We start from the raw sequence: 57671 nt of genomic DNA, 5'->3' as shown, positions 1-57671 counted from the left end.
AGGTGCTGATTGTGGCACCGGATACCATCGGCCAGATGAAAACTTTGACCAAGGACAAGGCAGCGATCAAGGATCTGTATGTCAAAGGCTTCCGTGATGCACAAAGCATCTGGGACTTTGTGGGATGAAATGCTATACTAAGGCAAGAGGCAATAGACGATGAGTGAACAGGGAATTGCATTGGGTATTGTATTTGGCATCATTGCATTGATCATCCTGCTGGTGATCATGACTGTCTTTATCTGGACAGGTGCTCTGACAGCTGTTGAAAATGATGAAGAAAAGAAGTGAGGAACGAGAGCTCCTTTTCTTTATAGCCAGTTATCAGGAATACCTATAGGAAAAAGTTATAGATACCTGATACAATCGTTGCAATGAAACAAAGTGAAACATTCAGATTTGCATTGATGAAAACCGCACCCATTGCGGTTTCTTACTTTTTTGTGGCTGTGTCCTTCGGCCTGCTGATGAGCCAGAATGGCTTTCCCTGGTATGATGCCGTATTGGCAAGTGTCTTTGTATATACAGGTGCTTTTCAGTTTGTGCTGGCATCTTTTCTGGCAGCCGGCACACCGCTTTGGACCATTGTGGCAACTGCTTTGTTTATGAACAGCCGCCAGGTATTCTATTCATTATCTTTTCTGGATGATTTCCGCAATTGTGGAAAGATGTTTCCGTATATGGTAGGCACCCTGACAGATGAAACGTACTCCTTGTACAGCTCAATCGATCATTATCCTGAACATGTTGACAAGTATGGAGCGATGAAGCTGATTGCGTTTCTGTCTCATTTCTGGTGGATTCTTGGCACCTTTGCCGGTGCACTTGCCGGCTCTTTATTACCGATCTCGATCCGCGGGATTGATTTCACACTGACTGCACTGTTTCTGACCATCGTCATGGACCAGTGGAAAAATGCAAAGGACCATTTTCCGGCTTTGTGCGGCTTTGGCTGTGCCATTATCTGTCTGCTGGCCTTTGGCCCATCCCGTTTCATCCTGCCAGCTTTGATTCTGACCAGCGGTATCTTGTTATTCCGCAATGAAAGGAGACATGCATGAACAATTCCTATGCACTGCTTGCTATTGCACTGTCTGCCATTGTGACCTATGGCCTGCGTGCTCTGCCCTTTGCCATCTTCCGTGATGGCAAGATGTCTCCGGTGCTTTCACGGCTGGCCATGGTACTGCCGGCAGCCATCATGGCTGTGCTTGTTGTCTATGGCCTCAAGGATACGATTTCTTCTGACTGGACGGTATGGATAGCAACGATTGCAGGATGCGGCAGTGTCATGGCACTGCATGCCTGGAAACATAATACAATCCTGTCAGTTTTTGCAGGAACCGCAGTATATATTGCGCTGCTGTACCTGCTGTAGCATCTTGACGGAATCGTACCACGTGCTATAATGATTCGGCACGCACCGGTGGTGGAATCGGCAGACACGTACGCTTGAGGGGCGTATGGGGCAACCCGTGCAAGTTCAAGTCTTGTCCGGTGCACTTGATTGACGCAGTCTTCTGACTGCGTCTTTTTTCATTTTTGTGTCATGTAACCCCTCTCTTTCCCGTTCAAAATATGATACAGTATATTCAGAAATTGAATTGTAAATGAGTGCTTGAGGGAGGCATGATCATGGCAGAAAAATCATTGGCCAGTAAAAAGCCTGCAGTACCGTTGGATCCTGTTTTTATTACGGAAATGGACCGGTATTTGTTTGGCGAAGGCAGAAATTATAAGTGCTATCAGAAGATGGGTGCACATAAGGCAAAGCTGAATGGCGTATCAGGCATGCATTTTGCTGTGTGGGCACCGCATGCAAAAGCAGTCTCGATTGTATGTGACCGCAATGAGTGGCAGCCGGGCAGAAACTACATGATGCCGCTGGAAACATCCGGTATTTTTGAAGGTTTTATGCCGGACATGGATTTTGGCGAGCTGTACAAGTATGCCATTGAGACACAGAGCGGAGATACGATCTTCAAGGCAGATCCGTATGCATTCTCAGCTGAGCTGCGGCCGGGAACGGCATCCCGCACAGCGGATATTGATTCGTTTATCTGGCACGATGAAGCCTGGATGAAAGACAGAGCTTCCCGGGATACCTACCGGGAGCCTCTGGCCATCTATGAGTGCCATCTGGGCTCATGGAAGAAAGAAGTGACACCGGATAATCCGGATGGTTTCATCAACTACCGCAAGCTGGCCAAAGAGCTGGTGGAATATGTGAAGTGGATGGGCTATACGCATGTGGAGTTGATGGGTATTGCCGAACATCCGTTTGATGGTTCCTGGGGCTATCAGGTATCGGGCTATTATGCACCGACTTCCCGTCATGGCTCACCGCAGGATTTCCAGTGGATGGTGGATTATCTGCATGAAAACGGTATCGGTGTGATTCTGGACTGGGTGCCTGCCCATTTCCCCAAGGATGCCTTTGCCCTGGCTGATTTTGATGGTCAGCCGCTGTATGAATATCCGGATCCCCGTATGGGTGAACATCCTGACTGGGGCACCAAGATCTTCAATTATGGTAAGAATGAAGTGAAGAATTTCCTGATTGGCAATGCCCTGTACTGGTATGACATGTACCATATCGACGGACTGCGGGTAGATGCTGTGGCTTCGATGCTGTATCTGGATTATGGCCGCAAGGATGGTGAATGGATCCCGAACAAGTATGGCGGCAATGGCAATCTGGATGCGATTGAGTTCTTCAAGCATCTCAATTCTGTCATCCGCGGCCGTCATGACGGCTCTATCATCATTGCCGAGGAATCTACGGCATGGCCAAAGATCACGGCAGCACCGGAAGACGGCGGCCTTGGCTTTACCTACAAATGGAATATGGGCTGGATGCATGACTTCCTGGATTACATGAAGCTGGATCCTTTGTTCCGCAAGAATGCCCATAACAAGATGACTTTCGGCATGTCCTATGCCACCAGTGAGAAATTTATTCTGGTATTGTCACATGATGAAGTTGTACATCTGAAATGTTCGATGATTGAAAAGATGCCTGGCCTTGGCCATGACAAGTTTGCCAATCTGAAAGCAGGATATCTGTTCATGTTCGGCCATGCCGGCAAGAAGCTGCTGTTCATGGGCCAGGACTTCGGCCAGTACCATGAATGGGATGAAAAGGTACAGCTAAACTGGGAACTTTGTGATCAGCCGTATAACCGTGAGCTGATGCTGTTTGTCAGGGACCTGCTTGCCATGTATACAGAGTATCCGGCCATGTATACGCTGGATGATTCCTGGGATGGCTTTGAATGGATCAATGCGGATGATGCGGACCGCTCCATCTTCTCCTTTGTGCGCAAGGATGGCACCGGTAAACATGATCTGCTGTTTGTGATTAACTTTACACCGGTTGAAAGAGCAGATTACATGGTTGGTGTACCATGTCCTGGCCGCTATACGCTGATTCTCAATGAAAACGGTGCTGTGAAGGATGCGCAGGTAAAGAAACTGTATACAGCCCATAAGGGTGAGTGTGATGGCAGACCGTACCATGTGAATTATCCGCTGCCAGGCTATGGCTGTGCAGTATTCCGCTTTAATGAGGCTAAACCTGCCGCAAAGAAGAGTGGCACAGCAAGAAGAAAAACAAAGGCAAAGACAAAGACAAAATAAAGAAAGACAGACAGCGCAGAGGCAGGTGATTCTGCCACTGCGTTTTCTATTGAAATATTAATAGCATGCTAATGACATAGAAGGATTGACGCACTATCATACTTCCTGCATACAGGAGGTGGCTGAATGCAGAAAGAGGACTGTGGAATGCTGATCAAGCAGATCAATGACCAGCTGGAAAAAGATGCCAACAACGATATGCGGGCACAGGATCTGACTCTGATCCAGGCAAGCATTCTGCTGCAGCTGGAAAACTGTGAGCAGGAAACGGCATCGATGAAAGAGATTGAGAAGTTTCTTGGTGTTGCCCAGCCGACTGCGGTTGGCATTGTGCAGCGCATGGAGCTCAAGAAACTGGTGACCTCTTTTACCAGTTCTGAGGATAAGCGCATCAAGCTGGTGCATCTAAGCACGGAAGGAAAACAGAAGGCTGGTTTTGCCAGGAAGCAGATGGCAATGACAGAAGCACGGATTACGTCTTCTTTGAATGAAGAGGAACAGGCACAGTTTGCGCAGTATCTGCACCGTGTGCGTGATTCGTTGAAAACAAGATAAATTGCATGCCCGCTTTGTGCGGGTATGCAAATGCGCATAAATATAGCATGCTATTAAATAGGGGAGAGAATATGAAGAAAGAAGAGAAAGATACACTGGAAGTATTTGCCTCAGCACCGTCGGTGTCTTTCTGATGGCACAGGGACATCTTGTCATGGCACCGGTAGATGGCATTGTTGGCAGTATCTCCGAAGTTTCCAAAAAGCCATATTCCCTCTGCAAGAACTGCTTTGATATTTCAATGATTATCATTACCGTGATTGTCTGCCTTCTTTTTGGCAGCAAGTTCTATGGCATTGGCGTTGGTACAATCTTTTCGGCCTTCTATGTCGGCAGAGTCATTCATCTGTGTGAGCAGCAGGCACAAAGCATCATCCTGCAAAAGCATGATTGAGACAATTCGATCTTCAGATTCCGGGCAGAAGAAATTCTGCTCTTTTTATGTGCTACACTTTGGCTATGACAACAAAGAAACTGATGATGAACAGTACCATCAAAGATGTCTATGCCAATCCGATCGGGCATGACATTATTGCCAAGATCCTGCTGCAGGCAGGCCTGCCTTCTTTTCTGGTGGAAAATCCTGCCGCATCTCATCTGAAACTGAAATGGCTTGTCAAACCTGCTTCCTGTATTCTGGATGCAGATTTCTGGCCGGCTTTTTTAAAACTGGTAAACCAGGAAGAGAAAGGCATGAAAGATGATGGGGCTGCTGTAGAAAGGCGCTGGTGGAAACAGGCCGTGTTCTATCAGATTTATCCGTCTTCTTTTTGTGATGGCAATCATGATGGCATTGGCGATCTAACCGGCATATGTTCGAAACTGGATTATCTGCAGAAACTTGGTGTGGATGCGTTATGGCTGAGTCCGATCTATGATTCACCCATGGATGACAGTGGATATGACATCCGGGATTATCATGCCATTAATTCGCGCTTTGGCACGATGGAACAGTTTGATCTACTGCTGAAAGAAGCACATCAGCGCGGCATGCGGCTGATCATGGACCTGGTTGTCAATCATACAAGTGATGAACATCCTTTCTTCCGCAAAGCACTGGCAGATGAAAACAGCCCGTATCATGACTACTATTTCTTTTCATCATCCTCTTCCGTACCTAACAACTGGACATCATTCTTTTCCGGCAGTGCATGGGACCAGTATGGGCCGCGCAAAGAGTGGGCGCTGCATCTGTTTGCAAAGAAGCAGGTGGATCTCAACTGGGATAATCCGGCCGTGCGCCATGATGTGTGTGCCATGGTGAACTGGTGGCTTGATAAGGGTGTGGATGGGTTCCGCCTGGATGTGATCAATTACATCAGTAAGGATGAGGGTCTGCCGGATGGCGATGTGTCGGTGGGAAAGCTGATGGGCTATACCGGCATTGAACACTATTACTATGGCCTCCATCTGCATGAATACCTGCATGAACTGCATGAAAACTGCTTTGCAAAGCACGATGCCTTTGCCGTTGGGGAAACACCGGGACTGGGCATGGAAATGGCAAAGCTTGTCACAGATGAGCGGCGTAAGGAGCTGGATATGATCTTCTCCTTTGATCACCTGGAGACACCCGGCCATGTGCGTTTTGAAGATTACAAATACGACCTGAACTATCTGCGTGACTATCTGATTGACTGGGAAAAGCATTATGGCAGCCACTGCTGGATGTCTTTGTTTTATAACAATCATGACAATCCCCGTATGGTATCCAAGATTGATCCAGGTGGGAAATACCGGCGGGAAATCTGTGAGCTGCTGGCAGTGATGCAGATGACACTGCCGGGGACGCCGTTTGTTTACCAGGGAGATGAAATGGGACTTGCCAACTATGATTTCCATTCCATTGATGATCTGCATGATATTGAGTCTCTGCGCTATTACAAAGAACATATAGCAATGGGTGAAGATCCGGATGATGTCTGGAGGCGTGTCAAGGCGGGCACCCGTGACCATGCCAGAGTGATGCTGCCATGGAATGAGGAGAATCCAGAGCAGAAAGAAGATCCTGCTGTATTAAAGGCATATCAGGATCTGATTGCCCTGCGGCATTCCTGTGATGCACTTGTCTATGGTGATATGAAAGTTCTGGATCGAAGACATGACCGGTTTGTCTATCTGCGTCAGGATGAAGAGGATACATATCTGATTGACTGCAGTTTTTCACCGGAAAAGCAGGAACCATATCCGATCAATTACAGCTGGACACTTGTCTGGCCTGCATGTCTCGATGACCATAAGCTTGGCCCATATGGGGCAAGGATCTGGAAACGGATCACGGACAGAAATGGAAAGGAAAAATGAAAATGAAGAAGATACTTGTGCTGGTACGCCATGGCGAAACATTGTTCAATATGGAAAACAGAGTGCAGGGATGGTGTGACTCGCCATTGACAGAAAAAGGCAGACAGCAGGCTGTATCTGCCGGGAAAATACTGAAGGCGCAGGGATATGTGTTTGATCATGCTTACTGTTCCAGTGCAGAAAGGGCCTGTGATACGCTGGAATTGATCAGTTCTGTTCCCTATGTGCGCTGCAAGGATCTGCGGGAGCGCTGCTATGGCAATATGGAAGGAGAAAGCCGCAGGATTTCCCATCGTGTGCCTGCGGATATGCGGGATACCTTCTATGTGGCAATGGGTGGGGAATCCCGCGCGCAGGTACAGCAGCGCGTTTATCATCAGCTGGAACAGATTATGCAGAAAGAAGATCATCATACCGTTCTGGCTGTCAGCCATGGCGAGGCCATTGCCTGCATGATTGGGATGGTGCTGAAAGAACAGGCAGATGCATTTCTGAAAGAACACCGTATTGAGAACTGCAGTATGACTATTTTGTCATACTCAGATGCTCTCTTCCATCTGGACAAAATGCTGTATATTCCGGAAACTGCCCACTGAAAATTCTATTCTTGCTGGATGTGTGCATGAAAGATCACCCGGATGCCTGAAAAGTCTTGTCACATCTGACAAAAAAGCAGGTCAAACCTGAATTATTTGTTCAATTCATCTGGAATTGCCGATATAATATAGCCAGAAGTTTGTGCAACTTTACAGCATTTAGAAAAGAGGAAATCATATGAAAAAAGGATCAGAACTGTCTGTGCTGGAAGCGTTGTTGAGGTTGACGGATCGTGATCATTTTGTCACCCTCAGCCAGATTTCGAACTACATCAAAAAGGAGTTCGACTATGAGATTGAAAGGCGCACACTGTACTCTGATATCGAAATTCTCAAGATGCATGGCTGGGTCGTGACCGGCTATACGGCAGATCATCCCGGCTATTCGATTGACAAGCGCAATCTGACCCCAAAGGAGGCTGCCAATGCTTTCCTTGCGACTGCCCGCAGTACTGGTGACAAGGTGAATCTGAGCGGCCTGCTGCATGCTCTGTCTTACGATTTTTCCAATTATCAGAAGGATGTTCTGAAGGATCTTCTGGAAGATACAGGTTATCTCAGCAAGGAAGATCTTGCCTATCTGACCATTGAAAGATAATCTTTTTCAATTGATCTGCGCCTTATATGGCGCTCTTTTTTTGCCTTTGCCTCTTTGCGTCACAAAGTCAGGGGTGGCATTACTTCCCCAATGCAAATAAAATGGTAAGTGGAGAGAGTGGCAAATCTTTTCGGAAAGGAGATTCCATGTCTGGCCTGTTTGTTAACTGGAGTCTGGATAGTTTTGGCAGCGTGATCCGCTCGCTGGCTGATATTTTCATTGTCTGGCTGATTCTGTACTATGTTCTGCGTCTGGCCCGTTCCAATTCACGGACAACACAGATTTTCAAAGGTATTCTGCTTGTGATCATCGTCGATGGCTTATCCAGCGTACTTGGTCTGAAAACACTGAAATACTTTGCGGATATGTTTATCAACTGGGGCTTTCTGGCCCTGATCATCATCTTTCAGCCGGAACTGCGCTCCATGCTGGAAAAACTTGGCAAGACAAATGTGTTCAGCCGGATTTCCAGTCTCAGCGGCAATGAGAAGGAACATCTGGTTGACCAGATTGTGACGGCTGTCATGCTGCTGAGCAAAGATAAGACCGGTGCTTTGATATCGATTGAGCGCACCCAGTCACTGGATGACTATGTCGCCACCGGCACCAGACTGAACTGTGATGTGACAGCTGAGATTCTGACTTCCATCTTTGTCACGACAACCCCGCTGCATGATGGCGCTGTCATTATCCAGGGCGATAAGATTGCCTGTGCAAGTGCATACTTCCCACCGACCAATCTGGATCTGCCCGGCCGCTATGGTGCCCGCCATCGTGCTGCTGTTGGTATTTCTGAGATTACAGATGCAGTAACTGTTGTTGTTTCCGAAGAAACCGGCAATGTGTCGGTAACAGAGGGCGGCCGCATGATGAGTGTGAATGAGCGGCAGCTGCGTGACTATCTGCTGCGTACCATCTGCGGACAGAGCACGCCGGTGGATGCACAGGAAACGGATACGGATAAGCAGGATGATGAAAAAAATGACGGCAGTGATAGTTCAGCCAGCCGCCGCCGTTTCCCGTTCTTCCATGCACAAAGTGAGCAGGAAAAGGAAGAGGAAAAGATGGAAGAGCTTCATGATGAGGCTTCCCGCATCAAACTGCCGCAGAATCATAAACATGACAGGCCGATTCCTTCCTATCCGCAGCAGGATCGCAAGATTCCTTCCTTTACGGAAGTGGAAAAGCAGATGGAAGAGATCGAAAAGAAGAAGGCTCATGAGCATGCCAAGATTGAGCCTGAGCAGGTCAGCGGCCTGAAATGCAGTGATGAAAAGGAAGAGAAGGGAGATGAACCCCATGCCTGAGGATAAGAAAGAGGGCCGCAGAGGTTCTGCTGCCAAGACGGATCTGGCCCGCAGGATTGCGGAGCAGTCCCGCCGCATGGCGCGTACAACCCAGCGCTTTGAGGAATTCCTTCTGAAACTGCTGCGTTGGTTTTCTACCTTCCTTGACAAAGTGCTGTTCAACCGGAAATATTCCCGCTGGGTAGCACTTGTCTTAGCCATTTTGATGTATGGCGCTGTCAATGCCAGTTCCTGGCGCAGCCTGACAACCGGCATGACCAGCAGCCGTTCCCGCAGCAATGTTGCCATCAGTGCCCAGTACAACAGCGATGCCTTTGAGCTTTCCGGCCTGCCTTCCACATGTGACATCACCATCACCGGTGATGCGACCAGTGTGACCACCGCCTTTAACAGCGATGGCACGATCGTTGCCGATCTGGAGGGGCTGTCGGAAGGAACACACAATGTCAAACTGAAAGCAGAAGGCTTCGGGGATTCCGTCAATGTCAAGATTGATCCTTCCAATGTCACCGTAACACTGAAGAAAAAGACAACCGAACAGTTTGATCTGTCCTATGACCTTGTTAATCAGGATAAGATGGACAGCAAGTATTCTGTAGGCACACCGGAGTTTGAATATACCAAAGTCAATGTGCGTGCTTCCCGCGATACGTTGAATTCCATTGCCTTTGTACGGGCATTGATTGATGTGTCCGGGCAGACAAGTGACTTTGACCAGGATGCCAAGCTTGTAGCCTATGATTCTGACGGTCAGGTTGTGAATGCAGATATTGTGCCGGATACGGTCCATGTGCATGTACCGGTTTCTTCGATCAGTAAGACGGTAAGTATTCAGGTGCAGGTGAGCGGTGAGGTGCCGGATGGCAAAGCCATTGCCAGCATCGGCCTGGATCAGCAGACAGTAACGATCTATGGCTCGCAATCTGTACTGGATGGCATTGACAAGGTGACCGTTACCCTGGATGCCAGCACCCTGACCAAGGATGCCACGGTATTGCGGCCGATCACGCTGCCTTCGGGTGTATCCAGTGCTTCGATTTCACAGGTGACCATGACGGTCAAGCTGGGAGATGAAACAAGCCGCACAATCGATAATGTGAAGATCAACTACAAGAACAATACCGGCAATTATACGGCTACCCAGCCGGATGGAAAGACAACGACAAGCGTGACGGTCTATGGTACTTCTGACAATATTAAAGCGGTCAGTGCAGAGGATATTATGGTATATATAGACATGTCGAATGCGCAGCCGGGCCTGCAGACGTTTGATCTGCAGATTGATCAGCCGGAAAATGGACTGGTACGGTATGAACTGATGGAAAAGACATATGAACTGAACGTGATCGGGGATACGTCACAGGATTCACAGACAGAAGGAGACACAAACAATGGGTAAGTATTTTGGAACAGATGGAATTCGCGGCAAGGCCAATGAGGGCCTGACAGCAGAGCGCGCCTTTGTGGTTGGCAGATATCTTGGCTGGTATTACAGCCAGAAGGGCAAGAAGAATATTGTCATTGGCAAGGATACCCGTCTTTCCAGCGATATGCTGGAATCGGCCCTGGCAGCCGGTATTACTTCAGAAGGCTGCGATGCCTATCTGGCCGGCTACTGCCCGACACCGATGATCTGCTATCTGACCGTCCATGAGGATTTTGCGGTTGGCGCCATGATCTCGGCTTCTCATAATCCGTTCTATGACAATGGCATCAAGGTCTTCTCCAAGCAGGGTGTCAAGCTGCAGGGTGAGGTTGAAGCTCTGATTGAGGATTATATCGATGGCAAGATTGAGATTCCTTACAAGACAGAAGGAGAGATCGGCCGGATTGTGAATTATCCGGAAGGTCTGGACCACTATCTGAACTTTGTTGTTTCAGAATTCCCGCTGGATCTGCACGGCACAAAGATTGCCATGGACTGTGCCAATGGCTCTGCTACTTATACGGCAGAAAAGGCACTGCGCAGGCTTGGTGCAGAATGCACGATTTTCTGCAATGATCCCAATGGCACCAACATCAACCGCAAGTGCGGCAGCACCCACCCGGAGCGTTTCCAGGAATATATGAAGCTTGGCTCCTATGATCTGGGTCTGACCTTTGATGGCGATGCGGACAGACAGATTCTGGTAAGACCGGATGGTGAGCTTGTCAATGGCGACTATGTGCTGTATATCTGCGGCAAGTATTACCGTGACAAGGGTGTATTGACAAACAATACGATTGTGACAACGGTCATGGCTAACCTTGGCCTCTGGAAGGCAATGGAAAGAGAGCATATCAATGTTGCCAAGACAGATGTCGGTGACAAGTATGTCTATGACTGCATGATCAAGAATGACTATATCCTGGGCGGCGAGCAGAGCGGGCATATCATTTTCTCCCGCCATGAGACAACCGGTGACGGTCTGGTGACGGCTCTTGCTATTCTCAAGGTAATGAAGAATACCGGAAAGAGTATTGCCGAGCTGTGTGAGGGTCTGCGGATTTATCCGCAGCTGCTTGTCAATGTGAAGGTCAATGACAAGACAAAGGTCATGGATGATCCGGAAGTGCAGGAAGCAATTGCCAAGGTGAACAAGGATCTGGATGGCAATGGACGCATTCTGGTGAGACCTTCGGGTACAGAGCCGCTGCTGCGTGTCATGGCAGAGGCGGAAACGGATGAGATCTGCCAGAAGGTATGCGGCCAGGTTGCAGATGTCATCAAGGCGAAATTCGGTGCATGATGGATACAGGCCGTCCTGATTGGGGCGGCTTTTTCATGTGCACGTGTTAAAATGATTCTGGTGATTGCTATGAAAAAAGTGATTTGTATTGTAGAAGATGAAAAAGACCTGAATGAACTGGTCAAGCGGTATCTGGAAAAGGAAGGCTATGAGGTACGCTCTTATCTGACCTTTGATGAAGCCAGTGCCCATACAAATGATGATGATGTGCATCTGTGGATTCTGGATATCATGCTGGGTGACAAGTCCGGTTTTGATCTGATTGATGAGATCCGTGCCCATTCACCGGATGTGCCGGTTATCTTCATGTCTGCCCGTGACAAGGAGTTTGACCGCATCATCGGCCTGGAAAAGGGCAGTGATGATTACATTACCAAGCCGTTTTCACCCAAGGAGCTGGTGCTGCGTGTGAATAATGTCATGCGCCGTACCTATAAGGATGAAGGTGCCAGAATTGAAGTGGATGGCTATGAAATTGATGAGAATCAGCGGATGGTCTTTGAGGGCAGCAATCAGATTGAGCTGACAACCAAGGAATTCGAGCTGCTGATGCTGTTTGTGAACAATAAGGGCACTGCCTTCCCGCGTGATGAGATTCTTTCCAAAGTGTGGGAGACCAATTATTACGGCAGTGACAGAGTGGTGGATGATACGCTGCGCAGGCTGAGAAAGAAGATGCCGAATCTGAGCATCCGCACCATTTATGGATTCGGATACAGGCTTGGATGAAGCGCCTCAATCTGTGGCTGCGTGAGCTGTCACTGAACCAGCAGCTGCTGGCCATCATCATCCTGTTTATCTCTGTTTTTGCGATTTTCATTTCCACCTTCCTGTCTCCGGCACTGGATCAGTTTTCCCGGAATGAAATGTACCGGCTGCTGCACAATTCCCAACAGAGCCTGCTTTCCTACCTGGATTACGAAGATATCGACCCGAGTGAGATTGTGCCAAATGAAGATGCAGAAATTGTGGATGCCATCTGTAAAGACGGCATAATTACGGTCCTGGGCACGAAAGTTCTGCCGTCTGATCTGCAGAAGGATATTGTGTCCCATACAGATACCGAAGTTTCCGGCACGCAGGATTACAAATGCGCTTCTGAAGTGAATGAGCATACCATTACGTATCTGTATTCCATGACCCGGATGAAAAACGGGAGCTGGCTTGTGTCAGTGATGGATAATGTCTATCAGACACAGTTCAAGACATCGCTTGTCAATGAGGTGGTGACGATGAATGTGCTGGTTGTGTCCGTCTTGTTTATCATCCTGATGGCCTGGGTATCAACACTGATCGTGCCGCTTTCACAGATCCGTACTTACATTGAAAAGGTTAAGAATGATGAGCCTGCTGAATTGAATGTGCATCGGCGCGATGCCATTGGCCAGGTGGCTGATGCATTGCGGGATATGGAAGGTGAGCTGCAGAAGCAGAACCAGCAGAAACAGGAAATGATTCAGAATATTTCGCATGACCTGAAGACACCGATTGCCACGATCAAGTCCTATGGTGAAAGTATCAAGGATGGTATTTATCCGTATGATACGCTGGAGAAGAGCGTAGATGTCATCATTGAGCATGCGGACCGCCTGGAGAAGAAGGTACAGTCTTTGATTGTGCTGAACAAGATGGATTATCTGCAGGATGAAACACCGGATGGTGATACGGTAGACATGAATGAGATCATTGACAAGGTCATCCTGTCTTTGAAAGTGATTCGCCCGGAGATTTCCCTGGAGAAGGATACCGAGGAGAATGTCTTTTTTCATGGGGCCCAGGATCCATGGCGGATTGTTGTGGAAAACCTGGTTGACAATGGCCTGCGGTATGCGGTATCCCATATCAGGATTGTGCTGAAGCAGAATGAACTTTGTGTCATCAATGATGGCAGTCCGATCCCGGATGAGGATCTTGAAAGAATCTTCAGACCGTATGAGAAGGGTACCAACGGCCGCTTTGGCCTTGGCCTTTCCATTGTCTATAAAGTTGTCACAACATATGGCTATCGGGTTGATGCCGAGAACCTTCCGAAAGAGGTGTGCTTCCGTGTATGGCGGGAAGGAAAACGCCCGCAGCGAAGGAAGAAGAAAGATAAAGAAAAAGAGAAAGAAACACACCGCAATGGGGTGATGGAGGATAAGGCATGAGTGCTGAGGTGAAATGGTGTACGTGCCGGCATGTGAAAACAGCCTATATTGAAGCCGGGCAGGGGCCGGATATGGTGCTGCTGCATGGCTGGGGTCAGAACAAGGATATGATGGGTCTGATCATGGAACACTTCAAGGACCGCTATCATGTCTACAGTCTGGATTTCCCCGGACATGGCCAGTCAGATCTGCCTGACAGTGCCTGGGGTGTACCGGAATATACAGAATTCTTTGAGGACTTTGTGAAGCAGAATGATATCAGGAATCCGGTCATCATTGCCCATTCGTTTGGCTGCCGGGTGGCGATCCGCTATGCCGCAAAGCATCATGATGTGAAAAAGATGTGTCTGACCGGGGCGGCTGGTATCCGACCAAAGCAGTCTTTTGACGCCAAGATCCGTGTTTCTGCCTATAAAGCGGGCAAGTGGTTTCTCAAGGCAACGCACAATGAGGAAAAGCTGCGCCAGCTGCAGGCATCAGCCGGCTCTGAGGATTACCGCAATGCCAAAGGCATCATGAAGCCGACATTTGTGAAAGTTGTCAATGATGACGTCACTCCGGTTTTGAAGGATGTGACATGTCCGGTGCTGCTCGTCTGGGGTGAAAATGATACGGCAGTACCGTTATGGATGGGACAGGAAATGGCAAAGAAGATGCCGGATGCCGGTCTGGCGGTCTTTGAGCATGATGACCACTGGGCCTACTGGCATCAGCCGCAGCGCTTCAATGCTGTCCTGGATATCTTTTTGAAAGAGGAAAATGCATGATCACAAAACTGTTATTGTTTGCTTTGACCATGTGGGCACTCTGGATTCCTTCCAGACATGCCCTGCATATGTATCAGCAGAACCGCTATGAAAACGGAAGATTTGCCAAGTGGATTCATACATCTGTGAAGGATCAGATTTCCGCCTGTATCATTCCGCTTGCCATTGTACTGATCTCTTTGATTGTGTCACTGTTTCAGGTGACCATCTGGCCATTTGTCTGTGTACAGATTCTGATGATTCTGTATCACCGTGCCATGGAAAAAGGAAAGCAGTACATCAAGCCGCTTGTGGTGACCGCAAGAGTCAAACGGCAGATCATTGTGCTTGTGATTCTGGAAGTACTTGTGCTCTGGCTGATTCTGGCCTTTGTACCGGCATGTTTCAGCTATGGCCTGATGATTGCGGCCGGCTATTTCCTGCCCTGGATCCTGCTGTTTGCCGTGGGATGGATCACGGCTCCGATCGAACATGGCGTCCAGCAGTCCTATCTGAATGATGCTAAAAAGATCCTGAACAATCATACTGGTCTGATCAAGATCGGCATTACGGGTTCCTATGGCAAGACAACAACCAAGAATATCATGCAGGCCGTATTGTCTGAAAAGTACAACACACTGATGACGCCGGCTTCCTACAATACACCGATGGGCATCACCCGTACGATCCGGGAAATGCTCAAGCCGATTCATCAGGTATTTGTATGTGAAATGGGAGCCGATCATGTCGGTGATATCAGTGAACTGATGGATTTTGTCCACCCTTCCATTGGTGTTGTGACATCCATCGGTCCTCAGCATCTCAACACCTTCGGATCTCAGGAAAACATCATCAAAGAAAAGATGCAGATGGCAGAAAAGCTGCCTTCTGATGGCGTGGCAATCCTGAACTATGACAATGACTTCATCCGTAACTATCAAATCAAAAACCCAGTCAAAGTGATCAGCTATGGCATTGCATACAAACAGGCGGATTACCGTGCTGAGGATATTTCCTATTCAGCATCTGGTTCTTCTTTTGTTATCGTGCATGGAGATGAACGTATTCCGGTGCAGACAAAGCTGCTTGGTGAGCTGAATATTCTCAACATCCTGGCAGCAGCTGCCTGTGCACGCAATCTGCAGGTTTCCTGGTCTGATATTGCCAGAGGCTGCAAGAATATGAAGCAGGTGGAGCACCGTCTGGAGCTGAAGCGGATCAATGGTTTCCGCTTCATTGATGATGCCTTCAATGCCAATCCCAGCGGTAGTGCCATGGCACTGAATGTGTTAAGCATGATGCCAGGGAAACGGATCATTGTCACGCCTGGCATGATTGATCTTGGTGCCAGACAAGATGAGATCAACCGCAGTTTCGGCAGACAGATGAAGGGTAAGGCAGACCAGGTGGTTCTGGTTGGTGAAGCCCAGACAAAGCCGATTCTGGCCGGTCTGCAGGATGTGGATTTTGATATGCGCCATGTGGTAGTATTAGCAAAGGAAAAGGAGGCATTTAACTGGGTGTGGGCAAATGCATCCAGAGAGGATACAATTCTTCTGGAGAATGATCTGCCTGATGCTTTCAACCGGTAAAATGATATGAAATGGTGTGTGATTGGAACCTGGGAAATGGCAGCACAGGGTGCTGATAAAGCTGCTGATATTCTTGCCAGGGGCGGCACGGCAAAACAGGCTACGCTGACAGGTGTGCAGGATGTTGAGGATAATCCGGAATTTCATTCGGTAGGATATGGCGGCCTGCCGGGCAAAGACGGCCATATTGCCATGGATGCAGGCTACATGGATGGCGATACGCTGCATTTTGGTGCTGTATCGGCACTGGAGGGATTCCGCTCTCCGGCTGCAGTGGCACAATCGCTGGCACAAGGAGATGCCAATAATTTCCGCACTGGTGCCGGTGCTGCTTTATATGCCGAAGAACATGGTTTTGAAAAGCGCAATAATCTGACCCCGGAGGCACAGGAAATTTTTGAAAAGAAGCAGGTTGAGAAATTAAAGGCATATGATGGCCATGATACGGTATGTTTCCTGGTACTGGACCAGAAGGGCACCATCTGTGCCACAACTTCTACTTCCGGTCTTTTCATGAAGGAACCGGGCCGTGTTGGCGATACACCGATGCCAGGGGTTGGCTATTACGCTGACAGTGAAGTTGGCGGGGCTGCGGCAACCGGCATGGGTGAAGAAATTGCCAAGGGCGCATTGAGCTATGCGGTTGTGGCTGCTTTAAAAGCAGGTGTACCGGTGCAGAGTGCTGCTGAGCATGCCGTCAAGGAACTGAATGATTCTTTGATCCGGCGCAATGGCTATGCCCAGCCGATGTCTTTGATTGCCATTGACAATCATGGCAACTGGGGTGTTGGTACGAATTGTGAATTTACGTTTGCTGTGGCAGATGATGAACATGCAATGCGCGTGTATGAGGTTCTGCCGCAGGAGGCAGGACTGGAGATTCGTCAGAAATGACGTTTCTCTTTTTATAAGAGATAAAGGAGAACAAAAATGAAACATCAGATCTGGGCACACCGCGGTGCCAGCGGCTATATGCCGGAAAACACACTGCTGTCATTTGAGCTTGCCGCCAGGCAGCACGCTGATGGCGTTGAGCTGGATATCCAGTACACAAAGGACAGGAAGATTGTCGTCATTCATGATGAAAACATCGATCGTACTTCCAATGGCACCGGCTGGGTGAAGGACTATACGCTTGAACAGCTGCGCACCTTCAATTTCAACAAGACCCATCCGGAGGCAGGCCATGCGGATATTCCGCTGATGCAGGAAGTGTTTGATCTGTTAAAGCCGACCAATCTTATGATCAATATTGAACTGAAGACAGGTATTTTTGATTATGAAGGTATTGAGGAAGAGATCATAGCCATGGTCAAGGCAAATGGCTTCCAGGACCGTGTCATTTATTCTTCCTTCAATCATTATTCGGCATTGAAGGTCAGACAGCTGGATCCAAATGCAAAGGTGGCCTTCCTGTATGAGGATGGTCCGATTGATATGCCGGAGTATGCACACAAGTATGGCATGAATGCCATTCATCCTGCTGTTTATAATCTGCGCTACAAGAATACTGTTGAGGAAGCACATAAGCTTGGCATGGATGTCAATGTCTGGACGGCCAATGATGAAATGCTGTGGGCATACTGTGACAAGATGGGTGCTGATGCCATCATTACAAATTATCCTGACAAAGCCAGAATTTTCTTTGAGGAACATGCATGAGTGAGCTGGAAGAGAAGACTGCCCCCTGGATTGCAGAACATGCCATCCAGCAGGAAATTTCCTCTTTTGATGGGGTTGCACTGAATACATATCATGCCATTCCGGATCATGCCAAAGCTGTTATCGTCATGGTTCATGGTTTCTGCGGCTTCTTTGGCAAATACCACGAACTGTTCATGCATTTCTATCAGGCTGGCTATGCACCGTTCTTTCTGGAACTGCGCGGCCATGGCAAATCAGGCAACCGGCGCAGTTTTGCGGATAAAAGAGTTACGGTAGGCTCCTTTGAGGAATATACCGGGGATGTGCATGCCTTTGTCAGCTGGATCAAAAAACAATATCCAGATATGAAGAGATTCCTGTTTGCTCACTCCATGGGCGGGGCAGCAGGTGCTCTGGAACTGGAAGAACATCCGGACGATTTTGCATGTGCCGTTCTTTCTTCACCGATGCTGGCCATGAATTTTGGCAAACTGCCGGAGCCGGCCGTGGATGCACTGTCTGTTTATGCAAAGGTAAAACATCTGGATGATGATTTTGCCCCTGGTCAGCATGCCTGGGATGATCACTATGATCCGGCCAATTCGTCCTGTGACAGTGAAAAGCGCTATGCCTATCAGTTCCATCAGCGTGAAAAGGATCCCTCCTATCAGACATGGGGCGGTACCTATGGCTGGGCAAGAGCAGCCAAGCAGGGAAGTGAAAAGGCACTGCAGAATGCAGGATTGGTGAAAGTTCCTGTCTTAATCTGTCAGGCAGAAAGGGATACGATGGTGCTGAATGAGGGAGAGCAGGAATTCAAGAAGCGCTCTGCCAATACGGCAATTTCGTCATATGATTCCCGTCATGAAATCTTTGCGGCAAATGATGATGTGTTTGAGAAGTATGTGAAGGATGTACTGACCTTCTATGATGTCCAAAGCAAAAAGCTGGAAGCAAAACAGGCATAATTACTGCCTGTGTGCTCTCAGCTTTTTCTCTTTGCATCATTTGCCAATGCTTACAATGGCATGCGCAATCCATTGGCTGCCGGTTCTTCCGGTTGCGGCCAGCAGAATACCGTTGATCAAAAACCAGGCGGCAATAAAAGCAATCACAGTGATGAGAAACGTTTTCTTCTTTGTCATATTGATCCTTTCGGGTAGTTTGATATTTGAAGTATATCGGAAAGAACACTGCAATAACAGCCTTATGCAATCAGAAAGAATATGGTTTAATAGAAGGTGAGCTGAACCCCGGATCAGTGTGAAAACAAATTATTTTTAGAAAAAGAAAAAAAGAGTTGCTTTCAATTATGCCCCATGGTAATATGAATGAGCGCTAAAAAAGAGCAACACAATATGCGCTTGGCAGATATTGAGGAAATACTCAAGAGGCCGAAGAGGTGCCCCTGCTAAGGGCATAGGTCGGGAAACCGGCGCGAGGGTTCAAATCCCTCTTTCCTCGCCATATTGGTTCTGTGGAGTAGTGGCTTATCTCGTCTCCCTGTCACGGAGAAGATCGCGAGTTCGAATCTCGTCAGAACCGCCTCTATTGTGCGCGTGTAGTTCAATGGTAGAACGCCACCTTGCCAAGGTGGACACGGCAGTTCAATTCTGCTCACGCGCTCCATGATCGATCCGGAAGAAATTCCGGATTTTTTATTTTTTCCATACTGGTGCTATCATGGTTGACAGAGTATGTCATTTCAGGGAGATCATGATCATGAAAAAAGAAAATCGCGGCCGGCGGCTTGCCGGTATGATTGTGGGCAATGTGATTCTGGCACTGGGAATTGCCTTGTTTCGGTTTTCATGTACGGGCAATGATGCCTATACGGCCATGAACATTGCAATTTCAAACAAGATCGGCTGGCAGCTGGGAAACTGGCAGCTGTTAGTAAATATTGCTCTGCTGGTGGTGGAGTTTCTTGCCGGCAGACAGTATATCGGCTGGGGCACCATCGTCAATGGAGCATTGTTAGGCTATATGGTCACCTTCTTTTATAACCTTTTATGTGCCGGCTTTTCTCTGCCTGTAGCATTTTTGGCAAAGATTGTAGTCATGCTGGTGGCAATGGTGATCACATCGTATGGCTCTTCTTTGTATCAGGCATCCAATGAGGGTATTGCCCCATATGACTATGCGGCCATCTGCCTGCGGGATCATCTGCATCTGCCTTACTTTGGCTGCCGTGTGTTTACGGATGCCTTATGTGCATTGATCGCATGGCTGTCAGGAGGCCTGATCGGCATCGGTACACTTGTCTGCACATTCCTGCTAGGACCGCTGATTTCTCTGTTTACACGACTTGTCAATGCAAAACTGCTCGGCGTTGAAAATCAATTCTGAATTCTGGTATCCGGATCACAGATATCATTTTTCTCAATGCATGCCCGTAAGCGGAAGATATAAACAGGCTTGTCCTGCTGGTAATTCATTGTGGCAAGATAAGCGGTTGTATCGGAGAGAAAGGGCGTGTGATTGGACTTTGCACAGGTCATCATCGGAGCCAGGGAGAGAATATTGATCCTGGTCAGATCCTGGAGTGAAATCAATTGTGAGATACACAGGCCGTTGGGAATCACCACGGCCTTTTCTGGTATGTCTGTTTTGTCTTTGAGCATGTAGCGGTATGTTCCAATGCCGGCCTGCAGGGGAATCTCTTTGTCTACGATTGGCCCGTTGAGTATTTCTTTGGAAATATGCAGGCAGATGGTAGTTGTTTGATAATGCAGGGACAGCAGGGTGGAAGCTACCTCTTCAAAAGGGGGATAGAAGTCAATCTTGGTATCAACTGACTGCATGATTCTGACACTGTCAAAGCCTTCGTCCATCGTTTCCCGGATATGGCGCTTCTCCAGTTCCAGATAGCGGATTTTTTCCTGCAGGGCAGCGATTTCATCATTGATTGCCTTTTCTCTTGCCGAAAAACTGTCCAGCAGAAACTGAGAGCTGTCTGCACACAGAGCCTGTTCAATCTCATGGAATGACATGGAAAAATCACGCAGTTTGCGCAGGTGCATGAGCGAGGCAAAATCTGCCATGGAATAATCATAGTAGCCGTTTGCCAGCCGGTTTGGGTGAAGCAGTCCCTTTTTGCGGTACATCCGGATGGTTTCCGGATTGGTGTTTGTCAGTTTCGATAACTCGTGAATATACATCTTTTCCTCACTTGTGAAATATTTATTAAAAGCCATTGACTCTGTATCGGATACAGGGTTTTTAATAATAATAGAGAACAAATCCGGAAATGTTCAAGTGATGGGAGGAAGAATGAATACCAAAAGATGTTTTCGCAGTGGTACAGTGCTGCTTTGCACAGCATTGCTTGTGGGGTCACTGACCGGATGCGGCAAGAAAAGTGGTACTTTTAAGGGAACTGCAGCTGGCAAAAACGGAGATGTGACGGTAGAAGTCACATTGAAGAATGGTGAAATTACCAATGTTGAAGTGACAGATCAGCAGGAAACCAAAGGCATTGCCGATCCGGCACTCGAGAAGGTTCCACAGGAGATTGTGGATGCCGGCACACCGAATGTAGATGCTGTTTCAGGTGCTACGGTAACTTCCAATGCAATCATGGATGCGGTCAAGGACGCATTGAAGAATGCCGGTCTGAATCCGGATGACTTTGCGGCTGCAGCAAAACATGAAAATGTACCGGTGACCTATACTGCCGGCACATATACAGGCGAAGGCACAGGCTATAATGGCCCGATCCAGCTGGATGTCACCTTCAGTGAAGATGGCATTACGGATATTGCCATCAAGAGTTCCAAGGAAACCAATCATATCGGTACACCGGCCTTTGATATCCTGTTTGCGGATGCCAAGGAAGCAAATGGCTCCGGCATTGACAGTGTATCTGGTGCAACTTTCACTTCCAAGGGCGTCAAGGATGCCCTGGCAGATGCAGCTAAGCAGGCAAAGGCATCTGATCTGGACGGCTTTGAAAGCAACACCGTTGTGCATGAAGCACAGGATCCGATTGAAAAGACCTATGATGTTGTGGTGGTAGGAGGCGGCGGTGCCGGTATGGCTGCTGCTGCTCAGGCTGCCATGAATGGCGATTCCGTTGCGGTCATTGAAGAAAATGCGGAAATCGGCGGCAACACCATCGCTTCCGGCGGTCAGTTCCAGTCCGTGCAGAAATATCTCTGCTGGGATGAGAACGATCCGGATGCCACAACCGGAGAGTACAAGGGACAGACCTATGACAAGGTCAAGATGGCCAATGGCAACATCAAGGTTCTCAAGACCATTCTCAACTGGAGTGAAGAACCGTTTGATGAAAGCTACTTCAAAGACCATGACTTTGTGGCAGGTGATATTGATACCCTGAGCCAGGCAGGTGTGCATGCGGAATATCTGGATACGCTCAAGGCATTGAAGAAAGAGATTCAGGCATATCTTGACTGGGCACAGCCAAAGCTGGATGCCGGTGTCAATGAAGGTGATCTGACCTTGTTCTCCACTGTCAACCTGCATATCTTCCAGACTTACTATGGCGGCCTGCGTCCTAACAGCGACCATACAAAGTGGATTTATGGTGACTACAAGCTTGTCTCTCAGTTCATTGAAGGCGGCCAGGATCTCAAGGGCTGGCTGGAAGACCAGGGTGCACTGTTTGATGAGTCTGTGCAGCCGACCATTGTCGGTGCTCTGTGGAACCGTGAAAATGACTTCATGGGCTGCGACCTGGATGGTGATGGCACTGCCGATCCGGATGGCTCCAACACCAAGGGCAAGAGTGTCTTCAACACGTACATTGCGACAACAAAGAACACACTGCTCAAGACAGCCGATAACGCTGCTGACAATGCAATCATGACCCGAACCAAGGCAGAATCACTGATTACAGAAGATGGAGCTGTCACCGGCGTCAAGGCAAAGATGTATGACGGTACCGAAGTCACCCTGCATGCCAATAAGGGTGTCGTGCTGGCAACCGGCGGTTATGCGGCCAACATCAAGCGCGTCATGGAAACAAACGAATACTGGGCAGATGGCGATATTACTTCTTCCACAAAGACAACCAACCGTTCTTCGCTGGTTGGCGATGGCATCGATATGGGCACAGAAGTCGGTGCTGGAACAACCGGCATGGGCTGGACACAGATGATGCCGATCTCCTGGGTCGACAATGGCAACCTGGCTTTTGGCGGCGGCAACTATGCAATCTATCTCAATCCGAAGGATGGCACCCGCTATGTTAATGAGACAAGTGAAAGAGATGTCCTGTCACTTGGTGAGTTTGAAAATGGTGTCAGCTATGATGGTGCCCAGGGCACGGTCATTGAGATTGCCAATGCTTCACAGGCAATTCCTGGTCCGTATCCATATGGCACACCGAAGGATTCTGATCTGACTCTCTGGAACAGTGATGTGGAAAACCGTCAGTATACAAGAACGGTGGATCAGCTGGATGATCTGTTCAAGCAGCTTGGTTTTGACTGCACAGGCGAGCAGGTCAAGGAAACCATTCTGGCTTATGATAAGGCCTTGATGGAAAACAAGGGTGAAGAGCTTGATCCGGAAAAGACCGGCTGGACAGCATTGATCGGCAATGCTGAAAAGGATGAAAACGGCAACTACAAGGAAGATACCTATACACTGGATGGCGTGCAGCTGAAAGTGCGCCTGCTGGCTCCGAGCACACACCATACCATGGGCGGTCTTACCATTGATGATCAGCGCCACGTTCTGGATGAAGATGGCAATGTCATCAAGGGACTGTATGCGGCTGGTGAGGTTACCGGCGGCATCCATGGCGGCAACCGTCTGGGTGGCAATGCGATCGTTGAGATCTTCGTCTCCGGACGCACGGCAGCCAATGCGATTGATGCGGATCAGAAATAAGCAGGAAAGCACCGGAAATCCGGTGCTTTTTATGTGGTGCGATCATGCGGCGGTGCAGTTGATTTATGCAGATCAACTCAATATAATAGACACGTTTCGAGATTAAGAATGAGGTGAGCATATGGATTATCAGAAGATTATCAATATTGCAGTGATTGCCCACGTCGATGCAGGCAAGAGTACGCTTGTCAATGCATTCCTGAAGCAGAGCCATGTCTTCAAGGATAACGAGAAGGTTGTGGACTGCATCATGGACTCCAATGATCTGGAGCGTGAACGCGGCATCACGATTTATTCCAAAAACTGCTCGGTTACGTATAAGGACTATAAGATCAACATCGTCGATACACCAGGCCATGCGGATTTCTCTTCCGAAGTAGAGCGTATCATGCGTACTGTAGATACCGTCATTCTGCTGGTAGACAGTGCAGAAGGACCGATGCCGCAGACACGTTTCGTGCTGAGCAAGTCTCTGGAGATCGGCTTACGTCCGATTCTGCTGATCAATAAGATGGATAAGGCGGACCAGCGTGCTACAGAAGTTATCGATGAAGTATATGATCTGTTCCTGGAGCTGAATGCAACGGATGATCAGCTGGACTTCCCGATTCTCTATGGTGTAGCAAGAGAGGGTATTGTCCGCTATGACTGGGACAAGGATACCAACAATGATATCGTGCCTCTGTTTGAGACGATCATTCATCACACCCAGCCGTATCCGAATCTGATGGATGAGCCTGTACAGATGCAGATCTGTGCACTGGCATATGATGACTATATCGGCAGACTTGGCATTGGCCGTATCTATAAGGGTACTTTGAAGGCTGCTACACCGTATGAAGTGTGCAATGCCAATGGCACGATCCACCAGGGCAAGACAAACCAGATCTTTGTTTACAAGGGACTGAGCCGGATTTCTGTAGATGAAATCCAGTGTGGTGAGATCTGCATGATCTCTGGTATTCCTGATATCAACATCGGTGATACGCTGTGCCCGGTTGGCGCTCCGGATCCGATGCCAGCCATCAAGATTGAAGAGCCGACTCTGTCCATGAACTTCATGGTCAATGACTCTCCGTTTGCAGGTCAGTCCGGTAAATATGTGACATCCCGCAATATCCGTGAAAGACTGGAAAAGGAACTGGAAGTCAATGTTGGCCTGAAGGTAGAAGATACAGATTCCACCGATACGTTCAAGGTATCCGGCCGTGGTGAGCTGCATCTGACAGTCCTGCTGGAACAGATGCGCCGTGAAGGATATGAAGTTGCTGTATCCCGTCCGCAGGTCATTCTGAAGAAGATTGACGGTGTACAGTGCGAGCCGGTTGAGGAAGTCGTCATTGATGTGCCGACGGAATATTCCGGTGCTGTGATTTCTGCATTGAATGTGCGCAAGGGCGTGCTGAATGATATGGAAGAGATCGGAACATATACCCGTATCACATACATGGTTCCGACCAGAGGCCTGATTGGTTTCCGCAGCGACTTCATCAATATGACTCATGGTGAAGGTACCATTGTGCAGCGTCTTGCGGATTATGAACCATGGAAGGGTGAGATCCCGCAGCGTGAGAATGGTGCTTTGATTTCGACGGAAACCGGCAATGCCATGACCTATGCGCTCTGGAACATTCAGGAAAGAGGCCAGTTGTTCATTGGTGCCCAGACACCGGTATATGAAGGTATGATCATTGGTGTTTCCAGCAAGAACATGGATATGGGCGTCAACCCGATCAAGAACAAGAAGATGACAGCGGTGCGTTCTACCGGCAATGATGAAGCCATGAAGCTTGTACCGCCGCGCATTCTGACACTGGAAGGTGCCGTTGAGTTCATCAATGATGATGAGCTTGTTGAAGTGACACCGACAGATATCCGTGTCCGTAAGAAGTACCTGACTGAGATTGACCGGCGCCGTCATTACCGTGCACTGGGCAAGCTTGATGCACAGGAAGAAAGTTCGAAGTAACAGATGACAGGGCAGCGATGTCCTGTTTTTCTTGTCTTTTGCAAAGCCTGTCCGTTGTCATATAATAAGAAGCAGAGTATCAGTTGTTTTCATGATTCGGCAGGGAGCCAACGGAGGAAGCTTCGTGAAAAAGTATTTGTGTTTTGATATTGATAATGGCACGTTCCGTTATGGCATTGTCTCACAGTGCCTTGATCTGATGGACAGCGGCCGTATGACATTTGGCATGTCAGGAAAAGAAGAATTATTCGAGCCGCTTGGCGATGTAGCAGCCAGATACAAAGACCAGGTGGAGGGCATTTCCATCACTATGCCCGGTGTCATTGACCGCAAAAAAGGCATTGCCTATTCCGGCGGTGTTTTCCGCTGGGTGCATAATATGGATTATGCAAAGGAAGTTGAAGAACTGACCGGATTAAAGACTGTGATTGCCAACGATGCCAAGGCTGCGGCCATGGCGGAAATCGGCTATGGTGCCCTCAAGGGAATCCGCAATGGCATGATGGTCATGATCCTGGGCGGCGGCATCGGCGGTGCTGTGGTCATGGATGGCAAGCTGTGTGACGGTGCACATTATGCGGCTGGTGAGTTTTCCTATATGCGGGCAGACTATCAGGACCGCTATGGCAGAGATGGCATTTTCTCACAGACAAATGGTGTGGATGCCCTGGCTGCCTGTGTCAATGAGGCAACCGGGCGGGATGATATGAATGTGATCCGGATCATGATGCGGCTGCAGCAGAATGATCCCGATGTCCTGCGTGGGGTAAACAGCTATTGTGACGGGCTGGCATCCTATTTGTATAACATTCAGTGTGTTATTGATTCTTCACGAATCGTCATCGGCGGCAATATCTCCGAGCCAGTCTTTCTGAAACTGATCCAGGAAGCCGTGCACAGACGCTTTGAAAACGTTCAGTATCATAATATCTGGGAGCCGGAAGTGGTGGAATCAGACTTCCATTCCAATGCCAGAATGTTCGGTGCTGTTTATAATTATCGTCAGTTAATGGAAAATACAGATTAATTTTATGTAAGCCCTAACATAAAAAATATAGCTGAAATAAATTTGAAATACAAGACTGGTAATGATAGCAGGGACAGCTATTATATAAGTGCAAAGAGAAAGAGCCAACCGAATGAGAGCCGGGAGGTATCCAATGAAACCAGGAATTTACGGAGGCAGGTCATAGAAACCTGCAATAAAAAGCATTCAATTCTGACTTCTGATATTTCTGTCAAAGCCTGATGGAAGGCGCAGAGCGAAGTCACTGGAAACAATCCGCAGACATGAAAGAGCCACTCATGGCACCCTGTGTATAGGGCACATCTCTTGGAACATGAGCTGGCAGTGAGGAAGAAAGCAAGAGTTCATGAGCGCCGCAATGGTAACAGCAGCGGCAGTAGGTAAAACATGACATGATCTGCCTTCCAGTGATCAGCAATGGCTGAACAAAAGCGAACAGGAAAGTAAAACACATCAGGAATCCTGTATATGTAAGCAGATGGGCAAGTTGAAAGAGAATCAGTTGTGCCATCATAAGCATCAGATGCAAAGAAGCTGAAATAGAAACTGACAGGATATTGTGAAGCGGAATGAAGAGAAGGAGAACCGGACAGCCCCGGTTCTTCTTTTTGTGGTGAGTGCTGTACTTACATGGTATAATTTTCACAAGGAGGCTGAAATGAAAAGTCTTGTATTTCTGGCTGATGGTTTTGAAGAGTGTGAAGCTCTGGTAACAGTGGATCTGCTCAGAAGAGCAGGAATCACTGTGGATATGGTTTCGATCAATGATCAATTGATGGTTCATGGTTCTCATGGTGTACAGATCAAAGCAGATCTTCTGCTGAAAGATGCGGATATTTCTGCATATGATGTGGTGATCCTGCCGGGAGGAAAGGTTGGCACGGCAAATCTTGACAAGTGTGATGCTGTGAAGAAGGCTGTGCTGGCTCATTACAATGCGGGAAAGCTGACCTGTGCCATCTGTGCAGCACCTTCTGTGCTTGGTCATCTTGGCATCCTGAAGGATAAATATTATACGTGTTTCCCGAGCTTTCATGATGAGAGCTATGGCGGAAAATTCATGATGGTGCCCGCGGTTGCGGATGGCAATGTTGTTACCGGAAGAGGCATGAGCGCTTCCCTGGAATTTGCCCGTGAGATTCTGAAGAAGCTGATCGGGGATAAAGAGCTGGCCAAAGTGGAATATGGCGTGCAGTATTACCGCTGATTGATACAATAGAATTGTATATTTAAGGGATTGAGGAAAAGGAGAACAACGGATTATGTTCAGTATGCTGACAAGTGATGCCAGTCTGTTCAAGTTTGATGTTTTGACAGAGGTGGCAAGAGAGGCTTTTGAGGGAGAGCTTGCAGAGGAAAAGGTAAATGCCTATGCCCGCCAGCTTGTTTCGCTTGGAGGTGAGCGGTTCCGCTGCTGTGTATACAAGGAAAGGGAAGTTCTGCGGCAGAGAGTGCGTCTTGCCCTTGGCAAGATGGCAAACGATTCTGAGGTGTACAAGCCGAAACAGATCGTACAGGTTATTGATGCGGCATGTGATGGCTGCACCATTCAGAAGATTCAGGTGACTGACAACTGCCGTAAGTGTATGAAAAAAGCATGTCTTGCGGCATGTAATTTCGGTGCCATTTCCATGGGTGCCCATCGTTCTGTCATTGATCATGCCAAGTGCAAGGAGTGCGGTGCCTGTGCCCGTGCCTGCCCGTATAATGCGATTGTTGTTACCGAGAGGCCGTGCTATGCCCACTGTCCGGTACAGGCGATTTCCTGGAATGATGCCAAGATCTGTCAGATTGATGAGGACCGCTGCATCAACTGCGGTGCCTGCCTGAAGGCCTGCCCGTTTGGTGCTATTTCGGATATGAGCTGGGTATCACAGGTTATTCATCTGCTCAATGAGAAGGTAGAGACATATGCCATTGTGGCACCTTCCATTCAGGGTCAGTTTGAAAACGTATCTCTGCCTGCGATCTTCAAAGGTGTTGAGATGCTTGGCTTTACCAAATGCGTGGAGGTTGCCGGCGGCGCTGATGCAGTAGCCCATAATGAGGCAGAGGAGCTGATCAAGCATAAGGAAGCCGGTCTTCCTTTGACAACTTCCTGCTGCCCTGGCTTTGTGAATATGTTAAAGATTCACTTCCCGCAGCAGTATGAAGAGAACAAGAGTACGACGGTTACCCCGATGATGGCAACTGCCCGCAAACTGAAGAAGGATCATCCTGGCTGCCAGGTTGTCTTTATCGGACCGTGTGTTGCCAAGAAGCAGGAAGCAATGCAGGAAGTCAGTGCGGTTGACTATGTGCTGACGTTTGAAGAGCTGATGGCAATGTTTGCAGCCAAGGGTGTTGACCTGGACGAGATTCAGGGTGATGAGAAACTCACCGCATCTAACTATGGCAGAAACTTCGCTGCCAGCGGCGGTGTTGCGGCTGCGGTTGTGGAAGCTTTGAAGGAAATGGGATATGATAAGCCTGTTACTTCTGTGCTGGCCAATGGCGGCATGGAGTGCAAGCAGCAGCTGAACCTGATCAAGTTCAAGCGCTTCAAGGCAGATATTCTGGAAGGCATGGCCTGTGTGGGCGGCTGTATTGCCGGCCCGGCAGTCATTTCTCAGCCGGCGCAGGTCAAGGGCAGAATGATGCGTGAAAACATGGCCAACAAAGCAACAACGATTAATGATTCTCTTGCCGCAACAAGCTATGAGAATGTTGATATGGATGTCAGACATAAAATCTGAGTAAAATAGATACATGACGAAAATTGACGCGAATCAGTTGAAATGGATCCGGAAGCCGGAACGCTATATTGTCAGAAGGGACTGTGTTATTCTGGAAACAGAGCCATATACAGACCTGCGGGGACACCGGCATGGGGCGGAGGCAGTAGAACTGTCTCTGAAACCAGATGGCTATTTCATGTTTACGGTTCGCGTCGATTTTTCGTATCAAGGCAAGTTTGACCAGTGCGGCATTCTGCTGTACAACGGTTCCAGACGGAAGGCGGTATGCTGTACAAAACGGCGCAATGAAGAGCTTGATGAGCTGGATGTCATAGTCTTTCATGGCCGTTATGGCGATCGTTCCTGCCGTGAGATTGGCACAGCGATCCGCTGGATGTATTATCGTGTATGGTATCGGGCCGGAGCTGTTCGGATTCAGTATAGCTTTAATGGCAAGGTATTTTCGGATGTCAGACAGTTCTGGATGGAGGAACACAATGGTCCCATCCGCATTGGCATCTATGCCTGCAGCCCGCTGAATTCCCGCTTCGACTGCACATTCTCACAGATGGAACTGAAAGAAAAGAGGTAAATAGATGAGCGCACTAGAAAGATTGATCCGCTATTGCAGAATCGATACACAGTCTGATCCTGACAGTCAGACTTCTCCTTCCACAAAGAAGCAGTTTGATCTGGCAAAGGTACTGCTGAAAGAACTGCAGGAGATGGGAATTCAGGATGCCAGCCTGGATGATACCTGCTATATCTATGCACATCTGGAAAGCAATCTGGACCATGAAAGTCCATGTGTTGGCTTTATTGCCCATATGGATACAGCACCGGATTACAGCGGTACCGGTGTGAATCCGCATGTCATTGAAAACTATGATGGAAAAGATATAGATCTAGGAAATGGCGTTGTCACCCACATTGCCGATTTCCCGGAGATGGCATCTTTGAAAGGAAAAACACTTGTGGTGACCGATGGCACAACCCTGCTTGGTGCAGATGATAAAGCTGGTGTGACAGCCATCATGGAAGCACTGCAGTATCTTGTATCGCATCCTGAGGTAAAGCATGGCAGAATTGCCATTGCCTTTACGCCGGATGAAGAAGTCGGCAGGGGTACGGAACATTTTGATGTGAAGAAATTCGGAGCTGATTTTGCCTATACCATGGATGGCGGTGATATCAGTGTCTATTCAGATGAAACCTTCAATGCGGCCAGTGCGGTTGTTAAATGCACAGGTCTTTCCATTCATCCAGGTTCCGCAAAGAACAAGATGGTCAATGCTCTGAATGTGTGCGTTGACTACCATAATCTGCTGCCAGCCTATGAAAGACCGGAACATACAGAAGGACGTGAGCCGTTCTTCCATCTGCACAGAATGCATGGCGATGTGGACTATGCGGAAGCAGAATATCTGATCCGTGCTCATGAAAGCAGTGATTTTGAAACCATGAAGAAACTGATGAAACAGGCAGCTGACTACATCAATGATGTCTATCAGCGTCCGGTTCTGACGGTGGAAATCAGTGATACCTATCACAACATGAAGGAAGTGCTCATCAAACATCCGGAGGTATCTGATATTGCGGTTGCCTCATTGAAAGATCTTGGCTTAACACCGGTTAATGAGAGTATCCGCGGCGGTACCGATGGCTCCAATCTGACCTTCATGGGTGTGTCGTGTCCTAATCTTGGCAATGGCGGCGGCAACTGCCATGGCCGTTATGAATACTGTGTTGTTGAGCAGCTGGAACAGTCCAGCCAGCTGATTGAACAGATTGCCAGACGGACAGGGGAGATGAGAAAATGATCTGCACATGCACACTGAATCCATCTTTGGATTATTTCATGGAAGGCGACAAGCAGCTGCAGCCGGGAAAGCTCAACCGTTCTCAGCTGGAATACTATGAAGCCGGCGGCAAGGGCATCAATGTGTCCATTGTGCTCAATAATCTCGGCATTCCGACCCGTGCCTTTGGCTTTATCGGCGGATTCACCAAGGATTTCTATATTGACCTGCTGGCCAAGTATGAATTTATCCGGCCGAACTTTACTTATACCGAAGGCCATACACGCATCAACGTCAAGCTGCGGAATCAGGATGAAAGCACGGATATCAATGCGACCGGTCCGTATATTACCGATGTGGATATGCAGAATCTGATGGGCAAGGTTTCCCGCCTGAGTGAGGGTGACTATCTTGTTCTGGCTGGCAATACGCAGGATTATCTTGTTGAAGATGTCAAGAAAATGCTGCAGAATGCCGTCAAGGAAAAGGTCAGAGTCTGCATGGATACCGATCCGCGCCTGATGAAGGATATGCTTGGTTCAGGTCTGTTTATGATCAAGACAACCCCGGCTGAGCTTTCCAGCATGGTGGATTTTCCTTTGGACAATGAGGAAGCATTGATCAAAGCCGGCCGTCAGCTCCATGAGGATGGCGTGCAGAACGTGCTGATTCTTTCTGAAAACAGGGATGCTCTGCTTGTCTGTGACAAAGGTGTTTATGGCGCCACCCTGCAAACAGAGAGCAAGGCAGTCAATACCGTAGGTACCGGTGATGCGCTGGTAGCTGGTTTCCTGATGGATTATCTGCGCTCCCGGGAGCCGGTGGATTCCTTCCGGTTCGGGGCTTCCTGCGGCAGTGCCAATGTCTATTCACGCGGTCTTGCGACACGTGAGAAGATTGACAGTTTTTATGAGACAACCAAAGTCAGAAAGATTTCTGACTGAGATTTTTGGAGAAGTGATTGAATGAAGAAAATGCTGATAGCGGGAGCGCTGCTTGTTTATGCGTTCATGTTTGTCAACACGGATCCTGATGCAGTCAATACGGTATCAACCAGTCCTATTACCATTACTGAGAATGTTTCGATTGACAGCAGTGCAGCGGATATGACCCCCTATGGCCTGAGTGATCCTTCTGCCCATGCCTTCCGCGAAATTTCCATGTCGCAGGCTCTGCAGATTTTCCAGCAGGGCGGCTCTGCCATTCTGTTTTTTGCCAAGGCAGACGGTACAGAATGTGTAACCGCAGCACCGATTCTGAACGAAGCAGCGATGAATCTGTCGGTAACAGTCTATTATGTGGATACCAATGGAGATTACAGCCAGGAAGATTACAATGCTCTGACATCTTTGATCTCTGATACATTTGTAACGGATGATTCCGGCAACAAGTCGTTCTTTGTACCGGATGTTGTGGCAGTGAAAGATGGTGCTCTCAGCGGCTATCATGTTTCCCTGCTGGATGGCATCAGTGCCGCCGCCGGCAGTGTGCAGCTGAGCAGTGACCAGAAGAATGAGCTGTATAACGATTATGTCAGTGTCATCCAGTCCGCTGCTGACAATGCAGTGTCGAGTTCCTCAGCCCAATAATCAACATGAAAAGAAGCTGGAATTGCATCTCCAGCTTTTTTTATGTCATTCTTCAAACAGGGCAGCACCGTTTGTTTCAATGATATGTTTGTACCAGTAAAATGACTTCTTGCGGTAGCGATTGAACGTTCCTTTGCCATGGTCATCACAGTCCACATATACAAAGCCATAGCGTTTTGACATCTGCTTCGTGCTTTCTGAGACAAGATCAATGCATGCCCAGGACGTATAGCCCAGCAGCTGCACGCCATCTTCATAAATGGCATCATACATGGCTTTGAAGTGATCTCTGTAATAGGCAATGTGAGCATCATCATTGACGGTATACGTATCTCCATCCTTGACGAGTGTTTCTTTTTCTCCCAGGCCGTTTTCCACGATGAACAGCGGTTTGCGGTAGCGGTCATACAGATCCACAAGCGAAATCCGAAGACCAGTTGGATCATTCTGCCAGCCCCATTCACTTGTTGGCAGGTATGGATTCTTGACAGCAGTGATGGTATTGCCGGCGGTAGTTTCCAGATTGTCGGTGTTATGAGCAACACAGCTGGAAGAATAGTAGGAGAAGGAAATGAAGTCGACCGGATATGCCTTCATGATCTTCAGATCATCGGGTTCCATCTGAATGTGAATGCCATGATTTTTGAATCTGGCCAGCAGATAGGCAGGATATTCACCAAATACCTGGGTATCACTGTAACAATACGTGGAACGCATTCTCTGCTGTGCTTCCAGAACATCCAGTGGATTGGGGGAATAGGGATAATAGGTCAGCTTGGTAAGCATACAGCCGACCTTTGCGTCCGGATCTTTCTCATGAATATACTTTGTGGCCAGTGCACTTGCCACAAACTGATGGTGCATGGACTGGAAGATTACTTCTTCAAACTTTTCCGGTGCAAAACGATCCTTGATCAGGCCGCCGGTTGTAAACGGATGGCGGATCATGGAGTCGACTTCATTGAACGTCAGCCAGTACTTGACATACTTTCCATAGCGGTCAACGATCGTATGGACAAAGTTCATGAAGAACCCGATGGTGCGCCGGTCATACCAGCAGTTATATGCCAGGGCAAGATGCAGCGGCGGTTCATAGTGGGAAATCGTTACCAGCGGCTGAATACAATACTTCTGCAGTTCCTGGAAGACGGCATCATAAAACTGCAGGCCTTCTTCATTGGGCTTTTCTTCATCTCCTTCAGGATAAATACGGCTCCAGGCAATGGACATGCGGAATACTTTGAAGCCCATCTCACCAAGCAGGGCAATGTCTTCCTTGTAGTGGGAATAAAACTCGGAGCCATGGCGCTTTGGATAATGATCCATGTCATCCGGATTGGCCAGTGCTTCTTCAACATCCTTCATCAGGACTTCATTCTGTTTCTTATAGTCTTTGACATCGGTATCGAGATGGCTGCGGGCACAGTCCGCAACACTCCATCCCTTGCCGCCCTGATTGAAGCCGCCCTCAAACTGGTTGGCAGCGGTGGCACCGCCCCATAAGAAATCTTTCGGAAATGTACGTGTCATAATTTCTCCTTTTTCTGACTTCATTTTATAATGGAACCGGAGTATATATGCCAGGTTTCTTTTCTTTTTTCCAGCCGCATCTCAAGATCAGCGGCCACATCGTCGATCTGATCCAGGAAGAGCACCATCTTCCCGGCCATGGCAGTTCATATGAATCCTATGATTTTGGGATTTATTTTCATCATACCTCCTGCCGGATCGGGCAGTGCGACCTGCGCATCGGTATGAACCGTGAACTGTATTATGCCGGCAATATCGGCTATCGGATCTATGCCCAGTACCGCGGCCATGGCTATGCTTTTGATGCCTGCCAGCTGCTGCTGGTGCTGGCCAGGGATCGTTTTCACATGCAGGAAGTCATCATCACATGTTCACCGGATAATATTGCCAGCCGCATGACCCTGGAAAAGCTTGGCGGCACCAAAGTAGAAACCGTCCAGGTTCCGCAGGATCACTGGCTGTACCAGCGCGGGGAAACCATCAAGATCATCTATCTGTATCCGCTGTGGCAGAAATGAAAAAGACAAGAGGTGTATAATAGGGCCATGCATAAGCTGATACGTGTTCTTTCTTCAAGATTATTTCTGGTGCTGGCTCTGGTCATTGCCCAGATTTACTTTCTGCTGGCTTACATCTGCCAGTTTTCTTATGTCAATAATCTGACGCCGTTATTTACATTGATCGGACTGCTGCTGGCGGTATGGCAGGTGAACCGCAAAACGGATCCGGCCTATAAAATTGCCTGGGTGGTGGTGCTGCTGGCAGTGCCGGTGATCGGTGTGCCGATGTATCTGCTATGCGGCAATAAGAAGCTTTCCCGTAAATTATATGATGGCACGCTCAATGCTAGTACAAAGCTGAAAAGCACATTGAAGGAAGACCAGGATCCGGCGGTATTGAAACAGATGGAGAATACACCGGTATCCCGTTTGTTTCATTATGGCTGGCAGACATGCGGCTTTCCGATCTATGACGGTACAAAGACAACATATTATAAGTCAGGAGAGGATTGGTTTCCGGATTATCTGGCTGCCCTGCGCTCAGCAAAGCATTTCATCTTCATTGAGATGTTTATTATTGATAAAGGATCTGTCTGGGATGAAGTGCTGTCCATCCTGAAACAGAAGGCTGCAGCCGGTGTGGAAGTCAAACTGATCTATGATGATTTTGGCTGTGTGACCATGCCGCCGAACATGTATAAGAAGCTGAAAGCATATGGCATTGAAGCCTATCCGTTCAACCGCCTGCGGCCGACACTGATTGTGCAGATGAACAACCGCGACCACCGCAAGCTGACCATTGTTGACAATCAGATTGCCTTTACCGGCGGTGTCAATCTTTCTGATGAATATGTCAACCGGATTGTGCGTTTTGGCTACTGGCGCGACAGTGCCATCCGGGTGGAGGGTCCGGCCGTCTGGTCCATGACCTCCCAGTTTCTTGGCATGTACCACTATCTGTCTCGTGGCGATGAGAATGCGGATTACAGCCGCTACCATCTTGCATCAGAGCGCTTTGGCGTGAATGGGTTTGTGCAGCCCTATGCTGACTCACCGACGGATGGGGAATATGTAGGCATGACCGAACATCTGAACTTGATCAACCATGCCCGCCGCTATGTATATCTCAACACGCCGTATCTGCTGTTGAATGATGCCATTTCCAGGGCTTTGCAGACAGCCGCAAAGAATGGTGTGGATGTGCGTATCCTGACTCCGCACAAACCTGACAAGTGGCTGGTGTTTCAGGCAACCCGTTCCAATTATCTGGAACTGCTGCAGAGCGGTGTGAAGATTTATGAATTTACACCTGGCTTCAATCATTCCAAGGCGATTGTGGCAGATGATGAAATGGCAATTGTTGGTTCAGTCAATACAGATTTCCGCAGCTATTTCCTGCATTTTGAGGATGGCGTGCTGATGTGGCATACGGATGCGGTCATTGATGTACGAAAAGACTTCATGGAAGCAGTTTCCCAGTCACAGGAGATAACATCCTCCTATGTGCTTGCCCATACCAATGTATTTGTCCGTATTTTCCGCGGTATTCTGCATATGCTGATGCCGCTGGCATAACAAAGGAGAAGCGAAATGAAACAACGTATCGGTCTGGTTCTGGAAGGCGGTGGTGTCCGCGGTGCCTATACAGCAGGAGCACTTGCCTGGCTGCAGGACCATCAGATTCATTTTGATTACAGTGTCGGTATTTCATCGGGTGCAGCCTATCTTTGCTGCTATCTGTGCAATGATGAACATACCCCGAAGAACATGTCCACAATCTATGCGGCGGATCCGCATCTGGTCGGCATGTATGCACTGTTTCACTGCGGCTATTATGTTGACTATCGGAAAATCTTTGAAACCTATCTGCTTGGCAAAGAGCATATGTCCATCGCAAAAATCAAGGAAGAGAAACCGGATATGGAGATCGGAGCCTATGATCTCAACCAGGGAAAAACCATTTATTTCGGACCGGAAGACCTCGATGATCAACTGAATATTATCCGCGGTGCCTGTTCCCTGCCAGTGGCTTCACAGATTGTGGACTGGCATGGCTACCGGCTGCTGGATGGCGGCATTACCAAGATGATTCCGATTGAGCGTGCCATTGAAAAGGGATGCACGAAGTGTCTTGTGATCACAACCAAACCGGCGGATTATGTGCGTCCGGATTCAAGCAAGGCTGTCATCTGGCTGATGAAACACATGTATAAAGAATGTCCGCAGGTCGCAAAGGATTACAGTGTACGCAAGGCCAATTATTACAAACAGCGTAAAATCATCGATGACATGATTGCGCAGGGAAATGCGGTGAATATTCTGCCATCAGTGGATATCCATGTCTCCCGCTGGAAGGGAGATCATGAGAACTGCGTGAAGCTGTATGATCTTGGCTATCAGGATATGGAAACAAGAAAAGATGAAATTGATGCATTGATGAAGGAGGATCAGGATGAGTGAAAATGTATTGAAGGAAAGAAAAGATATGGATCCCCGCTATGAGTGGGATCTGACTACATTGTTTGCGGATGATGCGGCATGGGAGAAGGCATTTGCTGCATTGGACAAAGATATTGCCAAAGCTTCTTCTTTTGCAGGAACCTTGAAAGATGCGCAGCATATCAAGGAATGTCTGACATGGGAAACAGAGGTGAGCCGAAAGCTGGATGATGTGATCTGCTATGCATCACTGCGCCATTCAGAGGATTCCCGTGACCACATTGCCCAGTCCATGTACTCACGTGCTTTTGGCAAGTATGCCCAGCTGGCTGGTGCCCTCAGTTTCATTCAGCCGGAGATCCTTTCTCTGTCAGAAGCGCAGCTGGATGCTCTGGCAATGGATCCGCTGCTTGCGGATTATGCCTATATCATGCAGAAACTGATTCGTGAAAAGCCGCATACACTGTCTGCACCAGAAGAAAAAGTACTTTCTTCTTTGAGCGAGGCACTGCGTGCTTCTGGTGAAACGGCCGGTACACTGCAGGATGCCGATCTGCGTTTTGAACCTGCTGCAGATTCCAAAGGAAACATGCATGAAGTAACAGGTTCCTCATATATTCCGCTGCAGATGAGTACAGACCGTACTCTGCGCAAAAACAGTTTCATGTCCTATTACAATACATACCGCCATCATATCCATACATTTGCCTCTACTTATGCCGGCTGTGTCAGTGCAGCCACAGCCGAGGCAAAGCTGCGGGGATATGAAAGCTCCCGCCAGGCTTCGATGGCACGTGACAATATTCCGGTATCTGTCTATGACAATCTGATTAAAACCGTGCATGACAACATGGATGCCATGTACCGCTATGTAGCTCTGCGCAAGAAGATTCTTGGCGTGGATGAGCTGCATTACTATGATGTCTATGCACCGCTGTCCTCTGGCGATCAGTCATCCTATACCTACCAGCAGGCCCAGCAGATGGTGCTGGATGCCGTCAAGCCATTAGGAAAAGAATATGTCGATCGTGTTAAGGCGGCCTATAAAGACGGCTGGATTGATGTCTATCCCAATGTCGGCAAATCCGGCGGCGCCTATTCTTCCGGCACCTATGATTCCAATCCGTTTATCATGATGAACTTCACCGGCACTCTGGATTCGGTTTCTACGCTTGCCCATGAGATGGGCCATTCCCAGCATACATGGCTGACCCAGCACCATCAGCCGGCCCAGTATGCCGGCTACAGCCTGTTTGTGGCAGAAGTTGCCTCGACAGTCAATGAGAATCTGCTTATTGAACAATTGCTGCAGAACTGCCATGAACCAGCCAGAAGACTGGCACTGCTGAATCAGTATCTGGAAGGATTCAAGGGTACCGTATACCGTCAGACCATGTTTGCCGAGTTTGAAAAGGAAGCACATGCCATGAAGGAACGGGGCGAATCTCTGGATGCGGAATCTCTGAACAGCCTGTATAAGAATCTGGTGGCAGAGTACTTCGGCAAAGATCTTGTCATGGATGATGAAGTTGCCTATGAATGGGCAAGAATCCCGCATTTCTATTCCCCGTTCTATGTGTATGTCTATGCGACCGGCTATACAAGTGCCACTGCTCTTTCCGAAGCTATTCTGAAAGAAGGGGAGCCGGCCAGAAAGAAGTATCTGGAATTCCTTTCCATGGGCGGCAGTGCGGATCCGCTGGATGAGCTGCGCCATGGCGGTGTGGATCTGAGAACACCTGAGCCCATCCAGAAAGCACTGGATAAGTTCAGAAGAGTTCTGGATGATGCCGAAGCTACCTACGCCCAGCTGCAGAACAAGTAATCATGTATACAAAAAGCCGTTCAGTTGTCTGAACGGTTTTTCTCTGGAATCTGGATCTCTAATGGTTCATCAAGATGCTCGCTGACATATTTGCCATTCTTACGGCGCTGGCGTACACACTCTGTCAACAGATATTCAATCTGGCCATTGACCGAGCGGAAGTCATCTTCTGCCCAGGCGGCAATGGCATCATAGAGCTGTTCGGAAAGCCGCAGCGGAATCTGCTTTTTGTTCATCAATACAGGCTGCCTGTATTCACAATCGGCTGGGCATCATGATTGCCGCACAGCACAACGAGCAGGTTGGAAACCATGGCGGCTTTCCGTTCATCATCCAGTTCTACAAGCTTATTGTCATTGAGTTTCTGCAAAGCCAGTTCCACCATGCCAACGGCACCATCCACAATCATCTTGCGGGCATCAATGATGGCAGAAGCCTGCTGTCTCTGTAACATCACGGAGGCAATCTCCGGTGCATAGGCAAGATAGGTGATGCGCGCTTCCAGAATCTCAAGTCCGGCGGTATCTACTTTCTTCTGGATCTCCTTACGGATGCGCTCTGCCACAACCTCTGCCGAACCTCTCAGGCTGCCCTCATCAGGAATGCCATCACCGGTTGTGTCGACATTCTCTGCCACATCATACGGATAGATACGGACAATATCACGCAGGGCGGCATCACACTGCAGGGAAAGATATTCCTTGTAGTTATCAACGTTGAAGACTGCTTTGGCAGTATCTTTTACCTGCCAGATCACGGCAATGGAAATCTCCACCGGTGTACCAAGGCAGTCATTGATCTTCTGACGGCCATTGCTTAATGTCATTCTCTTCAGAGAAATTTTGCGGCCGCTACCAGCCTCTGCTTTTTCCTCTGCAGTCGGTGCTTTTTCACTCACATCTCCACTCTGTGCCAGATGGGTACGGGCTGCCGGATTGACACTCTGACAGAACGGATTGACAAAGTAGAAACCTGGTTCGCGGATGGTACCGATGTAGTCACCGAATAAGGTAAGCACAAGAGCTTCCTGCGGCTTAAGCACACGCAGACCGGGCATCACGATCAGACTGATCGTCCAGCCGGCGATGGCAATGATGGCAAAGACAATGTTTTTCTGCTGAATACCAATGATAAACAGAATGGTTGCCAGTGTTAACGCTGCAATGATGGCCAGCAGAACAGGCATGCCGAGTTTCTTTCTTGTGTAGATTTTCTCTTCCATACAATGTCTCCTTTTGATATCAAAAAGATATCATGATGAAATATACCTGTCAATAGAAAAAAGATCTCCTATTGCGGAGATCCGGAAGGTGATGCTGTGGTTTGTGCTGTCGATGACGGGCTGGCCGATACCGTGCTGGCTGGTGAGGCACTGGAGGTACCGGTACTGATGCCATTGGGCTTCAGGCTTTCATCATTCCATGGCGCTAAATACAAAGCATAATATTCATCATAGGTTAAACCGGATGCAGCAACTGCCTGGGCAATGTCTTTGCCGACATAACGGTAATGATCCGGTTCTGCCGTAAAGCCGGTAATGCTCTCTTTACCGGAAGGATAGCGCTCAATAAAGCCATACGATGCCGCATTCTGCTGGCACCACTGATATGCCTGGGTATCTGTAAAGTTCTTGTCACTTTCATAAGTGGAGGCAATATTGATGGCAAGACCGGTCTGGTGCTCGGAAGCACCTTCCTTGGCGGCATTTGCCTCGGCATAGCTTTCCCCATTGTACAAAGCAATCGTTTCCCAGGCACTCTTTTGATCATCAAAGGAACGATAGCCTAATACACCATAGAAATAGGCACCATCGCTGGCTGCAGCTGCACACATTTCCTGAAAGGCACTGGCTGCCTCAGAACGCATCTGCACATCCGCAATGGCATAGCTTTCATCCACATTCACAAGGTCACCCGGGACATAGTCTGCCGCAAGCAGGTTCTTCTTGTTGACAAGAACGGTCATTTCATCCGGGCTGGCAATCTGGGTTGTTTTGGCATAGTTGGTGATGTAGGAATTGCTCAGAGTAAAACTGGAAGCACTGTTTTTATCACGATTGGCTACGCAGTCATCAATGTAGGGCTGTTCATTGTACTGATAATCAAACACAAGCAGCGGTGTAATCTCCCAGGTGGAAAGATTCTGGAACAGATTCTGCAGCTGGTCGGTTTCATACCCTTTGTCTTCCAGCCGGCTGTACAGAAGGAAATCTTCCTCATCCGGCATATTGTTTTCTGACATCACCAGGTACAAAGACACATATTTCTGATTGAAGCTGTTGTTCAGAATCGCCTTTGCAAGACAGGGAGAATAATACTTGTTCTGCAGGATAAAACTCGTCAAACCTGAAGAGCGGATATGGGATATTTCCGTCTGGTTGTAGCCGAGGCTTTCCAGCTGTTTTTTCTGTCTGTAATCCGGAACGAAAACAATCGCCGCAATACCGATCACAATGGCAAGAAAGCCGATCAGCACGGATTTGCGGATATGTCTTCTTCTTTTCTTTCTGGGCTTAGGGTCCGGTTTCAGCGCATCCCAGTTAATCCGGTATCTTCTTCTTTTCTTTTTCATCATGCAATCTCAAATCCGTGCCAGTTTCCATTTCCCGGCACATCCCTGACGGTGATGATCTGTTTTGTAATGGGATGGGGAAAGGAGAGCTGCACGGCCCACAGGGCAATCTGACCGCGGCCGGGATGCGGGTTGTAGCGCTGATCATACAGCAGCGGCAGGCCTCTTGAAGCAAACTGCACCCTGATCTGATGCGGCCGTCCGGTGAAAAGATGAATCAATACAAGTGTTCTGCCGTTTTTCTTCTGCAGAACTTCATATTCCAGAGCACAGTACTTGCCATGTGCCTTGTCAGTCACAGAAACCATATTTGTACGGCTGTTTTTCTGCAGGTAATCTTCCAGCTTTCCATGATTCTGCTTTGGTACACCATCCAGCACGGCCAGATACTGTTTGTCCAGCTGATGGGTGCGCACTGCCTCAGAAAGCCGGGAGGCTGCTTTGGATGTTTTGGCAAAGACCATACAGCCGCCCACCGGCCGATCCAGCCGGTGTACTAAGCCAAGCCATACATTGCCTGGTTTCTGGTATTTTTCTTTGATATATGCCTTGCACAGCGTAACCATATCCATGTCATTGCTTTCATCCGCATTGACAGGCACATTGGCCGGCTTTTCTACGCACAGAACATGATTGTCTTCATACAAGACTTTCATTTTCTCTCCCATCTTGCATAGATGCCGCATGGCAGTACAAGGTCTGGCCTATGCTGCAGAGGAATGCCGATCTCACCGGTATCAATGGTGCCATCAGGATGTTTCGGCAGCACCATGGTCTGAAACATGTCTTTCAGCACCAGAGAGGAAAAGCCGGTTGTATAGGAATTGATCAGGAAGAACAGGGCATGATCATCCAGAATGTCCAGGCATGCTTTGAGTAAAGCCGTGACTTCCTTGTCAAACTTCCACATTTCGCCATTGGGGCCTCGGCCATAGCTGGGCGGATCCATCAGGATGCCATGATACGTTCTGCCCCGGCGCTTTTCACGCTCGACAAACTTCAGGCAGTCATCCACGATGAAGCGGATCTTATGATCCTGCAGATGGCAGAGATCCCGGTTTTCCATCGCCCACTGCACCATGCCCTTGGCTGCATCCACATGCACAACTTCTGCTGCACCAGCCTTTGCACAGGCCATGGTGGCACAGCCGGTATAGGCAAACAGATTCAATACCCGGATATTTTCCTCTTTATGTTCCTGAATGAGGCTGCTCATCCAGTCCCAGTTGACAGCCTGCTCCGGGAAAATACCCGTATGTTTAAATCCGGTCGGCGATACCTTGAAGGTCAGCCCATGGTAGTTGATCGTCCATTCCTGGGGCAGGTGCTTCCGGTATTCCCAGTTTCCGCCGCCCCTTTGTGAGCGGTGATAGATGGCATCTGCCTGATTCCAGGAAGGATCTCTGGTATCCTTTGGCCAGATGGCCTGGGGGTCCGGCCGGCGCAGCGTGATGCCTTTCCATGTCTCCAGTTTTTCCCCGTCACCGGCATCCAGGCATTGAAAATCTTTCCATTGATCCGCTAAATACAGCATGTTATCCTCTTCCTTTTGGGTGAATTATAGCATGAGCCAGGCATGCTTGTGTGATTGCGGGCCGTCAATGGTATAATTGACCAGCAGCGAAAACGGGAGTTATTTATCAATGAATACAGAGAGTCTGAACGAGAACCAGCGCAAAGCAGTGCTTTCCAATGCAAAACATCTGCGTATCATCGCCGGAGCAGGATCCGGCAAGACCAGGGTGCTGACCATGCATATTGTCCATCTGATCGAGGATGAGAAGGTATTCCCCCAGCATATTCTGGCCATTACCTTTACCAACAAGGCGGCCAATGAAATGAAGGACAGAGTCGCAAAGATGCTTGGCGAAGGACAGGCCAATCCTTTTATTTCGACCATCCATGCCCTGTGTGTACGGATTCTGCGTGAGGATATTGCCGTGATCGGCTGGCCGCGCAACTTTACGATTGTGGATGCGGAAGACCAGAAGTCCATCGTCAAGGATGCCTACAAGAAATTTGGCATTGATGGCACAAAGTATTCTACCGGAGCGATGCTTGCCTATATTTCCGCCAATAAGACCGAAGAAATTTCGGTGGACAGGGCAAAGGAAATGGCCGGCAGTGATCCGGATGAGAAGAACAAGGCACTTGTCTATGAATACTATGTGGAAGAACAGAATAAGATGTATGCTCTGGATTTTGATGATCTGATTGTCGAGACCGTGCGGCTGTTCCGGCAGTATCCGGAAGTGACAGCCAAGTGGCAGCGCCGTTTCCGCTATATTCTGGTCGATGAGTTTCAGGATATTGACCGCATGCAGTATGCTTTGATCCGTCAGCTGGCAGGGGAAGACAACAGCCTGCTCGTGGTCGGCGACCCGGACCAGACCATCTATACATGGCGCGGTGCCGATGTGAATATCATCATGAACTTCGAGAAGGATTTCCCGGATGCCGAGACGATCATTCTCAATGAGAACTATCGTTCCACGGATATGATCCTCAATGGTGCCAATGATGTCATCCGCCATAACCGCCACCGGGTAGAGAAACAATTGTTTACCCAGCATCACAGTGATCAGAAGATTACCCATTACAGTGCGGCCAGTGATGAATACCAGGCATTGTGGATTGCCGCCAAAGTCAAGGAACTGCATGCCAAGGGAAAGCCATATCATGATATGGCCGTTCTGTACCGTTCCAACTATTTGTCCCGTTCATTGGAAAAAGGCTTCCTGGATGAACGGATTCCTTACATCATTTATGGCGGCATCCGGTTCTATGACCGCCAGGAAGTCAAGGATGCATTAAGCTATCTGCGCCTTTGTGCCGGGGCAGATGATCTTGCCTTTACACGTGTGATCAACAAGCCGAAAAGAGGCATTGGCAACAAGACCCTGGACACGATCCGGGCACAGGCTGAAATGGATCAGACTTCGATGTATGAGACGGTGAAGCATCATCCGGATCTGCTCAAAGGAAAGACGAAAAATACGATTGCGTCGTTTGTGGCAATGGTAGAAAGCTGGAAGAAGTGGGCAGCCAGTCCGGATTACCAGCTGACCAAGCTGCTGGAACGGATTCTGGACCAGTCCGGCTATCGTTCTGCTCTGGAAGAAAGCAAGGAAACAGAACGCCTTGAGAACCTGAAGGAACTGATTGATGATGCCCGTGAGTTTACGGTGAATTATCCAGAGAGCTCACTGGATGAATATCTGCAGATGGTATCCTTGTATGGTGATCATGATCAGGTGGATCAGGCTGATTATGTACAGCTGATGACCGTGCATGCGGCCAAAGGACTGGAGTTTGATACCGTGTTTGTCAGTGATCTCAATGAGGGCATCTTCCCCAATGAAAGAGCCATGACAGACAGTGTGCGCGGTATTGAAGAAGAACGCCGGCTTGCCTATGTTGCCTTTACCAGGGCGAAAAACAAGCTGTATCTGACCGATGCCGGGGGCTTCTCATTCATGTTACAGACGGTGCGCACACCATCCCGTTTCATCCGTGAGATTGATTCCCAATGGATTGAACACATTGGATCATCCCATGCCCATACCGTGCTTTCCAATGACCGCAGCCATCTGCAGATCGAACAAAGCGATCATACGGAGACCTTTGCAGAACAGATGGAGCGGGCAAATGTGCCGCACTGGAAGAAGGGAGAGCGTGTTCTGCATCCCAAGTTCGGTGAAGGTTTTGTTGTGAAAACAGACGGCAATCTTGTCCAGATTGCCTTTGCCTATCCCTGGGGTGTCAAGAAGATTGCGGCAGGGTTCCCAGGATTGAAGAAAGTGAGCAGCCTGAAGAGCTAAGAACATGGAAGAAAATAAAATTGCACAGATGCAGGAAATGATCACCCGCCTGAATGATGCGGCCAATGCCTATTACAACGGCCAGGGCGAAGTGATGAGCGACTACGAATGGGATGCTTTGTTTGACAAGCTGCGGGCATTGGAGAATGAAACCGGTACGGTTCTGCCGGATTCTCCAACCCACAGAGTATCCGCCGATAGTACACCGGGTGAAAAGGAGCCGCATGAATTCCCGGCTTTGTCTCTTGCCAAGACCAAAAAAATTGAGGATCTGGTGAAATGGGCCGATGGCAGACCAATCTGGCTGTCATGGAAGCTGGATGGTTTGACATTGGTTGTGACGTATGACAATGGCAGACTGACAAAGGTGGTTACCCGTGGAGATGGCCATATCGGCACCAACATCACCCATCTTGCCGGTGCCATTCAGGGCATTGCCATGCGCATCAAAGAGAAGGGACATCTGGTGATCCGCGGTGAATGTGTGATCTCCTATGCCGATTTCAACCAGTTCATCATGGAATCCGGCGAGGATTATGCCAATCCCCGCAACCTGGCATCCGGCTCTTTGACACTGAAAGATGTGGATGAAGTACGCCGGCGCCATCTGCACTGGATTCCATTTACACTTGTATATACCGAACATGAAATTGTCTCCTGGGGAGACAGAATGGATTTTCTGAAGGAAAATGGCTTTGTCTGCGTCGATCATGAGTACATTGAGCATCCCGATCTTAAGACCATGCAGGCAGTCATCAGCAGATGGACAAAGAAAGTAACGGATCAGGAAAATCCGTATCCGGTGGATGGCCTTGTCATCGGCTATGATGATACAGCTTATGCGGCAACCGGTTCTGTGACCGGCCATCATGCGACAAGAGCAGGATTTGCCTTCAAATGGGCAGATGAATCTGCGGAAACAAAGCTGGATCATGTCGAGTGGTCCTGTGCTGCCAGCACAATTACGCCAGTGGCTGTCTTTGAGCCGGTGGATCTGGAAGGCACAGTTGTGCGCCGGGCTTCTTTATGCAACATCTCGGAATGTGAGCGGCTTGGCATCGGCGGCAAAGGCACAACCCTGGAAGTCATCAAGGCAAACAAGATTATTCCTAAAGTTATTCATGTCCGCCAGATTGAAGGCAAGCTGGATCTGCCGAAGGTATGTCCGGTATGCGGTGCCCCGACGGAGGTTCATGTATCACAGCTGAGCGGTACAAAGACGCTGCGCTGCACCAATCCTGACTGTGATGCAAAGAAGCTGCGCAAATATGCCCGCTTTGTATCCAAAGCCGGCATGGATATCGATGGTATTTCCGAGGCAACACTGAACCGCTTCATCAATGAAGGCTGGATCCACTGCAATGGTGATATTTACCGTCTTGGCACACATCATGATGAGATTGCCCAGCTGGATGGTTTTGGTGAAAAGAGTGCCGACAATATCCGTGATGCCATTGAGAAGGCAAAGACGGTAACGGACAGCCGGCTGATCTATGCCTTAAGCATTCCGCTGGTAGGACCGGATGTCGCCAACCGCTTGCTGCAGTATCAGCCATTCCATCAATTGATCCAGACGGCTGAAACAAGCAATGATCCATCGGTGTTTGCCCAGGTGGATGGTATTGGTCCGGAAAAGTCTGCGGCCTTTGTCAACTGGTTCCATGAGCAGAAGAATGTGAAAGATCTGCAGGACCTGTTATCCATCGTTACGGTAGAGGATACATCCCATACAGCCAGCGGTTCACTGTGCCAGGGTCTGACATTTGTGGTGACCGGTGATGTGCATCACTATAAAAACCGCAATGAGCTCAAGGCATATATTGCCTCTCAGGGCGGCAAGGTGACAGGCTCGGTATCTAAATCTACCAGCTATCTTATTAACAATGATGTCAACAGTACATCCAGTAAAAACCAGAAGGCCAAGCAGCTTGGCATTCCGATTCTTTCCGAGGATGACTTTATTGCCCGCTTTGGTACGCCTGGAATTTCCGGATAAATTGAAATGACAGGGAAATAAGGCTAAAATTGGACGCGTATTACAGAGGATTTAACAATGGAAGAGAAAAAAGACAGAGCATATTTCAAGAAGCTTGCCAATCAGCTGATGTTTGATCTGTCCGATGAGGAAGCCGATGCCATTGTGCAGGAGTTTTCAACATTGGAGAAGCAGATGAAGCTGCTGGATGCAGTGAATACGGATGGGGTAGAGGAAATGATCTATCCGTTTGAGGATGATACGCATTTTCTGCGCGATGATGTCGTATCCAATGTCATCAGTCAGGATGATGCGATGGCAAATGTAGACAAGAAGCTGGAAGGACATTTTGTCCTGCCGAAGGTGGTGAAATAATGATCCGGGAAATGGCAAAAGATAAAGCCGGTGCAAAAGAGCGCTGTGAGAAAGCCTATGAGATGGCACAGAAGCTGCAGCCGGAACTGAACGATGTCATTACGTTTGTGGATCCTGCCGATCAGCTTGCCCATCTGCCTGAGGAAGGTCTGATGCGCGGTGTGCCGATTGCCCTGAAGGACAATGTGAATACCAGGGGAATCCGTACAACCGCAGGATCACGAATTCTGAGCAATTATGTGCCGATCTATAATGCCACAATCGTGGATAAACTGAATGCGGCAGGTGCTGTGACCATTGCCAAGGCCAGCATGGATGAGCTGGCCATGGGTGGTACAAACCTGACCTGCTTTACAGGACCTGCCCACAATCCGTGGGATCCCAGAAGAATGACCGGTGGATCTTCCGGCGGCTCGGCTGCGCTTGTAGCCAGCAATGTGGTGCCGATGGCCATTGGTTCGGATACCGGTGACTCCATCCGCAAGCCGGCTGCTTACAACGGCATCGTCGGCGTCAAGCCGACCTATGGCCGCATCAGCCGCTATGGCATCATTCCGTATGCCAGCTCTCTGGACCATGTCGGCTACTTTACCCGCTCGATTGAGGATGCCTGCATTTCTCTGCAGGTACTGGCCGGCAGGGATGAGCGTGATATGACAAGTTCCGACCGTCCGGTACCGGATTACAGCAAACTGCTGAACAGTGACCTGCATGGCCGTAAAATTGCCATTATCGGCAACGTGGTGGAAAGCATTGCCAACAAGCATACCGTTTCCGTCTTCAATGACCTGATGGACAAGATGAGGGCAAAGGGAGCACAGGTGGATGTCTATCACTTTGATGATGCCCTGATGAAGGCAATTCTGCCAACTTACTTCATCATTGCCAACTGTGAGGCAACTTCCAATCACTCTAATCTTGATGGCATCCGTTTCGGTGTGCGTGAAGATGGTGCTGATATGAAGGAGATCATGACCAATTCCAGAACAAAGGGATTTGGACCATTGATTCGCAGACGTTTTGTCATTGGTTCTTATGGCCTGTTTGAAGAGAATCAGGAACGTTTGTTCCGCAAGGCACAGAAGGTCAGAAGACTGATTGTCAATGCTCTGAATGACTGCCTGAAGGAATATGACTGTGTGATTGCACCGGCCAGCGGCGATATTGCTCCGCTGATTGATGCCAGCAAGGATCAGGATCAGCTTTCAGATACATATATGGTGGCAGAGAACTACATGGCTATTGCCAATTTCTCCGGCTATCCGAGCATGACTGTGCCGATGGGCTTTGAGGATGGCTGCCCGCTGGGTGTCAACCTGACATGTCGTGCATGGGATGAAGAGACAATGTTTGATCTTGGCAAGGCAATCGAAGAGATTACAGGCTATTATGATCTGCATGCGGAGGTGAAATGATGGAATACAACGTGACCATAGGCATTGAGATCCACTGCCAGCTCAAGACCGATACCAAGATGTTCTCCGGTGCCCCGACATCCTTTGGCCGCAAGGCAAATACCTGCGTCAATGAAATTGACCTGGGTATGCCGGGTACGCTGCCGGAAGTAAACAAAGAAGCTGTGAAAAAAGCCATCATGGCATGCACAGCCTTCCATATGACCATTGATCCGCTTGTCAAGTTTGACCGGAAAAACTACTACTACAGTGATCTGGCCAAGGGTTTCCAGATCACCCAGCAGTTTCATCCGATCGGCAGAAACGGCTATGTCGTGATCAATACACCGCAGGGTGAAAAGAAGATCCGGATTGAAAGAATTCACATGGAGGAAGATACCGCCAAGCAGTATCATCTTTCCAAGGTATCTCTGCTGGATTTCAACCGTGCTGATACACCATTGATTGAGATTGTTTCCAAGCCGGATATGACCAACGGCCAGGAAGCTGAGGCATATGTGGAAGCACTGCGGCAGACGCTGTATTACATCGGTGTTTCTGACTGCAAGATGGAAGAAGGATCGATGCGCTGCGATGTCAACGTCTCCATTGCACCAAAGGATGCAGATCATCTTGGCACCAAGAACGAGATCAAGAACATCAACTCGATTTCCAATATTGGCAAAGCGGTTGACTATGAAGTAGAACGTCAGAAGAAGCTGCTGGAGGCTGGTGAGGTTGTCCATCAGGAGACAAGACGTTTCGATGACAAGACCGGCACAACCATTCTGATGCGCCGCAAGGAAGGCAACGTGGACTATAAGTTCTTCCCGGAGCCGAATATCTTCCCGATCCGCCTGGATCCCAAGTGGATTGCAGATATTCAGGCCCATATGCCGGAACTGCCGGAGGCAAGACGTGCCAGATATCAGAAAGAATATGGCCTGAGTGACCATGACATTGACATTCTCATTGCCAATAAGGAAATGTCTGAGTTCTTTGAAGAGACAATGAAGTATGCCAAGAATGCCAAGGCTGTATGCAACTGGCTGCTGTCAGATATCAGTGCATGGCTGAACAAGCATGAAAAGACCATTGACAACTGTGATCTTAAGCCGCAGAATCTGGCAAAGCTGGTATCCTTGATAGATGACGGCGAGGTTTCCAATGCCCAGGCCAAGAAACTGGTTGATGATCTGATGGCAGGCAAGGATCCAAAGAAGTCTGCAGAAGAGAAGGGGCTGCGTCAGGTATCTGATACCGGTGCCATTGAGAAGATGGTCAATGAAGTACTGGATGCCAATCCACAGGCTATTGAAGACTTCAAGAACGGCAAGGACCGTGCCGTTGGCTTCCTGGTCGGACAGGTGATGAAGAAATCATGCGGTCAGGCAAATCCTGGCATGGTAAATAAGATGGTCAGGGATGCACTGAAAGGCCGGATCTGATAAGATACTGGTTGTAAAAATAAATACAGCAATTCACAACGAGAAGGAATATGAAGCAAACGAACAACAAAGCAAATCGTAATATCAAGAAAAGCCACAGAAGCAGACGTACCGTCGCTGTCTTCTGGATCTGTCTGATCCTGGTGCTGGCACCAATTGTGGTGCTGGGCTGGGTCCTGTTCTCATCCGCGATGGATACAGGTTCACCAGTCTTTGGCAATCGGTATGAAGGGGATCTGGATCCTTCGATTACCAAGAGTGATCTCAAGACAGTGGATGAAAAGGTAGCGGCATTGGATGGCGTACAGGCTGAGTTCAGCAATCTAGCTTCGGCAACACTGCGTGTCTATGCCCAGATCTCACAGGATGCCACTGCAGATGACGCTACTGCAAAAGCCCAGGAAATCTATTCCACCATCAGTGAAGTGCTGGATCCGTCCGTCTACTTTACCCAGGCAGATGGCAAGAAGATGTATGATCTTGAAATTCATGTCTATAACATGGATTCCAGTCAGGACCGCACATCCGATGCCTTTGTCTATGTCATTGATACCAAGACATCTTCCATGACTGATCCGGAATGCCAGACGGTTTCTGAGGCAAGGTATCCTGAACTGGCGGAACAGCTCAGACAGGATGTTGAAAACAGAAAGGCAGCAGAGGCTGCCGCATCTGCTTCACCGCAGGCAACTGCAGCCGCATCCGCAGATGCCGGTACGACGGATAACACGGAGGGACAATAAGAAAGAGGCACAGCCTCTTTTTTCTTAAGAGCTTATGAAAAAGAATGATACTTTTACCGCAGTGTGCAGCGGCTACAACGGCGATGGGGCCGGGGTTGTGCGCAATGATGACTTTGTCTTCTTCGTGCCCGGACTTCTCAGAGGCGAGGAAGCAGAGATCGGCATCACAGCCCTGAAAAAGACATATGGCTTTGGCCGTATTGTCAGACTGATCAAGCCTTCCAGCCATAGAGTCAAGCCGATCTGTGATGTATACAAACGGTGCGGCGGCTGTCAGCTGATGCATATGGACCATGAAGAACAGTGTTACTTCAAGGAAGAAAAAGTGAAGATGTGTTTCCGCCAGAATGCCGGCATCGAAATCGAGCCGGAGCATATTATGACGGCTGAACCATACTTCAACTACCGGAACAAAGTGCAGATTCCGGTGCAGGTGAATCATGGAACCATTGAAATGGGCTTCTATCAGCCCCATACCAATACCATCATTCCCTTTACAACCTGTTATGCCGAAAGCGAACTTTCCAACCAGATCGTCAATACACTGCATACTCTTTTTGCAAAATATCACTGTGCCAGTGCCATGCGGCATGTCTTGATCAAACATGCCCATGTGACCGGAGAGGTGATGGTGGTCTTCATTGTCAGGGAATATCCTTTTGAAGGAAAAGAAGAACTGTGCCAGGAACTGTTAAAACAATATCCGCAGATCAAAAGTCTGTCTGTCATCGTAAACAAGCGTACTGACAATGTCATCCTGGATGGTAAGGAAATCCTTCTGGCAGGCAATCCCTGGATTGAAGAAGAACTGCTTGGATGCCGGTTCCGGATTTCAGCACGCTCCTTCTATCAAATCAATCCCTATACAACACCGCTGCTGTACCAGACAGCCATCGATTCTGCAAAGCTGACCAAAAATGATGTGCTGGTCGATCTGTACTGCGGCACCGGTACCATGGGCATCATTGCCGCAAAGTACTGTAAGAAGGTCTATGGCATAGAGATTGTACCGGATGCCATCAAAGATGCCAGAAAGAACGCCGAAATTAACAACGTTGAGAATATTGAATTCGTCAACGCCGATGCTGGTCAGGGTGCCCAGAGAATCATCCGTTCCAAGCTGAAAGTAGATGCCATGATTGTGGATCCGCCCCGCAAGGGATGCTCAAAAGATACCCTGGATGCCATGGTCAAGATCGCACCAAAGAGGCTTGTCTATGTTTCCTGTGATCCGGCCACACTGGCAAGAGATACGGCATATCTGACTAAGTGTGGGTATGAGTTAAAAAGTATAAAGCCTTTTGATATGTTTCCCAACACAAACCACGTCGAGACCGTAGTATTGATGTCAAGGCGCAGGGACTGAAGTGTAAAAGAACCCGGTAATCAAGCCATTTTCGGGATTCGTGTTGTTCAGGACGGCTTAGAGATTACCGGCATGAAGCACTCTGCGGGAACTTATCAAACATGCCTTTCTCTTAGGGTTGAGACTCGCGATTGGATATTCGATAGGTTGTGACTTGTGATTGGATGTAGTGTTCAGGTTGGATGTCAAGATGGCTGATATGATTTTGCCCAAGGAGGTCAGACATGAAAAGAGAGACAGCGATAATCATCGTGTTGCTGATTGGAATTGCGATGGCGATTCTTTGGAGCTTTGTTTTTGTGAATGTGCTTCACAGTATGGCAGGAATCGGAGTCGGCGTTTGCTTCGGCATTGCCTTTGCTGCCTCGACAGGTGTGATTCTCCACAGTAAAAAGAATAAAAAGTAGCCAACATATTTCATGTAGAAGATAAAAAGAGAGCAGGCCGCTCTGGGAGACAATCCCATGAGCGAGCCTGCTCTTATTCGTTGATGTCGATGGCGAGTCCGGATTTGAACCGGACGGTGAAGTGGTCGTCGTAGACGGTGATCTGCTGGATGAGCTTTCGGACAAGGCTTTCGTCGAATTCTGTGATTTCGGCCTGCTGCTTTCCGATGAATTCCTGCAGCTCGGCGATGCGCTTCTGCGTCTCCTCGCGGCTGCGGGTATCGGCTTCGGCCTGTGATTTCTGCTCCCGCAGCCGGAAGATTTCATCGGCGATGGCGTCGTAGTCCTGCTTGTTGTTGGCTTTGCGGATGAGTTCCTTCTGTAGCTCGTCGAGCCGTGCCTGAATGCCGTCCGGGCTCATCGTGTCGGCGGTGGTTATCGTTTTGGCAATGTTCTCCTGCATCTGCCGGATGAAGCCGTCCCTGTCGGTGAGAATCAGGTTAAACGCCTTGACCGTGACCTCCTGCAGAAGGTCTTCCTTGACGGTTCGGCTGGTGCAGTTCATGGTTGCGCGGCTGGGTTCAAGGCGGCTGATGCATCGCCAGACAATGCTTTTGCAGCCGTGGTTGTTCCAGTGGACGCGCCGGTAAAGCTCGCCGCATTCGCCGCAGACGACCATCTGTGAGAAGCAGTTGTTGCCGGAGTAGATGCGCTTCTGTCCGTTCGGCCCGGTGTGAACCTTCCTGCGCCGCACAAGCTCGGCCTGCACCTGCATGAAGATGTCCTTCGGAATGATGGCCTCATGATCGTCTTCCACATAGTACTGCGGCAGGGCTCCGGTGTTGCGTACGCGTTTCTTGGTGAGGAAGTCCGTGGTCACGGTTTTCTGCAGCAGGGCATCTCCCATGTATTTCTCATTTCGCAGGATCTTGTTGATGGTGGAGTCGTACCATTTTGTCTTTCCCGCGCCGGTGAGGATGCCGTCCTTCTCCAGCCCTTCGGCGATCCTCTTCATGGAAAGACCTTCGAGGTACTCCCGGTAGATGCGCTTGACGACCTCCGCCTGCTCCGGGTCGATGACGAGGTGGCCGTCGCTGTCCTTGGTGTATCCGAGGAAGTGGTTGTGGTTGACCTGCACCTTGCCCTGCTGGTAGCGGTACTGGAGCCCGAGCTTCACGTTCTGCGAAAGCGACTGCGATTCCTGCTGCGCGAGGCTCGCCATGATGGTGATTAGGACCTCGCCCTTGGAGTCCATCGTATTGATGGATTCCTTTTCGAACCATACCGCGATGTTCTTGTCCTTGAGGAGCCGGATGTACTTGAGGCAGTCGAGCGTGTTGCGGGCGAAGCGGCTGATGCTCTTGGTGATGACCATGTCGATGTTCCCGGCCATGCATTCGTCGATCATGCGGTTGAACTCGTCACGCTTCTTCGTGTTTGTGCCGCTGATTCCATCGTCGGCGAAGATTCCGGCAAGCTCCCATTCCGGGTGGCTTTTGATGTACTCCGTGTAGTGGGAGACCTGCGTTTCGTAGCTGGTTTCCTGTTCGTCCGAATCAGTGCTGACGCGGCAGTATGCCGCCACGCGTAGCTTCGGCTGCTCGGCTTGCTTGACGTTGTTTCCGACCTGCCGTCTGGCAGGGATGATTGTCACGTTTGCCATCACTGCGCCTCACTTTCAATCAGGCTGTACAGGTATTCCGCCTGCTGCTTTGTGTCGTCATAGGCCTGCTCGGGAGCGGCCAGCTTGAAATGGGTCGGCGGTTTTCGTGTGTCCGGCGACTGCTTTTTTCTGTTCGTCCGTCCGAGCTTCTCTGCCCGGTGCAGGCGTTCGGCTTGTGCTTTGTCGTAGGTTTGCTGGTCGATGATGGCGGGGTAGTAGTCGTCTCCGAGGTAGTGTCTGTTTTCGAGCAGGCGCTTTGCCGAGCCGTGCCAGGTCTGGATTCCCGCTTCGTGTGCAGCCTTGGCAAGCGCCATGCCATCAAGGTAGTTTTTGTAGAGGTTTCTTATCTGCTGGGCTTTCTCTTTATCGATGACCGCTTTGCCGTTTTCGATTCTGTATCCGTATGGTGTGTGTCCCATGTTTTTCACATCCTTTCCGTGAGCGTGAGCCCGCATTTGAGCTGGAATACTGCCTCGTGCCGTGAGCGAATGACAATACGTTCAACGAACCGTGTAAAAAGCCGGTCGTCGAAGTATTCCAGCATCGAGCTTTTCTCGGTGAAGTGCAGCAGATCCTCTGCATGCATCAGAGCTGTGGCTTCACTGCTTGTCGTGTTCTGCAGGGCGTCTATCTGTTTTCGAATGCCATCGGCCTGCGAGAGAAGCTCGGCTGTTTGCTGGCTGTAGATCACTTGGTCGATGAATCCCTGCGCCATGAGCTTCGTGAGCGTCTTGCGTTTGTCGGCATTCTCGGCAAGGCTTGTTTCAAGCTGCTGTATTCGGCTGAGTGTCTGGCTCGTAGAATTCCGCTTCAAACTTTCCGCATATGGCTTGAGGATCAGCCGGTGCACAAAGATGAGCTTGTTCATCATGGTCATGAATGCGAGCTTGAGGTCGCTGTCCCGGATGAAGAGCATGGAGCATTTGCTCTTGTCGGCGAGATGCGTCTTGCAGCTCCATGCCGCGTAGCTTCCGTCTGTTGTGTAGTTGATGCGCCGCTTGAATGTTGCGCCGCACTCGCCGCAGATGATTCTGCCGGAGAATGCGTAGCGGTTCTGGTACTTTTCATCGCCCTTGCTGATATTCTTCTCATCAGCCCGCTGCGAGATGAGCTTTTGCGCGGCTTCCCAGTCCTCGCGGCTGACGATCGGCTCGTGATGATTCTGCTGCAGGTACTGTGTTTGTTCACCGTGGTTCAGGTGCCGCTTGTAGGCTGAATCCGACCATGTCTTCTGGTAAAGGCAGTCGCCGCAGTATTTCTCGTTTGCGATCATCCCGCGGATTCCTGACGGGCTCCAGCGCCCGCCTCGCTTCGTCGGGATCTGCTCCCGGTTGAGCTCCGCGGCAATGGCAGCGGTACCCTTTCCGGCAAGTGTCTCTGAGAAGATACGGCGGACAATCTGCGCCTGCTCCGGGTTAATGGTCATCGTCTCGCCGTCCCAGTCGTAGCCGTATGGCGGATAGCTTATCTTGAACGTGCCGTTCTCGAACCGTTTTTTGATGCTCCATTTGCTGTTCAGGCTGATGGAAAGGGATTCGTCTGCTGCCATGCTGGAGAGGATGGAGAGGAACAGTTCGCTTTCCATCGAACCGGTGTTGATGTTTTCCTTTTCGAACCAGATGGGAATATTCAGCTCGAGGAGCTTTCGGACGAGTTCAAGACAGTCGGTGGTGTTGCGTGAGAATCGGCTGATGCTCTTGGTGATGACCATGTCGATCTTCCCGGCCTTGCAGTCCTGCATGAGCCGTTCAAGCTCCGGACGTCTGGATTTGCCGGTGCCGCTGATGCCCTCGTCGTAGTAGATCCCGGCGAACCGCCAGTCGTCACGAGAGGTGATGTAGCTTTCATAGTGCGTCTTCTGTGTTTCAAGGCTTTCAAGCTGTTCGTCCGAGTCCGTGGAGACGCGGCAGTAGGCGGCAACACGCAGCTTCTTTGACTCTGTTTTTCCCCTGTTTGCCTGTTCGATTCTTGTGATTTTCTTCAATTGGCCTGCCTCCTTGTCAGTGTCTATCAATCACTCTGTTTCGGACACATAGCAAGAAGTTTTCGGATATATTTCCGCAAACAAGGGAGAGAAAGTTTCGCGGTTGATGTCGCATAATTTGTTGAATTCGTCATCGGAAATAAGGCCTGAATCAAGCATGCATCTGGCAGTCCTCTGCGCCCGCTGATAGTCGAGATCACTGCGGATGCGCTCGTCCGTGTAGTAGTTCTTTTCCTCCGTCATGATGTTTCGCCTCCTGCTTTCCACTGGAGGCTGGAGACCTATTTTGACGAAGCGAAAACGAAAAAAGGCCCACCGGCAATCCCGTATAAAGGAATACCAGTGGGCCAGAGGAGATGATGTGGTTATTTCACGCGAATCCGCCATCCGACCTGGATGAGGTTCACGTTCTTTATAAGCGAGCTGTTCAGCTTCTGGATTGCGGAAACGGTCGTGCCGTACTTTTTCGCGATGCCGGAGAGCGTGTCTCCCTTCTGAATCGTGTAGTAAGTCGCGGTCGATTTCTTACCGGAAGAGCCGAGCTTCTCGTTGACCTTGGCCTGCACGGCGGCATAGTCATATCCGGCTGCGGTCAGGCGGTTCTTGCGGTCAGAGCCATTGCCCCATTTCCCGGCGATGACCTCGGCTGCAATCTCATCCACAGATTTCTTTGCTGTCGTCGTGATGGTGGACGCTGCGCTCTTGCCATAGCCGTTGAATCCGCCGTTTCTGATCGTGGTTGGAAAGTCGATGTAGGAGTAGTCCATGTCGACGTTCCCGCCGATGCCGCTGACCTTGCCTTTGGACGAATACTGCCAGACGCCGTAAGCGCCG

General features: G+C 49.2%; 55 protein-coding genes and 4 tRNA genes (1 of these 59 running past the window's edge). 46 read left to right on the top strand and 13 right to left on the bottom strand.

Annotated elements, in window-relative coordinates; all coding sequences use genetic code 11:
* The 21 genes from SOI44_RS04145 to SOI44_RS04045 form a co-directional block, all read left to right on the top strand.
* Nucleotides 1–128: the 3' portion of a patatin-like phospholipase family protein gene (locus SOI44_RS04145; protein ID WP_331347962.1), read on the top strand. Its footprint begins 709 nt before the window's first position; 128 of the gene's 837 nt are visible here — the last part of the coding sequence; its start codon lies off the left edge, out of view; the stop codon is at nt 126–128.
* A gap of 31 nt (nt 129–159) precedes the next feature.
* Nucleotides 160–291 (top strand): hypothetical protein, encoded by a 132-nt coding sequence (locus tag SOI44_RS04140; RefSeq protein WP_277009231.1) that lies wholly within the window; start codon nt 160–162, stop codon nt 289–291.
* A gap of 116 nt (nt 292–407) precedes the next feature.
* Complete coding sequence (locus tag SOI44_RS04135; protein ID WP_331347961.1) at nt 408–1061, top strand: AzlC family ABC transporter permease; 654 nt, start codon at nt 408–410, stop codon at nt 1059–1061.
* The gene (locus SOI44_RS04130) at nt 1058–1378 is read left to right on the top strand and encodes a branched-chain amino acid transporter permease (RefSeq protein ID WP_331347960.1); all 321 of its coding nucleotides are present in this window, start codon (nt 1058–1060) and stop codon (nt 1376–1378) included. The genes SOI44_RS04135 and SOI44_RS04130 overlap by 4 nt, the downstream gene beginning before the upstream one ends.
* A 42-nt stretch (nt 1379–1420) precedes the next feature.
* A tRNA-Leu gene (locus SOI44_RS04125) sits at nt 1421–1502 on the top strand.
* 133 nt (nt 1503–1635) lie between these two features.
* Nucleotides 1636–3639 (top strand): 1,4-alpha-glucan branching protein GlgB, encoded by a 2004-nt coding sequence (gene glgB, locus SOI44_RS04120; RefSeq protein WP_331347959.1) that lies wholly within the window; start codon nt 1636–1638, stop codon nt 3637–3639.
* A 126-nt stretch (nt 3640–3765) separates the two neighbouring features.
* On the top strand, nt 3766–4194 hold the full coding sequence (locus tag SOI44_RS04115) for a MarR family winged helix-turn-helix transcriptional regulator (RefSeq protein ID WP_331347958.1): 429 nt from the start codon (nt 3766–3768) through the stop codon (nt 4192–4194).
* 103 nt (nt 4195–4297) lie between these two features.
* A complete protein-coding gene (locus SOI44_RS04110; protein ID WP_331347968.1) occupies nt 4298–4588 on the top strand; it encodes a DUF6198 family protein in 291 nt (96 codons plus the stop codon).
* A 65-nt stretch (nt 4589–4653) separates the two neighbouring features.
* A complete protein-coding gene (locus SOI44_RS04105; protein WP_331347957.1) occupies nt 4654–6498 on the top strand; it encodes a glycoside hydrolase family 13 protein in 1845 nt (614 codons plus the stop codon).
* Nucleotides 6499–6500: 2 nt separating this feature from the next.
* On the top strand, nt 6501–7094 hold the full coding sequence (locus tag SOI44_RS04100) for a histidine phosphatase family protein (RefSeq protein WP_331347956.1): 594 nt from the start codon (nt 6501–6503) through the stop codon (nt 7092–7094).
* 178 nt (nt 7095–7272) lie between these two features.
* A complete protein-coding gene (locus tag SOI44_RS04095; protein ID WP_277008667.1) occupies nt 7273–7692 on the top strand; it encodes a hypothetical protein in 420 nt (139 codons plus the stop codon).
* A 146-nt stretch (nt 7693–7838) separates the two neighbouring features.
* Nucleotides 7839–8999 carry a diadenylate cyclase CdaA gene (gene cdaA, locus SOI44_RS04090; protein ID WP_331347955.1) on the top strand — a complete coding sequence of 387 codons (1161 nt, stop codon included), beginning with the start codon at nt 7839–7841 and terminating at the stop codon, nt 8997–8999.
* Nucleotides 8992–10398, top strand: coding sequence for a CdaR family protein (locus SOI44_RS04085; protein ID WP_331347954.1), 1407 nt, complete (start codon nt 8992–8994; stop codon nt 10396–10398). Before cdaA ends, SOI44_RS04085 begins: the two co-directional genes overlap by 8 nt.
* Nucleotides 10391–11728, top strand: coding sequence for a phosphoglucosamine mutase (gene glmM, locus SOI44_RS04080; RefSeq protein ID WP_331347953.1), 1338 nt, complete (start codon nt 10391–10393; stop codon nt 11726–11728). Before SOI44_RS04085 ends, glmM begins: the two co-directional genes overlap by 8 nt.
* Nucleotides 11729–11797: 69 nt before the next feature.
* Nucleotides 11798–12457: a response regulator transcription factor gene (locus SOI44_RS04075; RefSeq protein WP_331347952.1), complete on the top strand. Its 660-nt coding sequence runs from the start codon at nt 11798–11800 to the stop codon at nt 12455–12457.
* Complete coding sequence (locus tag SOI44_RS04070) at nt 12454–13875, top strand: HAMP domain-containing sensor histidine kinase (RefSeq protein ID WP_331347951.1); 1422 nt, start codon at nt 12454–12456, stop codon at nt 13873–13875. The genes SOI44_RS04075 and SOI44_RS04070 overlap by 4 nt, the downstream gene beginning before the upstream one ends.
* Complete coding sequence (locus SOI44_RS04065) at nt 13872–14642, top strand: alpha/beta fold hydrolase (RefSeq protein ID WP_331347950.1); 771 nt, start codon at nt 13872–13874, stop codon at nt 14640–14642. Before SOI44_RS04070 ends, SOI44_RS04065 begins: the two co-directional genes overlap by 4 nt.
* A complete protein-coding gene (locus SOI44_RS04060) occupies nt 14639–16213 on the top strand; it encodes a UDP-N-acetylmuramoyl-tripeptide--D-alanyl-D-alanine ligase (protein ID WP_331347949.1) in 1575 nt (524 codons plus the stop codon). The genes SOI44_RS04065 and SOI44_RS04060 overlap by 4 nt, the downstream gene beginning before the upstream one ends.
* 18 nt (nt 16214–16231) lie before the next feature.
* Nucleotides 16232–17107 carry an isoaspartyl peptidase/L-asparaginase gene (locus tag SOI44_RS04055; RefSeq protein ID WP_331347948.1) on the top strand — a complete coding sequence of 292 codons (876 nt, stop codon included), beginning with the start codon at nt 16232–16234 and terminating at the stop codon, nt 17105–17107.
* A gap of 36 nt (nt 17108–17143) precedes the next feature.
* Entirely contained in the window at nt 17144–17875 is a 732-nt protein-coding gene (locus SOI44_RS04050) for a glycerophosphodiester phosphodiesterase (RefSeq protein ID WP_331347947.1), read from the top strand.
* A complete protein-coding gene (locus SOI44_RS04045; RefSeq protein ID WP_331347946.1) occupies nt 17872–18825 on the top strand; it encodes an alpha/beta fold hydrolase in 954 nt (317 codons plus the stop codon). The genes SOI44_RS04050 and SOI44_RS04045 overlap by 4 nt, the downstream gene beginning before the upstream one ends.
* Before the next feature lie 36 nt (nt 18826–18861).
* Here SOI44_RS04045 and SOI44_RS04040 read toward each other — a convergent pair whose 3' ends face one another.
* Nucleotides 18862–19002 carry a hypothetical protein gene (locus SOI44_RS04040; RefSeq protein ID WP_331347945.1) on the bottom strand — a complete coding sequence of 47 codons (141 nt, stop codon included), beginning with the start codon at nt 19000–19002 and terminating at the stop codon, nt 18862–18864.
* A gap of 231 nt (nt 19003–19233) precedes the next feature.
* On the opposite strand from SOI44_RS04040, the gene SOI44_RS04035 reads away from it, so the two are divergent.
* The 4 genes from SOI44_RS04035 to SOI44_RS04020 all read left to right on the top strand — a co-directional run bounded on the left by SOI44_RS04035 (nt 19234) and on the right by SOI44_RS04020 (nt 20206).
* Nucleotides 19234–19324 (top strand) — tRNA-Ser (locus SOI44_RS04035).
* Between the two features lie 4 nt (nt 19325–19328).
* Nucleotides 19329–19402, top strand: a tRNA-Asp gene (locus SOI44_RS04030).
* 10 nt (nt 19403–19412) lie between these two features.
* Nucleotides 19413–19486, top strand: a tRNA-Gly gene (locus SOI44_RS04025).
* A 93-nt stretch (nt 19487–19579) separates the two neighbouring features.
* Nucleotides 19580–20206, top strand: a complete 627-nt coding sequence (locus SOI44_RS04020) for a YczE/YyaS/YitT family protein (RefSeq protein WP_331347944.1) — start codon at nt 19580–19582, stop codon at nt 20204–20206.
* Here the strand turns inward: SOI44_RS04020 and SOI44_RS04015 are convergent.
* Nucleotides 20197–21018, bottom strand: a complete 822-nt coding sequence (locus SOI44_RS04015; protein WP_331347943.1) for a MerR family transcriptional regulator — start codon at nt 21016–21018, stop codon at nt 20197–20199. The two genes, SOI44_RS04020 and SOI44_RS04015, sit on opposite strands and share 10 nt — an antisense overlap.
* Nucleotides 21019–21130: 112 nt before the next feature.
* Between SOI44_RS04015 and SOI44_RS04010 the strand changes: the two genes are divergently transcribed.
* From SOI44_RS04010 to SOI44_RS03970, 9 genes are all read left to right on the top strand, one after another.
* Nucleotides 21131–23716, top strand: a complete 2586-nt coding sequence (locus SOI44_RS04010) for an FAD-dependent oxidoreductase (RefSeq protein WP_331347942.1) — start codon at nt 21131–21133, stop codon at nt 23714–23716.
* 121 nt (nt 23717–23837) lie between these two features.
* Nucleotides 23838–25685 carry a translational GTPase TypA gene (typA, locus tag SOI44_RS04005; protein WP_331347941.1) on the top strand — a complete coding sequence of 616 codons (1848 nt, stop codon included), beginning with the start codon at nt 23838–23840 and terminating at the stop codon, nt 25683–25685.
* Nucleotides 25686–25809: 124 nt separating this feature from the next.
* Nucleotides 25810–26712, top strand: coding sequence for an ROK family protein (locus SOI44_RS04000; RefSeq protein ID WP_331347940.1), 903 nt, complete (start codon nt 25810–25812; stop codon nt 26710–26712).
* A 658-nt stretch (nt 26713–27370) separates the two neighbouring features.
* On the top strand, nt 27371–27919 hold the full coding sequence (locus tag SOI44_RS03995) for a DJ-1 family glyoxalase III (protein WP_331347939.1): 549 nt from the start codon (nt 27371–27373) through the stop codon (nt 27917–27919).
* 55 nt (nt 27920–27974) lie between these two features.
* A complete protein-coding gene (locus SOI44_RS03990; protein ID WP_331347938.1) occupies nt 27975–29447 on the top strand; it encodes a monomeric [FeFe] hydrogenase in 1473 nt (490 codons plus the stop codon).
* A gap of 13 nt (nt 29448–29460) precedes the next feature.
* Nucleotides 29461–30021, top strand: coding sequence for a DUF1349 domain-containing protein (locus tag SOI44_RS03985; protein ID WP_331347937.1), 561 nt, complete (start codon nt 29461–29463; stop codon nt 30019–30021).
* A gap of 4 nt (nt 30022–30025) precedes the next feature.
* Nucleotides 30026–31249 (top strand): peptidase T, encoded by a 1224-nt coding sequence (pepT, locus tag SOI44_RS03980; RefSeq protein ID WP_331347936.1) that lies wholly within the window; start codon nt 30026–30028, stop codon nt 31247–31249.
* A complete protein-coding gene (locus tag SOI44_RS03975) occupies nt 31246–32172 on the top strand; it encodes a 1-phosphofructokinase family hexose kinase (RefSeq protein ID WP_331347935.1) in 927 nt (308 codons plus the stop codon). The genes pepT and SOI44_RS03975 overlap by 4 nt, the downstream gene beginning before the upstream one ends.
* 21 nt (nt 32173–32193) lie before the next feature.
* Nucleotides 32194–32817 carry a hypothetical protein gene (locus SOI44_RS03970; protein WP_331347934.1) on the top strand — a complete coding sequence of 208 codons (624 nt, stop codon included), beginning with the start codon at nt 32194–32196 and terminating at the stop codon, nt 32815–32817.
* Between the two features lie 45 nt (nt 32818–32862).
* Here the strand turns inward: SOI44_RS03970 and SOI44_RS03965 are convergent, their stop codons facing one another.
* Nucleotides 32863–34347: a family 1 glycosylhydrolase gene (locus SOI44_RS03965; protein ID WP_331347933.1), complete on the bottom strand. Its 1485-nt coding sequence runs from the start codon at nt 34345–34347 to the stop codon at nt 32863–32865.
* Between the two features lie 47 nt (nt 34348–34394).
* Between SOI44_RS03965 and SOI44_RS03960 the strand changes: the two genes are divergently transcribed.
* From SOI44_RS03960 to pepF, 4 genes are read left to right on the top strand one after another with little or no spacing between them, the layout of a single operon-like run.
* The gene (locus SOI44_RS03960) at nt 34395–34865 is read left to right on the top strand and encodes a GNAT family N-acetyltransferase (RefSeq protein WP_331347932.1); all 471 of its coding nucleotides are present in this window, start codon (nt 34395–34397) and stop codon (nt 34863–34865) included.
* 27 nt (nt 34866–34892) lie between these two features.
* The gene (cls, locus tag SOI44_RS03955) at nt 34893–36422 is read left to right on the top strand and encodes a cardiolipin synthase (RefSeq protein WP_331347931.1); all 1530 of its coding nucleotides are present in this window, start codon (nt 34893–34895) and stop codon (nt 36420–36422) included.
* Nucleotides 36423–36437: 15 nt separating this feature from the next.
* Nucleotides 36438–37307, top strand: a complete 870-nt coding sequence (locus SOI44_RS03950; RefSeq protein ID WP_331347930.1) for a patatin-like phospholipase family protein — start codon at nt 36438–36440, stop codon at nt 37305–37307.
* A complete protein-coding gene (pepF, locus tag SOI44_RS03945; protein WP_331347929.1) occupies nt 37300–39111 on the top strand; it encodes an oligoendopeptidase F in 1812 nt (603 codons plus the stop codon). The genes SOI44_RS03950 and pepF overlap by 8 nt, the downstream gene beginning before the upstream one ends.
* Before the next feature lie 20 nt (nt 39112–39131).
* Here the strand turns inward: pepF and SOI44_RS03940 are convergent, their stop codons facing one another.
* From SOI44_RS03940 to SOI44_RS03920, 5 genes are all read right to left on the bottom strand, one after another.
* The gene (locus tag SOI44_RS03940; RefSeq protein WP_331347928.1) at nt 39132–39347 is read right to left on the bottom strand and encodes a PTS ascorbate transporter subunit IIC; all 216 of its coding nucleotides are present in this window, start codon (nt 39345–39347) and stop codon (nt 39132–39134) included.
* Nucleotides 39347–40333: an SPFH domain-containing protein gene (locus SOI44_RS03935; RefSeq protein WP_331347927.1), complete on the bottom strand. Its 987-nt coding sequence runs from the start codon at nt 40331–40333 to the stop codon at nt 39347–39349. Before SOI44_RS03935 ends, SOI44_RS03940 begins: the two co-directional genes overlap by 1 nt.
* Nucleotides 40334–40401: 68 nt before the next feature.
* The gene (locus SOI44_RS03930; RefSeq protein WP_331347926.1) at nt 40402–41685 is read right to left on the bottom strand and encodes a M15 family metallopeptidase; all 1284 of its coding nucleotides are present in this window, start codon (nt 41683–41685) and stop codon (nt 40402–40404) included.
* Nucleotides 41682–42338 carry an RluA family pseudouridine synthase gene (locus SOI44_RS03925; RefSeq protein ID WP_331347925.1) on the bottom strand — a complete coding sequence of 219 codons (657 nt, stop codon included), beginning with the start codon at nt 42336–42338 and terminating at the stop codon, nt 41682–41684. Before SOI44_RS03925 ends, SOI44_RS03930 begins: the two co-directional genes overlap by 4 nt.
* Nucleotides 42335–43216, bottom strand: a complete 882-nt coding sequence (locus tag SOI44_RS03920) for a class I SAM-dependent methyltransferase (RefSeq protein ID WP_331347924.1) — start codon at nt 43214–43216, stop codon at nt 42335–42337. Before SOI44_RS03920 ends, SOI44_RS03925 begins: the two co-directional genes overlap by 4 nt.
* Before the next feature lie 109 nt (nt 43217–43325).
* On the opposite strand from SOI44_RS03920, the gene SOI44_RS03915 reads away from it, so the two are divergent.
* The 8 genes from SOI44_RS03915 (at nt 43326) to SOI44_RS03880 (ending at nt 53211) form a co-directional block, all read left to right on the top strand.
* A complete protein-coding gene (locus SOI44_RS03915; RefSeq protein ID WP_331347923.1) occupies nt 43326–45503 on the top strand; it encodes an ATP-dependent helicase in 2178 nt (725 codons plus the stop codon).
* 4 nt (nt 45504–45507) lie between these two features.
* The gene (ligA, locus tag SOI44_RS03910) at nt 45508–47499 is read left to right on the top strand and encodes an NAD-dependent DNA ligase LigA (protein WP_331347922.1); all 1992 of its coding nucleotides are present in this window, start codon (nt 45508–45510) and stop codon (nt 47497–47499) included.
* Nucleotides 47500–47556: 57 nt separating this feature from the next.
* Nucleotides 47557–47853, top strand: a complete 297-nt coding sequence (gene gatC, locus SOI44_RS03905) for an Asp-tRNA(Asn)/Glu-tRNA(Gln) amidotransferase subunit GatC (protein ID WP_331347921.1) — start codon at nt 47557–47559, stop codon at nt 47851–47853.
* Nucleotides 47853–49268 carry an amidase family protein gene (locus SOI44_RS03900; RefSeq protein ID WP_331347920.1) on the top strand — a complete coding sequence of 472 codons (1416 nt, stop codon included), beginning with the start codon at nt 47853–47855 and terminating at the stop codon, nt 49266–49268. The genes gatC and SOI44_RS03900 overlap by 1 nt, the downstream gene beginning before the upstream one ends.
* Nucleotides 49268–50695: an Asp-tRNA(Asn)/Glu-tRNA(Gln) amidotransferase subunit GatB gene (gene gatB / locus SOI44_RS03895; RefSeq protein ID WP_331347967.1), complete on the top strand. Its 1428-nt coding sequence runs from the start codon at nt 49268–49270 to the stop codon at nt 50693–50695. Before SOI44_RS03900 ends, gatB begins: the two co-directional genes overlap by 1 nt.
* A 50-nt stretch (nt 50696–50745) precedes the next feature.
* Nucleotides 50746–51438 carry a hypothetical protein gene (locus SOI44_RS03890; protein WP_331347919.1) on the top strand — a complete coding sequence of 231 codons (693 nt, stop codon included), beginning with the start codon at nt 50746–50748 and terminating at the stop codon, nt 51436–51438.
* A gap of 34 nt (nt 51439–51472) precedes the next feature.
* Nucleotides 51473–52804 (top strand): 23S rRNA (uracil(1939)-C(5))-methyltransferase RlmD, encoded by a 1332-nt coding sequence (gene rlmD / locus SOI44_RS03885; RefSeq protein ID WP_331347918.1) that lies wholly within the window; start codon nt 51473–51475, stop codon nt 52802–52804.
* A 224-nt stretch (nt 52805–53028) separates the two neighbouring features.
* Nucleotides 53029–53211, top strand: a complete 183-nt coding sequence (locus SOI44_RS03880) for a hypothetical protein (RefSeq protein ID WP_168099046.1) — start codon at nt 53029–53031, stop codon at nt 53209–53211.
* A gap of 73 nt (nt 53212–53284) precedes the next feature.
* On the opposite strand, the gene SOI44_RS03875 is transcribed toward SOI44_RS03880, so the two are convergent.
* From SOI44_RS03875 to SOI44_RS03855, 5 genes are all read right to left on the bottom strand, one after another.
* Nucleotides 53285–54853: a recombinase family protein gene (locus SOI44_RS03875; protein WP_168099045.1), complete on the bottom strand. Its 1569-nt coding sequence runs from the start codon at nt 54851–54853 to the stop codon at nt 53285–53287.
* Entirely contained in the window at nt 54853–55272 is a 420-nt protein-coding gene (locus tag SOI44_RS03870) for an integrase (protein WP_129882019.1), read from the bottom strand. Before SOI44_RS03870 ends, SOI44_RS03875 begins: the two co-directional genes overlap by 1 nt.
* 5 nt (nt 55273–55277) lie before the next feature.
* Nucleotides 55278–56837: a recombinase family protein gene (locus tag SOI44_RS03865; protein WP_331347917.1), complete on the bottom strand. Its 1560-nt coding sequence runs from the start codon at nt 56835–56837 to the stop codon at nt 55278–55280.
* A gap of 30 nt (nt 56838–56867) precedes the next feature.
* Nucleotides 56868–57080 (bottom strand): SHOCT domain-containing protein, encoded by a 213-nt coding sequence (locus tag SOI44_RS03860; protein ID WP_331347916.1) that lies wholly within the window; start codon nt 57078–57080, stop codon nt 56868–56870.
* 122 nt (nt 57081–57202) lie between these two features.
* On the bottom strand, nt 57203–57671 hold a 469-nt coding region (locus SOI44_RS03855), incomplete at its 5' end, for a LysM peptidoglycan-binding domain-containing protein (RefSeq protein WP_331347915.1).

The organism is Lactimicrobium sp., assembly GCF_036453465.1.
GTDB lineage: Bacteria > Bacillota_I > Bacilli_A > Erysipelotrichales > Erysipelotrichaceae > Bulleidia.
The sequence above is the reverse complement of the archived record's forward strand: the minus strand, read 5'-3'. Positions and strand labels throughout refer to the sequence as shown.

What these genes read in the sequence shown, in the direction of transcription:
- SOI44_RS04140 (WP_277009231.1), top strand. Translation starts at nt 160, where the DNA reads ATGAGTGAACAGGGAATTGCATTGGGTATTGTATTTGGCATCATTGCA.
- SOI44_RS04135 (WP_331347961.1), top strand. Translation starts at nt 408, where the DNA reads ATGAAAACCGCACCCATTGCGGTTTCTTACTTTTTTGTGGCTGTGTCC.
- SOI44_RS04130 (WP_331347960.1), top strand. Translation starts at nt 1,058, where the DNA reads ATGAACAATTCCTATGCACTGCTTGCTATTGCACTGTCTGCCATTGTG.
- glgB (WP_331347959.1), top strand. Translation starts at nt 1,636, where the DNA reads ATGGCAGAAAAATCATTGGCCAGTAAAAAGCCTGCAGTACCGTTGGAT.
- SOI44_RS04115 (WP_331347958.1), top strand. Translation starts at nt 3,766, where the DNA reads ATGCAGAAAGAGGACTGTGGAATGCTGATCAAGCAGATCAATGACCAG.
- SOI44_RS04105 (WP_331347957.1), top strand. Translation starts at nt 4,654, where the DNA reads ATGACAACAAAGAAACTGATGATGAACAGTACCATCAAAGATGTCTAT.
- SOI44_RS04100 (WP_331347956.1), top strand. Translation starts at nt 6,501, where the DNA reads ATGAAGAAGATACTTGTGCTGGTACGCCATGGCGAAACATTGTTCAAT.
- SOI44_RS04095 (WP_277008667.1), top strand. Translation starts at nt 7,273, where the DNA reads ATGAAAAAAGGATCAGAACTGTCTGTGCTGGAAGCGTTGTTGAGGTTG.
- cdaA (WP_331347955.1), top strand. Translation starts at nt 7,839, where the DNA reads ATGTCTGGCCTGTTTGTTAACTGGAGTCTGGATAGTTTTGGCAGCGTG.
- SOI44_RS04085 (WP_331347954.1), top strand. Translation starts at nt 8,992, where the DNA reads ATGCCTGAGGATAAGAAAGAGGGCCGCAGAGGTTCTGCTGCCAAGACG.
- glmM (WP_331347953.1), top strand. Translation starts at nt 10,391, where the DNA reads ATGGGTAAGTATTTTGGAACAGATGGAATTCGCGGCAAGGCCAATGAG.
- SOI44_RS04075 (WP_331347952.1), top strand. Translation starts at nt 11,798, where the DNA reads ATGAAAAAAGTGATTTGTATTGTAGAAGATGAAAAAGACCTGAATGAA.
- SOI44_RS04070 (WP_331347951.1), top strand. Translation starts at nt 12,454, where the DNA reads ATGAAGCGCCTCAATCTGTGGCTGCGTGAGCTGTCACTGAACCAGCAG.
- SOI44_RS04065 (WP_331347950.1), top strand. Translation starts at nt 13,872, where the DNA reads ATGAGTGCTGAGGTGAAATGGTGTACGTGCCGGCATGTGAAAACAGCC.
- SOI44_RS04060 (WP_331347949.1), top strand. Translation starts at nt 14,639, where the DNA reads ATGATCACAAAACTGTTATTGTTTGCTTTGACCATGTGGGCACTCTGG.
- SOI44_RS04050 (WP_331347947.1), top strand. Translation starts at nt 17,144, where the DNA reads ATGAAACATCAGATCTGGGCACACCGCGGTGCCAGCGGCTATATGCCG.
- SOI44_RS04045 (WP_331347946.1), top strand. Translation starts at nt 17,872, where the DNA reads ATGAGTGAGCTGGAAGAGAAGACTGCCCCCTGGATTGCAGAACATGCC.
- SOI44_RS04040 (WP_331347945.1), bottom strand. Translation starts at nt 19,002, where the DNA reads ATGACAAAGAAGAAAACGTTTCTCATCACTGTGATTGCTTTTATTGCC.
- SOI44_RS04020 (WP_331347944.1), top strand. Translation starts at nt 19,580, where the DNA reads ATGAAAAAAGAAAATCGCGGCCGGCGGCTTGCCGGTATGATTGTGGGC.
- SOI44_RS04015 (WP_331347943.1), bottom strand. Translation starts at nt 21,018, where the DNA reads ATGTATATTCACGAGTTATCGAAACTGACAAACACCAATCCGGAAACC.
- SOI44_RS04010 (WP_331347942.1), top strand. Translation starts at nt 21,131, where the DNA reads ATGAATACCAAAAGATGTTTTCGCAGTGGTACAGTGCTGCTTTGCACA.
- typA (WP_331347941.1), top strand. Translation starts at nt 23,838, where the DNA reads ATGGATTATCAGAAGATTATCAATATTGCAGTGATTGCCCACGTCGAT.
- SOI44_RS03995 (WP_331347939.1), top strand. Translation starts at nt 27,371, where the DNA reads ATGAAAAGTCTTGTATTTCTGGCTGATGGTTTTGAAGAGTGTGAAGCT.
- SOI44_RS03990 (WP_331347938.1), top strand. Translation starts at nt 27,975, where the DNA reads ATGTTCAGTATGCTGACAAGTGATGCCAGTCTGTTCAAGTTTGATGTT.
- SOI44_RS03985 (WP_331347937.1), top strand. Translation starts at nt 29,461, where the DNA reads ATGACGAAAATTGACGCGAATCAGTTGAAATGGATCCGGAAGCCGGAA.
- pepT (WP_331347936.1), top strand. Translation starts at nt 30,026, where the DNA reads ATGAGCGCACTAGAAAGATTGATCCGCTATTGCAGAATCGATACACAG.
- SOI44_RS03975 (WP_331347935.1), top strand. Translation starts at nt 31,246, where the DNA reads ATGATCTGCACATGCACACTGAATCCATCTTTGGATTATTTCATGGAA.
- SOI44_RS03970 (WP_331347934.1), top strand. Translation starts at nt 32,194, where the DNA reads ATGAAGAAAATGCTGATAGCGGGAGCGCTGCTTGTTTATGCGTTCATG.
- SOI44_RS03965 (WP_331347933.1), bottom strand. Translation starts at nt 34,347, where the DNA reads ATGACACGTACATTTCCGAAAGATTTCTTATGGGGCGGTGCCACCGCT.
- SOI44_RS03960 (WP_331347932.1), top strand. Translation starts at nt 34,395, where the DNA reads ATGCCAGGTTTCTTTTCTTTTTTCCAGCCGCATCTCAAGATCAGCGGC.
- cls (WP_331347931.1), top strand. Translation starts at nt 34,893, where the DNA reads ATGCATAAGCTGATACGTGTTCTTTCTTCAAGATTATTTCTGGTGCTG.
- SOI44_RS03950 (WP_331347930.1), top strand. Translation starts at nt 36,438, where the DNA reads ATGAAACAACGTATCGGTCTGGTTCTGGAAGGCGGTGGTGTCCGCGGT.
- pepF (WP_331347929.1), top strand. Translation starts at nt 37,300, where the DNA reads ATGAGTGAAAATGTATTGAAGGAAAGAAAAGATATGGATCCCCGCTAT.
- SOI44_RS03940 (WP_331347928.1), bottom strand. Translation starts at nt 39,347, where the DNA reads ATGAACAAAAAGCAGATTCCGCTGCGGCTTTCCGAACAGCTCTATGAT.
- SOI44_RS03935 (WP_331347927.1), bottom strand. Translation starts at nt 40,333, where the DNA reads ATGGAAGAGAAAATCTACACAAGAAAGAAACTCGGCATGCCTGTTCTG.
- SOI44_RS03930 (WP_331347926.1), bottom strand. Translation starts at nt 41,685, where the DNA reads ATGATGAAAAAGAAAAGAAGAAGATACCGGATTAACTGGGATGCGCTG.
- SOI44_RS03925 (WP_331347925.1), bottom strand. Translation starts at nt 42,338, where the DNA reads ATGAAAGTCTTGTATGAAGACAATCATGTTCTGTGCGTAGAAAAGCCG.
- SOI44_RS03920 (WP_331347924.1), bottom strand. Translation starts at nt 43,216, where the DNA reads ATGCTGTATTTAGCGGATCAATGGAAAGATTTTCAATGCCTGGATGCC.
- SOI44_RS03915 (WP_331347923.1), top strand. Translation starts at nt 43,326, where the DNA reads ATGAATACAGAGAGTCTGAACGAGAACCAGCGCAAAGCAGTGCTTTCC.
- ligA (WP_331347922.1), top strand. Translation starts at nt 45,508, where the DNA reads ATGGAAGAAAATAAAATTGCACAGATGCAGGAAATGATCACCCGCCTG.
- gatC (WP_331347921.1), top strand. Translation starts at nt 47,557, where the DNA reads ATGGAAGAGAAAAAAGACAGAGCATATTTCAAGAAGCTTGCCAATCAG.
- SOI44_RS03900 (WP_331347920.1), top strand. Translation starts at nt 47,853, where the DNA reads ATGATCCGGGAAATGGCAAAAGATAAAGCCGGTGCAAAAGAGCGCTGT.
- gatB (WP_331347967.1), top strand. Translation starts at nt 49,268, where the DNA reads ATGGAATACAACGTGACCATAGGCATTGAGATCCACTGCCAGCTCAAG.
- SOI44_RS03890 (WP_331347919.1), top strand. Translation starts at nt 50,746, where the DNA reads ATGAAGCAAACGAACAACAAAGCAAATCGTAATATCAAGAAAAGCCAC.
- rlmD (WP_331347918.1), top strand. Translation starts at nt 51,473, where the DNA reads ATGAAAAAGAATGATACTTTTACCGCAGTGTGCAGCGGCTACAACGGC.
- SOI44_RS03880 (WP_168099046.1), top strand. Translation starts at nt 53,029, where the DNA reads ATGAAAAGAGAGACAGCGATAATCATCGTGTTGCTGATTGGAATTGCG.
- SOI44_RS03875 (WP_168099045.1), bottom strand. Translation starts at nt 54,853, where the DNA reads ATGGCAAACGTGACAATCATCCCTGCCAGACGGCAGGTCGGAAACAAC.
- SOI44_RS03870 (WP_129882019.1), bottom strand. Translation starts at nt 55,272, where the DNA reads ATGGGACACACACCATACGGATACAGAATCGAAAACGGCAAAGCGGTC.
- SOI44_RS03860 (WP_331347916.1), bottom strand. Translation starts at nt 57,080, where the DNA reads ATGACGGAGGAAAAGAACTACTACACGGACGAGCGCATCCGCAGTGAT.